Origin of the sequence: Vibrio sp. R-1 (assembly GCF_035615595.1) — a bacterium.
In the GTDB taxonomy this organism is placed as follows: domain Bacteria; phylum Pseudomonadota; class Gammaproteobacteria; order Enterobacterales; family Vibrionaceae; genus Vibrio; species Vibrio cholerae.
Map to the genome: position 1 here is coordinate 1 of NZ_WPDC01000001.1, position 57671 is coordinate 57671.

A 57671-nucleotide genomic window follows, 5' to 3' on the forward strand; every position below is an offset into this window, starting at 1 on the left:
AGAGGTATCTCTCTGTAATAGGAATCGACTTGCATTACAGATACATTTGTTTGTGATGCAAATCGATTAATTATGAAAGTTTGATGCTTATTGCTGCCTTTGGTGTGATTGCTGTCACTTATTTGCGTGGAGCTATCGGGTAGAGTAACTCCGTACCCTAAATGATAAGTGCGCTGAATAGACGCAATTGAAGGAGCCCCCTATGACCAAAACCGTATTCCACCTTGGTGTGACTGAAGCAGATTTAAACGGTGCCACACTCGCTATTATTCCGGGCGACCCTGCTCGTGTGCAGAAAATCGCGGAGCTGATGGATAACCCTGTTTTCCTCGCAAGCCATCGTGAATATACCGTATACCGCGCAGAGCTGGATGGGCAGTCTGTGGTGGTGTGTTCAACCGGTATCGGTGGACCTTCAACATCGATTGCGGTTGAAGAGTTAGCACAATTAGGCGTGCGTACTTTCTTGCGCGTTGGCACGACTGGTGCGATCCAGCCTCATGTGAATGTCGGTGACATGATTGTCACAACCGGTTCTGTGCGTTTGGATGGTGCAAGTCTGCACTTTGCGCCGATGGAATTCCCAGCGGTACCGGATTTTGATGTGGCGACCGCAATGAAAGAGGCAGCACAAGAAAGCGGTGCAACAGTTCACATGGGTGTGACAGCGTCCTCCGATACCTTCTACCCAGGCCAAGAGCGTTACGACACTTTCACTGGTCGCGTAGTGCGTCGTTTCCAAGGCTCGATGAAAGAGTGGCAAGACATGGGCGTGCTCAACTTTGAAATGGAATCGGCAACTCTGCTGACCATGTGCGCGAGCTCTGGTTTGAAAGCGGGCTGTGTGGCGGGTGTGATCATCAACCGTACTCAAAAAGAGATCCCAGATCACGCGACGTTGAAAGAAACCGAAGCGCGTTCTATCAAAGTTGTGGTGGAAGCTGCACGTAAGATGCTGAAATAAGCGGCATATCTTCTTCACTGAATTAAAAAGCGCCACTTGATGTGGCGCTTTCTATTTCCTATATTTTTTACCTGCCTGTTTAAGCCACAACAAGCTGTGGTAACGGGTGATAGAGGCTTTCCACCAAATCATTGAGCATATGGTCGTATACCTGCGCAATGGTGGCCGAAAGTTCAGTGCTTAACTGATAGAGTTCATGGCTCTCGGGCATTAAGCCACTGCTGTCGGTGATTTCGTTCAATTGGCGCATCGCGGATGAGCAGACCGGTGAGCCCAGCGTTAAAGGACTGATCAGCGCTAACTGATTGAGCTTACGCTGCATCAGCTCACAATAGTGGCGAATACGTAAGTCATTGTTTTCATTTCGAGAGTCATCAATACACAAGCGCAATTGGGTGAGTGTTTCCATCGCATCAAAAATTTGTTGCCAGTTCATGTGGTACTCATCACTCAATTCTTCTCGTCCTGATTCCGCAAGCCAAGCGAGCACCACATCATCCATCAAATACATGCAGTGGCGTATTAACTTACCGTGTAAGCGTTGATTTTTCCCCACATTGGCTTGCTCCCATTCGTTTAACACCGTTTTCAACGAGTTTTGCAAAATTCGATAGGAGGGTTTGTTGTCAAAGTGGGCGATCTGGATCAGTTGCTCCGACTTTTCTAACAAACGCTTTTGCAGCTTGGAAAGCTCGTGCTCAGTTTGCGAATGCGTCTCTTGTTGGCTGAGTGTTTGATGAGTGAGGCTACGGTGCTGGCGGCACAGCGCCAACACTTCGCGCAAACAGATCAGCAGTTCAAATTTACGCTGTTGTGTTGAATGTTTCCGCTGAGAGAGCGTATAGATCAAGCCAAGAATTGCTAAAGACAGAACCAGAGAAATTGTCACAAACATAGCCACCTCCGTGTTGGTGTTGGACCATCCCATTCCTATGTGGAAGGGTACAGAGTGGTATTGCAGTTTGAATGCCAAAAATTTAATGATTAAAAATCAATGGTTTATTATTTTTGGTTGATTGGGTATGCACATTTATGGGGCATAGTGCGCAAAAAATGTGAGCTAGACCTTGTAATGGCCAAGAGAGTCATGCTGGATAAGAAGAGAAAATGTTTGGCTTGAGAAAGCGGGTGATGACAAAAAAGCCTTTGCAGATGCAAAGGCTTTTCAGGTGTTGGCTTGCTAATCAAGACGCAATAATTACATCACACGCATACCCGCTTGAGCGCCTTGATGGGGTTCAAGTAACCACAGGTCGCTACCGCCAGGGCCTGCGGCGAGGATCATGCCTTCAGACAGACCAAACTTCATCTTACGCGGTTTGAGGTTTGCTACGACGACAGTGTATTTACCAATCAGATCTTCTGGTTGGTAGGCAGATTTAATGCCAGAGAAGACTTGACGGGTTTCACCGCCGATGTCCAGTTCAAACTTGAGCAGCTTGTCCGATTTCTCGACCGCTTCACAAGAAAGAATCTTAGCAATCCGCAGATCCACTTTCGCAAAATCATCAAACTCAATTTCCGCGGCTAGAGGATCTTTGCTCAGCTCGGTTTCTGCGCTCTTTGGTTTTGCGGCATCTGCTGCGGCTTTTTCGGCTGCCGCCTCGGCTTTCGACGCCTCAATCATAGCTTCAACCTGTTTCGGATCGATACGGTTGAACAGTGCTTTGAATGGCGTTACCGCATGATCCGTTAGCGGAGTTGCCACGCCTTCCCAAGTCAATTCTTGGTTAAGGAAAGCTTCAGTACGCTCTGCCAACGCAGGCATCACTGGCTTGAGGTAAGTCATCAGTACGCGGAATAGGTTAATGCCTACCGTACAGATGTCTTGCAGTGCTTGGTCTTGGCCTTCTTGTTTCGCGACAACCCAAGGGGCTTTTTCATCCACATACTGGTTGGCTTTGTCTGCCAATGCAGTGATTTCGCGGATGGCACGACCAAACTCACGTGCTTCAAACAGCTCAGCAATACGATCGGCTGCGCCAGCAAATTCAGCGTACAGCTCAGGCTCCGCAAAGTCTGCTGAAAGCTTGCCATCAAAACGTTTAGTGATGAAACCTGCGTTACGTGACGCAAGGTTTACGATCTTGTTCACCACATCCGCATTCACACGTTGGGTGAAGTCTTCGAGGTTCAAATCGAGGTCATCAATGCGGTTATTCAGTTTTGCCGCGTAGTAGTAACGCAGACACTCTGGATCCAAGTGATTCAGGTAAGTGCTTGCTTTCACAAACGTACCTTTCGACTTAGACATTTTCGCGCCATTGACGGTCACATAACCGTGCACAAACACGTTGGTCGGTTTACGGAAACCAGAACCATCCAGCATGGCAGGCCAGAACAAGCTGTGGAAATAAACGATGTCTTTACCGATGAAGTGGTAAAGCTCGGTTTTGCTGTCTTTATTCCAGTATTCGTTAAAGTCCAAATCGCCACGCTTGTCGCACAGGTTTTTGAATGAACCCATGTAACCAATCGGGGCATCAAGCCATACGTAGAAGAATTTGTCTTTCTCGCCCGGGATTTCAAAACCAAAGTAAGGTGCATCGCGGGAAATATCCCACTGCTGCAAGCCGCCTTCAAACCACTCTTGCATTTTGTTGGCGGTTTCTGATTGCAGAGAGCCTGAACGTGTCCACTCTTTGAGCATGCTCTCAAACTGAGGCAGGTCGAAGAAGAAGTGCTCAGAATCTTTCATCACTGGCGTCGCGCCAGAGACGGCGGATTTTGGATTGATCAGCTCAGTCGGGCTGTAAGTCTCACCACACGCGTCACAGTTGTCGCCGTACTGGTCTTCCGATTTACATTTCGGGCAAGTGCCTTTTACGAAACGATCCGGCAAGAACATCTCTTTTTCAGGATCGAACAGCTGAGAAATGGTGCGGCTTGAAATAAAGCCGTTCTTTTTCAGTTGCAGATAGATGTGCGAAGCCAGCTCGCGGTTTTCATCGCTGTGCGTGCTGTGGTAGTTATCAAAGCTAATATCGAAGCCAGCAAAGTCGCGTTGGTGCTCTTCGCTCACCATCTCGATCATCGCTTCTGGTGTCATACCCATTTGCTGTGCTTTCAGCATGATAGGTGTGCCGTGCGCATCATCCGCACAGATGAAGTTTACTGTATTGCCACGCAGACGCTGATAACGAACCCAAATGTCAGCTTGGATATGCTCAAGCATATGACCAAGGTGGATTGAACCGTTCGCGTAAGGCAGGGCACAAGTTACCAGAAGTTTTCTTGGATCGTTTGCCATACTTAATATTCGCTTTTCTTGATAGGGACCAAATTGAAGCGATAATACTACCCTAAGCACGCAGTCACGCCAAGGCGCGCAACAGTTGATTCCCCTATCTTTTTCGGGGTTCAGTTGCTCTTTGAGCGGTGGTAGCATGGGCAAAAAAGGGGAAGTTATGCAATCTATTCAATCCAAACAGGATCTCTGCCGCTGGCTGAGCCAATTTTCGCATCCCGATTTAATCAGTGATTGGGCGATGTCGCCTTCTATCGTCACCATCACGCCCAACCAGCAAGTCAATGTGCAATTGCCTTTTGCTGCCCATTCACTGCTGACTGAATTAAGTGATTGGATTGCCAAACAGCAAGCCAGTGGAGCCGTTGCGCCAGTGACGTTTGACATTCAAGTAAAACCTCAAGCGCTGGAAACTCGCGTAAGTGCGGCAGTCAAAGGGGTGAAAAACATTATTGCGGTGACGTCAGGCAAAGGTGGCGTGGGTAAATCCACGACGGCGGTGAATCTTGCACTCGCGATTGCGAAGTCAGGAGGCAAAGTCGGTCTATTGGATGCCGATATTTACGGCCCATCAGTACCGCTGATGCTCGGTAAAACCCAAGCTAAACCAGTAGTGCGTGACAATAAATGGATGCAGCCAATTGAGGCGCACGGCATTGCCACGCATTCGATTGGTTATTTGGTGGATGAGGCGGATGCGGCGATTTGGCGTGGACCAATGGCTTCTAAGGCGCTGGCACAGTTACTCAATGAAACCGAGTGGCCCGATCTGGATTATCTGGTGATCGATATGCCGCCGGGCACGGGGGATATCCAACTCACCCTCGCGCAGCAAATTCCGGTGACCGGCGCAGTAATTGTGACCACACCGCAAGATTTAGCCTTAGCCGATGCTCGCAAAGGCGCGGCGATGTTTGCCAAAGTGGACGTGCCTGTGATTGGGTTGGTGGAAAACATGAGTTACCACATCTGTAGTCATTGTGGCGAAAAAGAGCATATTTTCGGCGTGGGCGGAGCGCAAACTCTTGCCGCTGAATTTGGCTTATCCCTGCTGGCACAAATTCCGCTGCATATTGACATGCGAGAGGATATTGATGCGGGAGTTCCGACTGTGGTGGCGCGTCCCAATAGCGAGCATACCGAACGCTATTTAGCGTTGGCGCAGCGTGTGTGTGCTTCGCTGTTCTGGCAAGGCAAAGCCAAACCAGAGAGCATTCAAATCCAGTGGGTTAATTAAAGTAGCATCCTGCTCTAACAGCCAGAGTGAATGTAATCGTTTGCTCTGGTTTAATCTTATCCATCCGACATTTATGTGGCTGTTTTTGCCTAATGCAAACTGGTATCTCGGTCACATTCTCCCTATAATCAGGCGGTTTACCTTCATTCCTCACAACCATGTTCGGGTGCATAACCATGTCTGAGAATAATCAATGTGTCATCGTCGGTATTGCTGGCGCTTCTGCTTCTGGTAAGAGTCTCATTGCGAGCACGATTTATAATGAGCTACGCGCCAAAGTGGGTGACCATCAAATCGGTGTGATTACGGAAGATTGCTACTACAAAGATCAGAGCCATCTGAGCATGGAAGAACGTGTTAAAACCAACTACGACCACCCAAGTGCGCTAGACCACGATCTCCTTTGCCAACATTTGCAAATGCTGGCGCGTGGCGAAGCGGTTGAAGTGCCAGAATACAGCTACACTGAGCACACACGTACCGAGCAAACCACCACCATGACGCCGAAGAAAGTGATCATTCTGGAAGGCATCCTGCTTCTGACTGATCCACGTCTTCGTGATTTGATGCACGCGACTGTATTTATGGATACGCCGCTGGATATCTGTTTGCTGCGCCGTGTGAAGCGTGATGTACAAGAGCGTGGTCGCACCATGGAATCCGTACTGAAGCAGTACCAAGAGACGGTGCGCCCGATGTTTATGCAATTTATTGAGCCGTCAAAACAGTACGCAGACATCATTGTGCCTCGTGGCGGTAAAAACCGTATCGCGATTGATGTACTCAAAGCGCATATCGCAAAATTGCTCAAATCGTAATTTTGACCAGAGCTTTGCATCGCTTAGCTTTATTTTTCAAAGTAGAAGTGGCACTTTAAGTGCCACTTTCTTTTTCTCGTCAAGCAAGGAAAAGCAGATGAAAAAACTGTTTATTTCTCTTCTCGGTTTAGTTGTGCTGATTGTTGGCGCACTGCTGGCCTTAGTGTTGTTGGTTAACCCCAACCAATTTAAACCTTTAATCGTAGAGCAAGCCAAAAAACAAACTGGCTTAGATTTGGTGATTGAAGGCGATATTGGCTGGCAATTTTTCCCATCTATCGGTTTTGAGTTAGGCAAAACCGAGCTGAAAAACCCGCAAGGTTTTGCTAGCCCAAATCTGTTTAAAGTTGAGAGTGTGGGTATTGATGTCTCAGTAATGCCACTGTTCGATAAACAGCTCAAAATCGGCAACATCCGTTTGGATGGCGCAGAATTCCATCTGGAAACGCTTAAAGATGGTCGCTCTAATTTGGATGCCTTGACGCAAGCGCAATCCAAGCCTGCGTCCACACCAGCCACAACAGAACCTGCACCCGCTTCTCAGCCAAGCTCAAGCGAGCCAACCGCGGCGTGGAGTATTGAATTGGGGGGCGTTTCTGTCTCCAATGCGGTGTTGGAAATAACGGATAAAAAAGCGGGTTCGCATACCAAGTTGTATGACGTTCAACTGAGCGTTGCTGAGTTTGTGCCAGACAGCTGGACGAAAGCAACCTTTGCCGCGAAAGGCGATAAAGATCAGCAGAAGTTTGCCGCGCAAGGTGAAGCGGAAGTGCGCCTATCGGCGGATTTCAAGCAGTATGCGCTGCGCAACATTAATCTCGATGCGAGCTTTAGTGATCCGAGTAACCAAATCGATTCAGCCAAACTGAAACTCGATACTTTTGAGTTTGATAAAGCCAATGCTTTGACCTTCTCTGTGGTGGGTAAAGTGGCAGAGATGAAGTTTAATGCGCAAGGTTCTGCGTCACTGGTGGTCAATCAAGCGATCAGCAAAGTTGGTTTGGATGCGCTGAAACTGCAAGCCGAATTGGAAGGGGCTGCGTTACCGCAATCACCGATGAAGTTAAGTTTAGACTCGCAAATTGCTTTCGATTTGACACAAAACCATCTTAGTGTGCTGCTCAACAAACTGACGGCCAATGCGCTGAGTTTCGATGGCAAAGCGGATGTCACCCTCGCAGATATTCCGAAAGTGCGTTTCAACTTGCACAGCCCTGAGATTGACTTGGATGCCTTCTTAGGCACGAAAGCTCAAGAGTCGCAACCTGCGCCAGCCAAGGAAGCGGCTGCATCCTCATCGTCAGCACCCGCGACAAATGCCCCAGCAGAAGTGGAACCGGACTTGTCGGCACTCAAAGCCTTGGATGTGGCAGGTGAGATCAGCATAGATAAATTCAAAGCCAGCAACGCCCATCTGCAAAATGTAAAAGCGAATTTTGCGGTCAATCGTGGCGTGGTGGATTTGAAATCCTTCACCGCGAATCTGTATCAAGGATCCGTGCAAGCTAGCGCGCAAGTGGATGCGCGTAAAACGCCCGCGACTTACAGTGTGAAGAAGCAGATCAAAGGGGTACAGGTTAAGCCTTTACTAAAAGATGTGCTGAACAACGAAATGCTAGAAGGCACAGGCAATATTGATGTGAATGTGCAAGGCCAGAGCCTGACACCAAGCGGCATCCAGAAAAATCTGGTTGGTACTGTGGCGATTAACTTTGCCGATGGTGCGGTGAAGGGCATTAACGTGGCGCACTTGATTCGTACCCACTACGCCAAGATCAAAGGCCAAAATGTTGAAGAAGCGGATGCGGTAAAGAAAACCGACTTTAGTGCGATGACGACGACGCTGAAACTCAATAAAGGTGAAGTAACGACCAACGATCTTAATATGCAATCGCCATTGCTGCGCATTCATGGTGAAGGTAAAGCCAATTACCTACAGCAGAATGTCGATTTTCTGGTGCGTACTTCGATTGTAGGAACCTTGGAAGGTCAGGGCGGTAAGAGTTTAGATGAGCTGCGCGATGTGACTATCCCGATCAATATTTCAGGTGCGTGGAGCGATCCGAAGTTCCGTTTGGTATTTGATGATGTACTCAAACAAAAAGCCAAGAAAGAAGTGGATCGCGGCGTGGAAAAACTGACCGATAAAATCAAAGATGAAGACACCAAAAAAGCGGTGGATGGGTTGTTGAAAGGTCTATTTAACTGATGGTGATCCCCATCCTACTTGAAGCTGCAGCGGTGTTGTCTACGTTCACTCACCCCAATCACAGAGTTTATCTATGCTCATGGGGATGAACTCACTTGCCGTCTACCTGCAACTCTAAGTAGTTTGGGTATATACACCATTGATGGAACTAAAAAGGGCTGAATATCAGCCCTTTCTTATTGATTTTTTTAATTTTTTTACCAATCGACCCCTTTAAGGGCTTTCACGCCGGCTTCGAAAGCGTGCTTGATGTTTTTCACTTCAGAAACCGTATCGGCCATCTCAATCAAAGTGCGGTGTGCGCCGCGCCCAGTGATGATCACCGATTGCATTTTCGGACGTTGATTGAGTGCTTCGACCACTTCCTCCAACTCGATGTAACCGTAGCTCACCATGTAAGTGAGCTCATCAAACAGCACCACATCCAGCGATTCATCCTGCAACATACGTTTGCAGTGTTGCCATACTTCTTGTGCCGCTGCGGTATCACTCTCGCGGTTCTGGGTTTCCCAAGTAAAGCCAGTCGACATGACCTGAAATTCAACGCCGAGCTTTTCTAAAAGATTACGCTCGCCATTCTCCCAAGTGCCTTTAATAAACTGGGCCACCGCACACTGTTTATCGTGACCTACCGCGCGCGCAATGGTGCCAAAACCTGAGGTCGATTTTCCTTTACCATTGCCAGTAATAATCAGCAGTAACCCTTTTTCTTCTTGAGCGGCGGCAATTTTGGCATCCACTTGCTCTTTGACTTTTTGTTGACGAGCTTTGTGACGCTCTTGTTTGATTTCATCGCCGGACATGGCAAATCCTTTTTCAATCTGAAACTTGTCGCTATGATAGCCCAACTCGTCAGTGGCAAACACCAAACAAAAATAGGGATATAAGATGCAGAAGGTACTCGTGGTGTGCATGGGCAATATTTGCCGTTCTCCGACCGCGGAAGCGGTATTGCGTGCTAAGGCGGCACAACTCAAGGTTGATGTAGAAATCGATTCAGCAGGCACGATTGGGTATCACCAAGGGAATCCACCGGATGCACGCTCAAAAGCGGCAGGTGAGAAGCGGGGATACTCATTTTCTGGCATCAAAGCGCGAAAGATCCGCGATGAAGATTTTGTGAAATTTGATTGGATTTTAGCCGCAGACCAAGAGAATTTAACTGAGCTGAAAGCTCGCTGCCCTAAATCCCATCAACATAAGCTGTCATTGATGCTCAGCCACAGTGACTCGGAATACCAAGAAATTCCGGACCCTTACTATGGTGGTGAACGCGGTTTTGAGCTGGTGCTCGATTTGGTTGAAGACGCGGCAGAGCAGTTTTTACTGAAACTAAAACAGCAAGGCCAGCATTAAGCTGGCCTCGATAAAGTAGAATGACCTTAGAAGCGGTAGTTCGCTTGAACACCGATCAGCCATACATTGCCTGATACATTGCCCGTAAATGCACCACCGATTGCGGCTGCAGTTTGGTCTGAAGCGTCACGAGGTTCGTTGATGGTGGCATCTTTCGCAAAGATATAGGTAAAACCGGCATCGAGAGTCAGTTGTGGCGTTGCAACATAACTACCGCCGACACTTACCCAAGTACGGTCTGTTTCCGGGATGGTTGCTGTGCGGTTTTTATCGTCTACCGCTGATGTGTCGTATGCGACGCCCGCACGCAGAGCGAGTTTAGCATCGTATTGATACGTTGTGCCCAAAGCAAAGCGGTAGTTGTCTTCCCAGTTTTCTGATTTGATGAGGTCAGATTTTTCTGGGAACACAGCCGTCAACTCTTTGAATGAACTCCAATCTGTCCAGTTAATGCTAGCGTGAATCGCCCACTGGTCATTGAGTTGGTGGAAGCTTGCCAGTTCAGCCGTCGCTGGTAGAGTCACAGACATCATGCCAGGTTTATAACTACCGTAACTGACTCCTTCTGCATGTCCTTCAAAATCCATCACCACTTCCGATTTATAGGCGAAACCTACGCGGTGATTTTGATTGATTTGCCATGCACTGCCTACTTGCCAACCCCAAGAGTTATCTTCGCCTTCCATATATTTCAAAGTCGTGCCTTGAGGAAGTTTTAGAGCGTTTTTAGCTGGCGCAGTTGCACCGAAATGACCTTCACCCATCACATAACGCACACCACCACCAATACTCAATTGAGGCAAGATTTGGTAAGCAATATTGAGGTTCGCTTCTTTGCTGATCACGCTCGCTTGGTTGCCAAAGTGAGAGGCTGCAAACTCAGTACCTAGATCGGTTTCCATACCGTAGTTAGTACCAAGAGCAAAACCCAGTGCCATTTGTTCGTTTAACTGGTGTGACAGATAGAAATTCGGAATCACTGCATCGTGGGCAAAATCGTTTGAAGATGCGTGAGTTTTACCTAGTTGTGCGTGGTTTACTGTACCCTCAACATCCACGTTTGGATTCACGTAAATTGCGCCGGCAGAAACTTGAGTGCCTTCTAAATAAGTCAGCATTGCAGGGTTGCGCCATTGTGCGCTGGCATTGTCTGCCATCGCGGCTTCACCGGCGTAAGCACGGCCAAGACCTGTTGCTGAATACTCAGCAAGTTGGAAGCCCGCCGCTTGAGTAAAAGTAGAAACACTGGCTAAACCGAAAGCCACAGCACAGGATAGGAGAGTCTTATTGGTTTTCATTGGGATTGTTCGCTGAAATTTGCTGGTTTTTGTTGCGGCAAGTCTACGGCTAGAGCAATTGCTTTAAAACTTCAAATCAATGAAAGTGCAGGATTTGAAGTTTTAGCCTGTAAAATGGATGTTTTATAGATGATATTTCTATTTATTAAACAAAGGTTATTAAAGGTTCAGCGTACAGATGTAGTGATATTGAGGTATTTAATCGCACGCTTGTACGCTGACATTAAGCAAAACTAGGCAGTCAGCAAAAGAAAGGGGCTGATAAATCAGCCCCTTAGTAATGATGTGTTGCGACGTGTTAATTAAAACGTACGGCTGTATTGTAAGCCCAACAGGATTGCGTCTGCGTGGGTTGTTGCAGTTAACAAAGTTCCTGCAGAATCTTCTTTGACTCCTACATCCTTGCCCATTAGATAAGTAAAGCCAAAGTCAACATTAGATTTGTCATCGATGTTATAGGTGAAGCCAGCTGAGAGCCATTGACGATCTGAATCAGGAACAGAGATTGAAGTTAGTGAGTCTTGCGCACTAGTGTCGTACATATAACCTGCACGTAGAGTCCAATCACTATTCAGATAATAGGTACCACCAATTGAGTAGTGCCAGCCATCTTGCCATTCGTATTTTTTACCAAAGACGCCACCCGTTGATTTAGCTTGAAGCGCTGCAATAGTTGAGCGAGAAGAGCTTAGATTTTCAAAATCTATCTTATCGAAAGCACTCCAGCCAATCCACTGTACGCTATAGTGCACGGCAAACTGAGTATTTTCGATTTTGTGGAAACCAGAGAACTCAGCAATATCCGGTAGTGGTAGCGTGATCTCCTGACCGTAATCGTCTTTAGCTTTAAATTCTGGGCTATAACGGTAAGACAAACCAAAACGGTTATTCTCATCCATTTCGTAAACCGTGCCCAAATTAAAACCTACCGCCCAACCATCCGCTTTATCAACGTTAAGAAGTGCTGTGCCAGCTGGAATTGTAGTACCTAGTTTCTGAGATAAACCAGCAGCTAATTGTGCACTGGCAAAACGTTTCATAGTGCCTTGACCATAGATAAGATCTAAGCCAGCACCGAAGCTGAGTTGTTCATTTACTCGATACGAGCCTGAAAGGCCTAAGTTAAAGCTTTTAACATCCGTAAGACCGCCATATTCAGATGCAGGGTAGTTATCTGCAAACTCTGTTTTTGTGCCAAAGTTTGAATAAGCGTTAACACCCCAAGCAAACTGTTCATTGACTGGAACTATCAGATGAATATTTGGAGCAACGGACGTGCCACCGACATCATCTGTATCTGAAATATTTACACCATTATATTTGGCATCTTTAACGTCAATCATGGTGGTAATAGTTTCAAAACCAAGAGAGAGCGCCATCTCATCAAACAGTGCCATCGCCGCTGGGTTGCGAGACATTACGGCTGCGTTATCGGCGATAACGGCATCACCCGCAAAAGCGCGACCTAGGCCGGTAGCAGATTGTGCGTTGAGCTGGAAACCTGCTGCAAACGCTTGTTGTGTGGCTAGCGTTACCGTCACGGCAAGCAGAGATTTTTTAAACAGACGCATGTTGTTCATTAGACTTTTCCTTTTTGGTTTCGCCTCTTATGGGCGTTGTTGTATGAGCTTTTGCTTTATTTGAGCAATTGCTCAGTGGTGGCTGATCCTAGACGCTAGTATAGGAGATAGAAATCCGACCATTGTCTAATTGAGCGAGAAAATTACTGAAATGATGTCTATTTGGCAGGAATTTAGGCGAAAACTCTAAAACTTAGAGTTTTCGCTCTATTTTAACTATTCACAACAATGCGTCAGTGTCATGTTGAGTATGCAAAAATCAGATGGATGATTGGATCATGGGCATGAGCTTATTGGCAATGTTGGTCAGGTTTTCATCCTTCTCGCCGACCAAGATCAAACTGGCATTTCCGACGGGTTCAATGATGCCTGCCATCCCATCTTGCTTGAATAAGCTGCTTTGTGCGCTGTGGATGGGCGTAAAAAACAGAGTTACTTTGCCTTTTTCACCTTGAAATACCATATGTACGGCATTGTCTTTACCAAAACCACAATGGTTGAGGTAATAGACGTGATAAGGAAAATCGCCTTCCATTTTGTAGGCAAAAGGCCGCATCTTGGCATTGATTTGCTGCATGTCCGCTTGCTCATCCAATCGGTTAACGAACCCTTCTTCATGGATGACATGCTGCACCGCCATGTCAGACAGGCTGGCTTGCGCGGGGGAGATCAAAAGGTTGCCCCACTGGATTTGTCCAACAAGCAGCCCAGCAGTAAAGGCAACCGATGCCGCGATCGCCATGGCTTTTCGAACAAACTGCGGGCGGATGACTTTCTCATCTTCCACTAAAGTCGTTTGTTTGAATAAAATTTTATCGGCCAAATCATCCGGCACATCGACTTTGAACGCCTGAGCGATCTGTTTATCGAGCTGAAGTACATCATCGACAAATTTAGCGTTAGCCTCACTTGAGGTCATCATATCCAGTGTGTCGTTATCGCGCTGTTTAGGATCAGACATGACTTTGCGGCGAAATTCCAGTTCATCCATTTTGCTGCTCCGGGTAGTGTTCTGAACCATCCATCATCTCTTTAAGTTGGTTACGTGCTCTAAACAAACGGGTCATCACCGTATTTTTATTCAGTGAAAGGATGTCTGCGATCTCCTCACCACTGAATCCGCCCACCACTTGTAGAAAGAGGGGCTCGCGATATTCGACATCCAACTTCAAAATTTGCCTTTGCAGCCACTCATTTTGATGGTGCTCATCATCGCTATATTTGGCTTCGTAGTCGTGATCATCGATATCGACTAAGTCAAACTGTTTACGCTCAAAGCGGCGAGCATTTTCTCGGCGCAAAATCGTAATTAGCCAAGCTTTGGCTGCTTTTTCATCCAGCAGGCTATCGAGCGATTTCCACGCTCTCAAGCAGGTTTCTTGCACCAAGTCTTCGGCAATCGAGCGATCTTTACACAACCAATAGGCGTATCGGTAAAGGTCGCGATGATAAGCTCGCACCAGTGCTTCGTATTTTCTTTGTCTGTCCATGTCATTATTGACCGGACGTTGGGAAACTTTCTTTCCAAACAGATTCAATATCGACACCAAGGACTCCCTGTATGCGTCGTGTTATTCCAATTCATTTTGCCAAACTCCTGTTGCGCTATGCGGTTTGACTCGAAGATGGTGATAGGACAGAAATTATGCGAAGGAGTTCACGACTTATGAAGTTTCAGCGCGTTATGGCTCTCTATCTCAACAAGTCGTTTAATCGCATTAAACTTGATCTAATTCAAAATCTCATACTCTGAAGCCGTTATAGTAGCTCCTGTCATCTCGTTAGTCATTACGACTGACATTGTTGAGCAAAGATGACACTTCCTTTTGAAGGCTGACTTTACTTTCTCCTAATCAGGAAACTGATTTTTCAATTGGCGTAAGTTAATTGCTTTACCCATTCCGACCACACAGTTCTGTGTGGTTTTTTTTTTTGCAAAAAATCCTACCCACACCGGTTTGTCAGTGTTTTTCATCTCGAAAGGATTGTTTAAATCACGATTATTTAAACGGCTGTTTGATTTGTTTAACATTCTCGTTACAATGCGCCAGGTCAGACCTCTTATTCGAAGGAGAAATCATGGGCAAACAGGAAGTCAGGACTCGTTCTGGAGAACGAGTGGCGATTGTGGCCGGGCTACGTACGCCGTTTGCGCGTCAAAGCACCGAGTTTGGTCAAGTACCCGCAGTCGATCTCGGCAAAATGGTAGTACAAGAGATGATGGCTCGCACCGCTATCGATCCTAAATTAATTGAGCAAGTGGTGTTTGGCCAAGTGGTACAGATGCCAGAAGCGCCGAATATTGCTCGAGAAATTGTACTAGGTACCGGAATGTCGATTAACACGGATGCCTACAGCGTTACTCGCGCTTGCGCCACCAGTTTTCAAGCCGCCGTCAATGTGGCCGAAAGTATCATGGCTGGCAGCATAGATATTGGTATTGCAGGTGGTGCGGATTCTTCTTCTGTTCTGCCGATTGGTGTTTCTAAAAAACTGGCGGCTTCTTTATTAGCCTTGAGTAAAACCAAGACGGTCGGGCAGAAACTTAAACTGCTCAGTAACCTCTCTTTTAAAGACTTGATGCCCGTTCCTCCTGCGGTCGCGGAATATTCAACGGGTCTTTCGATGGGGCAAACTGCTGAGCAGATGGCCAAAAGCTATGCGATCTCGCGCGCTGAGCAAGATGCGTTAGCACATCGTTCACATACTTTAGCGGCTCAAGCATGGACAGAGGGCAAAATTCGCGATGAAGTGATGACGGCTTTTCCTGAGCCATACAAAAAATGGCTGGATATGGATAACAACATTCGCATGGACTCCAAGCTAGAGAGCTATGCGAAGTTGCGTCCTGCCTTTGACCGTCAATACGGTTCGGTGACCGCAGCAAACTCAACTCCACTGACGGATGGCGCCGCCGCGATTATGTTGATGCGTGAAGGTAAAGCGAAAGAGCTTGGTCTTGAGATCATGGGGTATATCCGCTCTTATGCGTTTGCCGCGATTGGCGTAGAAAAAGATATGCTGATGGGGCCTTCTTACGCCACTCCGATAGCCTTGGATCGCGCAGGCATCACCTTAAATGATCTCACCTTGATTGATATGCACGAAGCCTTTGCCGCGCAAACCTTAGCGAACTTGAAGATGTTCGCCAGTGACAAGTTTGCTCAAGAGCAGCTAGGTCGCGCACAAGCGATTGGTGAAGTGGACATGAGTAAATTTAACGTGCTGGGTGGCTCACTGGCTTATGGTCACCCATTCGCGGCGACAGGTGCGCGTATGATCACTCAAACTTTGCGTGAATTAAAACGCCGTGGCGGTGGTTTAGCCTTAAATACGGCTTGTGCTGCGGGTGGCTTAGGCGCTGCTATGATTCTGGAGGTGGAATAATGGATAACAACAATGCATTTCAGCTCTCGTTTGATGAGCAGCATTACGCTTGGCTGGCGATTGATGTCCCGGGCGAAAAAATGAATACCCTGCAAGCGGCATTTGCAGAAGAGATGCAAGCCGTTTTTGCAACGCTCAATGAAAAGCGAGGACAGATCAAAGGGCTGATTATCCACTCTCTTAAGCCGGATAACTTCATTGCGGGCGCGGATGTCCGCATGCTGGAAGCTTGCCAATCGGTACATGAAGCACAAGCGTTAGCCTCGCAGGGGCAACAGATGTTCCAGCAACTGGCGGATTTGCCTTTCCCTGTGGTCGCGGCGATTCACGGCCCTTGCTTAGGCGGTGGTTTAGAATTGGCGCTGGCGTGTGATTACCGTGTCTGTACTGAAGATGAGGTAACACGTCTAGGCTTACCAGAAGTGATGTTGGGTTTGCTGCCTGGCTCTGGCGGTACGCAGCGTTTACCACGTTTGATTGGTTTACTGCCTGCGCTGGACCTCATCTTAACGGGCAAACAATTGCGTGCCAAAAAGGCCAAGAAATTGGGTGTGGTTGATGCATGTGTTCCGCACTCAGTACTGTTGGATGTGGCCAAACGTCTTCTAGAAGAAAAAGGGCACAAAAAGCGCGCTCAAGTTACGCTACCGATCAAAGAAAAACTGCTCGCCAATACCGGCTTGGGGCGTAAGTTGATTTTTGACCAAGCGGCCAAGAAAACGCAGCAGAAAACCCGTGGCAACTACCCCGCAGCGCAAGCCATTTTAGAGGTCATTCAGTATGGCCTAGAAAAAGGGATGCATGCTGGCTTGGAATATGAAGCCAAGCGTTTCGCTGAATTGGTGATGACCCGAGAATCGAAAGCACTGCGCTCCATTTTCTTTGCGACCACAGAGATGAAAAAAGATCTCGGTGCGGATGCCAAACCCGCACCTGTGGCGGCTGTGGGCGTGCTCGGTGGTGGTTTGATGGGGGCTGGCATCAGTCACGTTACTGTGGCGAAAGCCAAAATATCGGTGCGCATCAAAGATGTGGCGAATGATGGTGTGCTCAATGCCCTCAATTACAACTACAAGCTGTTTGATAAGCAGAGACAGCGCAAGATTTTGACTAAAGCACAGCTGCAAGCGCAGATGTCGCAGCTCTCGGGTGGGACTGGCTTTGTGGGTTTTGATCGCTGTGATGTAGTGATTGAGGCTGTGTTTGAAGACCTGAAACTTAAGCAACAAATGGTGGCGGATATTGAAGCGAATGCCAAACCGACAACGATTTTTGCGACCAACACATCCTCGCTGCCGATCCATCAGATCGCGAGTCAAGCGCAGCGTCCGCAAAATATTGTGGGTTTACATTATTTCAGCCCAGTTGAAAAAATGCCGTTGGTGGAAGTGATTCCTCACGCGACCACCTCGGATGAAACCATTGCGACCGTGGTGACATTGGCACGTAAGCAGGGCAAAACACCGATTGTTGTTAAAGACTGTGCCGGTTTTTATGTCAACCGCATTTTAGCGCCTTATATGAATGAAGCCGCGCAAGTGCTGATGGCGGGTGAACCTATCGAAAAACTCGATGCTGCGTTACTGGATTTTGGTTTCCCAGTGGGGCCTATCACCTTGCTTGATGAAGTAGGGGTCGATATCGGAGCCAAGATCATGCCGATTTTGGTTAAAGAGCTTGGGCCGCGTTTCCAAGGACCGGACGTGTTTGATGTGCTCTTGAAAGATAACCGTAAAGGCCGGAAAAGCGGTAAAGGTTTCTACACCTACAAAGGCAGCAAAAAGAAAGAAGTCGATAAATCCGTTTATAAACTGCTGAAGTTAACCCCGGAATCTAAGCTAAACGACAAAGAAATCGCGATACGTTGCTTGTTGCCTATGCTCAATGAGGCGGTTCGTTGTCTCGATGAAGGCATTATTCGCAGTGCACGTGATGGCGATATGGGCGCGATTTTTGGCATCGGTTTCCCGCCATTCTTAGGTGGGCCTTTCCGTTACATGGACATGCTTGGTTTGACCAAAGTGGTGGAAATGATGAACCAACACACCGAGAAATATGGAGAGCGGTTTGCTCCATGTGACGGTTTGTTGACCAGAGCGGGATTGGGCGAGAAGTTCTACCCCTAGTATCCGGTGAGACTATCCCCTTATCACGCATAGAAAGAGGCCGAGTGCCTCTTTCTTATTGCGAGTGATTCTCAAAAATCTGTGCTAGGATGAAACATAAAATCAAGAAGTAACAAGGAATTCAAAATGGAAGCGCTCGATTTATTGCTCAACCGTCGTTCAATTGCCAAATTGGATGCGCCAGCACCACAAAATGAGGCATTGGATAATATTCTGCGCGCGGGTTTACGCGCTCCAGATCATGGTGCTTTGACTCCATGGCGTTTTGTGGTTGCACAAGGTGAAGGGTTAGCCAAACTTGCCGCCATTTTAGAGCAAGCGGAGATTGCCAACGGCAGTGATGAAGCGGTGATCAGTAAAGCGAAAAATGCGCCTTTTCGCGCACCCATGGTGATCACCGTGATCGCTAAAGTCACTCACAGTGAAAAGATCCCTGCGTTTGAGCAGCATCTATCCGCCGGTTGTGCAGTACAAGTCATGCAAATGGCGGCCGTAGCACAAGGGTTTCAGGGAATTTGGCGCTCTGGAAGCTGGATGTTCCATCCGGTTGTCCGTCGTGCTTTCAATGTACAAGGCGAAGATCAAATTGTCGGTTTTCTCTATCTTGGGACTCCAGGGACTACGGCAGCTAAAGTGCCCCAACGTGAGCTTAGCAAGTACGTGGAGTATCTCTAAATACGCAGTTCTGTCAGTAAGGAAAAAGGGCGCGAAGCCCTTTTTCTATTGAAATTCTTTATAAAAAGACGAGTGTTTATTGCAGGTGGTAGCCAATCACAAAATCAATAAACAGACGCACTTTTTCCGGCTGGTGATCTTTGTGGTTATACAGCATGTAGATATCCCGCGGATTTGAGCTCCAATCCGATAGCACTTGTACCAAACTGCCATCCTCAAGAAATTCACGCAGCATCACATCGGGCATGAGCGTAATGCCTAAACCTTCTGAACATGCGCTGCGAACGACATTCAGTGCGCTGGCTTGAAAACGGCCGCGATCACTGTTGACGACAGTTTCACCCTGGCTGTTGGTCAGTTGCCATTTGAGCAATGGATAACCTTTGAGTAACTGATGTTGATGTAACTCTTCAGCATGAGTCGGTTGCGGATGGCTCGACAAGTATTGAGGGCTGGCAACCAAAATGTCTTTTACTTCACCGATTTTACGAGCTATCAAGCTGGAATCACGCTGTGGGCCAACTCGGAAAATCACATCCCATTCAGTGGGGTCGAGATCGTCGGCTTGGTTACTCATCATCAGCTCAATATGAATATCGGGATATTTTTCCATAAAGGCATTGAACATCGGCATCATCATTCGTTTTGTCAGATTGGATGGTGCAGAAATACGAATGCGCCCCGACGCACCACGACATTCATCGGTGATCTCTTCTGTCATTGAAGCGAGACGCTCCAGCAGGGGAGAGCAATCTTTGTAGAAACGTTCGCCCGCTTCGGTCAGAGTCAGTTTACGAGCGTGACGATTGAGCAACCTAAGGTTTAGGGAATCCTCCAAGGCTTGGATCCGTCTTGTGATCGTTGCCACAGGGATCATGGTTTTTTTTGAAGTTGAGGTATAGCTTCCATTTTCGACAACCAGTCGAAAGAGGTTTAGGTCATCTAGTTTCATCGTTTCTGACACATTATGTTGCAACTATCGCTAATTTATACACATATAAGCCGATAAATTTTGCGTGATGTCAACTTGTAAGATGATTTATTGAAAACCATACATCTTGTGATTGATTAAATTTCAGGCCCCACGGTTTGTGTAATGCCCAGTTCGCGGCTACTTTTTAATTAATCAATAATTCAACTTTTCCGCCGCAAGCTAATGGTGACTTGTGCGGTAGACTTTACTAGTGAGGTCGATGTTTATGTATAAATCTCACATCCCGGAAGACTGCGAAGAAGAAGCGCAGATAACGGCAGCAAAGCTGATTTTGCTGGTGGATGACGATCCTGTTTTCCGACGAATGACGAAAGGTTTTCTCCAACAACAAGGCTACCAAGTGTTGGAAGCTGAAAATGGCTTAGATGGCTTGCGAAAATTGCGTGATCACGAGCCAGATTTGATTCTGTGTGATTTGTCCATGCCTGTGCTTAACGGAATTGAGTTCGTTGAGGAGGTCAGTTCGTCCTATCCTTCTTTGCCTTTGGTTGTTGTCTCAGCCACCGAAGAAATGGCCGATGTGGCTAAAGCGCTGCGCTTTGGGATTAAAGATTTTCTACCCAAACCGATCACCAATCATTCGCATCTTGCGAGCGCAATAGAAAAAGTGTTGGCGAATGATGATCATCAACGAGATTTTGCAAGTTGTTGGTATGGTGCTGATCGCCAAGGTAGTATCCCTGAAGAGCAAGAGTTGCATTGGCATTTACAATATTTGAAAGACAACCCCAATGCTGCCAAAGAGTTACTCGAAGCACTATTACCAGAAAAGGATTCTCAGCTCGGGAGCTGGAAATGCAGCTATCGATTACTACAGTCCGCCGAATTGATGCCACTGGTTTTTGACTACGCTTGGCTTATGAACGGTCAATTTGTGTTCTATGTGGTTGATGCCGCGAGCCATCGTGAGTGTGGGGCAGCTTCTACATTGCTGGTGCGCGCCTTGTTCCATGATTATTTGCGAAATCTGCGTAACTTTAGTGTCGAGCTAAAAGATCTTGCCGAAATCATCGAACGGGGAATCCATTGTTCTGAGTGTATTGGTAAAGTTTCTGCCCTGTTTGGGGTGGCTGATCTTGCCGATGGTACTTTGTCACTATTACCTGCGGGGCTTGATTGCCAGTGGTCAAACGGCTACGTACACAATCGGATTACTTCTGGTGTTCAGCTAGGTGATAATAGCCTACGCAATTTCATCACCAAAGATTTGCCGATTCGTGCTGCTTGCCAAATCAGTTTAAGCAAACCCAGTGCCTACAGTTTTACTTTGGATCTGTACCAAGGTATTTCGGGGTGATTTTTCCGCCTAAAGTGTGAGTGTGATTGTAACTTTGCATCGAGCTGCTAATAACCTTATACATTGTCAGTGTTTGTTACAGCTCGCTTTCGTTATAGTTCCGACCACAAAATTAATGAGGCTACCCTAGAGTGGCCCAGTTTAAAGTCACCCAAAAGAGAAAATTACAATGGCAAACCAAGAGTTCAAAGAACCCTTTAATATCTATTACTTTTTAGGCATGGTTGCAGTCCTGCTGATCCCAACTTTGCCTGCGACACTGACTTGGATTCGTGTATTTAACGGTTACGCTGGTTTTTAATGCGTTCATCCTTATCACGCTTTTTGTTCAGTGTTATTGGAATAATCAGTCTATGCCTAGGGATACTGGGCATTTTTCTTCCTCTTCTGCCTACCACACCCTTTATCTTACTGTCTAGTGCTTGTTTTTTACGCAGCAGTCCTCGGTTCTATCGCTGGTTGAATCAACATGCGACATTTGGTCCTATGATTCAAAACTGGCAACAACATGGCGCGGTCAGTAAAGCGGTGAAAAAGCGCGCCACACTCTTTATCGTGCTGAGTTTTGCCTTTTCGATCTGGATGGTTCCTTGGCTGTGGCTCAAGGTTGCGCTGTTTATCTGGCTTGTGCTTTTGATCACTTGGTTTATCCGTTTACCAACCCATGAGCTGGTTGCTAACCAACAAGAAAATCACTAGCATTAGCGGGAAGTGTGCCCACTCTTCGAGTGGGCTTTGTTTTTTCAGTGCTGTCGTTCCCTTGTGGCAGACGGCTCCGAAATTGTTCTGTCATCACCTAAGGTGATGAAGCAACTGAAGTTAAAGTAACTATGACAACTGAAACTCTTTCACTGATCAAATCCAGCATCAAAAGTATTCCTGACTACCCAAAAAAAGGCATTCTGTTTCGTGATGTGACCAGCTTGCTGGAAGATGCCCAAGCCTACCAAGCGACCATTCAACTTCTGGTTGAAAAGTACAAAGACATGGGTTTTACCAAGGTTGTGGGCACAGAAGCGCGTGGTTTCTTATTTGGTGCTCCTCTAGCACTAGAACTGGGTGTTGGCTTTGTGCCTGTGCGTAAGCCGGGTAAATTGCCGCGTCAAACCGTCGCTCAATCTTATGAGCTGGAATACGGTACTGATACGCTCGAAATTCATGTGGATGCGATCAAACCGGGCGACAAAGTACTGGTGGTGGATGACCTGCTGGCGACCGGTGGTACGATTGAAGCGACCACTAAGCTTATCCGTCAATTGGGTGGAGAAGTCGAGCACGCTGCCTTCGTGATTAACTTGCCAGAAATTGGTGGTGATAAGCGCCTTGAGGGGTTAGGCTTGCAGGTTTACAGCATCTGTGAATTTGAAGGTCACTAACCGACAACGGATATTGGAATGAGTTATCTTGCTTTAGCACGCAAATGGCGTCCGACACGATTTAGCGAAGTGGTCGGACAATCCCATGTTTTAACCGCTTTAGAGAACGCTTTGGCGCAAAACCGTTTGCACCATGCGTACTTGTTTAGTGGCACTCGAGGCGTGGGTAAGACCACCATAGGTCGTTTGTTTGCGAAGGGGCTCAACTGCGAGACGGGCATAACGGCTACGCCTTGCGGCCAGTGTGCAACCTGTCAAGAAATTGATCAGGGACGCTTTGTGGATCTGCTCGAGATTGACGCGGCATCACGCACCAAAGTGGAAGATACGCGCGAATTGCTCGACAACGTGCAGTACAAACCTGCGCGTGGACGCTTCAAAGTTTACCTGATCGATGAAGTTCATATGCTCTCGCGTCACAGCTTCAATGCGCTACTGAAAACGCTTGAAGAGCCGCCTGAGTATGTGAAGTTTTTGCTGGCAACCACTGATCCACAAAAGCTGCCTGTGACCATCTTGTCGCGCTGTTTGCAGTTCCATCTCAAACCGATCAGTGTGGAAAATATTCAGCAGCAGCTCGATAAAGTGCTGCACGCCGAACAGATCTCGAGCGACAGCAAAGCACTCAATCTGCTCGCCCATGCTGCGGATGGCAGTATGCGCGATGCTCTTAGCTTGACCGATCAAGCGATTGCTTTGGGCAATGGCGTTGTGAAAAGTGACATCGTCGCGCACATGCTCGGCACGCTAGACACGGATCATGCTCTGCATCTCTTGCAAGCCATCAGCCTGCAAACGCCACAAGCGGTCATGGATTGCATCGAAACGCTTGCCCAAAATGGCGTAGAGTGGGATGGATTGCTGCAACAGCTGTCGACTCAACTGCATCGAATTGCCATGTACCAAGCGCTGCCTGCCACCTTGGATAAATCGCTGCCTGAGGCATCGCGGATTGAGACGTTGGCCAAAACCTTAGCGCCGCAAGATGTGCAGCTTTACTACCAAATTGCGCTCAAAGGTCGACAAGATTTACCACTGTCACCCACGGCGCGAATTGGCATTGAAATGTTGATGCTGCGTATGATGGCGTTTCGTCCATCTCACGTCTCCTTGGCGAGTGTGATTGTGCCACCCAATACGGCAGTGACTGCTCCCACGATCGTGGCACCGACTTCTCAAATGGCGGCCTCAGCACCGCAATCACAACCCGTTGCTCAGTCAAACGTATCGCAACCTGCCTCGCAAGCGATGCGTCACCCTGTCGCACCGCCAATGATGGCAGCACAGTCGGTGGTAGAAAGCGCGGCGCCAGTCACACAGCGAGAAGCATCACACTCGATAAATGCTCCAGAAGTCTCTGTTGTCACCAATACCGACACGCAGAGTCAGGCCAGCATGCCAGCCCTAGCAGGATTGCGTCATCAACTGCGCTCTAAGCGACAAGAAGTACAAAACAAAGGCGCGGATGGAAAAAAGTCTGACGCGACATCTGCTACTCCAGCGTCGGCGCTAGAGCGTATTGCGCAGAGAGCACAGCAAGTGCAGGTGTCGCCAGAACGCAATGATGAAGATGAGTTGGAGCCCGAAGAGGAAATCTATCAATGGCGCCCAATGCAACCTATCGAAGTCGCGGTAAAAAGTGATGTCACGCCAACCCAACTGAAAAAAGCGTTAGAGCATGAAAAAACGCCAGAAATGGCCGCGAAGTTGATTGAAGAGGCGGTCGAGCAAGATGCGTGGTCGGCATTGGTTCAACGGCTAGAGACTGCCAAAATGGTTGAGCAATTGGCGCTGAATTCCGCTTTTGTTCGACAAGGCGATCAGATTTCTCTAACACTGCGTCCAAGTCATGCCCATCTGCACAACGAAAAAGCGCAGCAAGAGTTAGAACAGGCATTGAATCATGTGCTTGGTGAAGCTTGCTCTTTGAACATTACCGTGGGGCAAGAGGGTGAAACTCCCCTTGAGCTGCGTGAGCGGCTCTACCAGCAGAAACTTGCCTCTGCGCTGCACAGTTTACAAACTGATCCCAACGTGCAGTTTATTGAGCGTCGATTTAATGCGCAGCTGGATAGCGACAGCGTACGACCCATTTAACTGGGGTTGAAACCTAAGTGTCTCACCCCCACACTATGTGAAACATTCAACGATAACCAGAGAGATAAAGATGTTTGGTAAAGGCGGAATGGGCAACCTGATGAAGCAAGCCCAACAAATGCAAGAGCGTATGCAAAAGCTGCAAGAAGAGATCGCAAACATGGAAGTGACCGGTGAATCCGGTGCTGGCCTTGTGAAAGTGACCGTCACGGGCAGCCACAGTGTGCGCCGTGTCAACATCGATGAAAGTCTGATGGAAGACGACAAAGAGATGCTGGAAGATTTGATTGCTGCCGCATTCAATGATGCCGCTCGTCGTATCGAAGAGACGCAAAAAGAAAAAATGGCTTCAATCACCGGTGGAATGCAACTGCCTCCGGGCATGAAAATGCCATTCTAATCTGAGCTGAATTTATGCGTACCAGTCACATGCTGGAACATTTGATGGAAGCATTACGCTGCCTGCCGGGTGTTGGCCCAAAATCAGCGCAGCGTATGGCATTCCATCTGTTACAGCGCGATCGTAAAGGTGGTTTACAACTGGCTGAGGCACTGAGCCAGGCGATGGTCGAAATCGGCCATTGTCAGGAGTGCCGAACTTTTACTGAGCAGGATGTTTGCCACATCTGTAGCAACCCAAAACGTAAAGAAAATGGTCAGTTGTGTGTGGTCGAAAGCCCAGCAGATATTGCGGCGCTAGAAGCTACCGGTCAATTTTCTGGTCGCTATTTTGTGTTGATGGGGCACTTATCACCGCTGGATGGTATTGGTCCGAGCGATATTGGCCTCGATACGCTGGATTATCGCTTGCAGCGCGGTGATATCAGTGAGGTGATCCTCGCCACTAACCCGACGGTGGAAGGTGAGGCGACTGCGCAATACATTGCCGAGTTGTGTCGTGAGCATCAAGTCACCGCAAGTCGCATTGCTCATGGAGTCCCTGTGGGCGGCGAACTTGAGTTGGTGGATGGCACGACCTTATCCCATTCGCTGTTGGGCCGTCACAAACTGTTTTAACTCAGCCTCAAAAATTAGAATGCCGCTCAATGAGCGGCATTCTTTTATCTGTACTTGTCTTTTAATCTGTACTTGTCTTTTATCTGTGTTTGGAGGCGAAGGAATCCACGTTATGCTTAAGTTAATCGCTCAAGTTCGGTTAAGTTAGCCAAGGCTTGCTGATTGGTTTTTCCACACACGACAGGGCAGGCTTTGAAATCGTGACACACTTTTGGGCGCTCAGGGCGGCCAAATAGTTGGCACAAATTATCCTCATTAAGCTGAACACAGCGCACTCCAGCAGGTTTGCCATTCGGCATGCCGGGAATCGGGGAGGAGATGCTTGGCGCTATGCAGCAAGCGCCGCAGCCTAATCGACAATCCATCATAATCTCTTTGCGCTGGAAAAATGGGCGGCCATCCTAACAGAAAGCTCGATAGGATGCACTTGCGCTTTTCTTGCACTTTAGCGATGTAAAGAGTATAAATCGTCCCCCCGATAGATAAACCGTAAGACACCGCAATGAGTACACACTTCTGGCAAAGCAAAACGTTAGACCAAATGACCGAAGCCGAGTGGGAATCGCTGTGCGATGGCTGTGGTAAATGTTGCCTGCACAAACTCATGGACGAAGATACGGATGAAATCTACTACACCAATGTGGCGTGTAGCTGGCTCAATAGTGAAACCTGCTCTTGTAAAGATTACCCCAATCGTTTTAGCTCAGGTGAAGAGTGTTTAAAGCTCACCCGCGACAAGATTGAAGAGTTTAACTGGCTGCCTGATACCTGCGCTTACCGTTTGCTTGGTAATGGTCAAACACTTCCAGAATGGCATCCTTTGCTGACCGGCTCGAAAGACGCCATGCATGCCGCCGATGAAAGTGTGCGCGGTAAAATCGTTTATGAAGTGGATGTGATTGATTGGGAAGATCACATTGTGCTGATGAGTCGAGATTAAGCTTTCTAATATCCAAGGTGAACGAATGGAGGTTATTTGCCCAACTTAAGTCCATATTTTGAGCAAGAAGTGAGTGGTATTTGAACGCAATAAGCTCTTTTATCAAACCTTTGAAAAGCAAGTCACTCTATTAGCGCAAATATTAAACACAAGTGCGATCGTCCTGATCTAATGTTTATTAATAAAAATATAGTTCTCATGGGCTTTTGCGTAACAATGAACTCACGAAGAATTAGTGTATCAATTCATAATAAAACTCTTCGTTTACTTAATATATCTACCAAGTGATAGGCTTTAGTGGATTATCATCGCTTGGGGAGTAAATGGATAAGTGAATTATTTTTACGTAGCAAAGCGGTTATTTATCGTCGTAAACAATCACTATTAAGCCTTCATTTACTATCTTCTTTATTGTCAAAATAAGCAATAGTTCTTATTGCTATGATCGCAATTAAACTATTTATAGCTGCATGTATAGTTGAAGCATGCTCTTCCATTCCCCAATAATTCTGATGTTTAAATAACAAAGTTATCAGATAGCTTGTGATAAACGACATTATAGTGGCGAATAAGTATTGGATGATTCTATATGTTGACATTATATATTCCATTATTATTAATAATAACTATTCTTATTTTTATTTGGATTCTTATAAATGTCAAGGCTATTGTTGTTTTTGTGTTTATTTCCGTTATCGTCAAATGCATCAGTGTGCTTAGATGCTATACCTAACCATATCTATTTTCTTTCGAGTGGCGTTGAGTATTGTCTTGAAACTAAATATCAATCAATTTATATGTATGGTGCTGAAGATAGTTTGGGAGTTGTAGAAGTTTCTAATTTTGATAAAACAGTTTTTGAAATTTTATATCCAGGTGAAATATTAGAGGTGCCTAAAGTTTTTAGGATGACATCATTTCAAAACTCTTACTTAGTAGAAGTTAATGGTGTTATATATATATATATGATGCTCCGATACAACGGACTAAACGTTCTTTAAAACCACTAAAGGATATAGGTTTGGCAGTTGTACAGAATCTGAGTGCAGCGGCAGGTACCTCCGCTGCTGGAGGTGATGATGTTCAGGTTGCTCCAGTTGTCATTGGAAGTATACTTGGTACTGCAGTAGGTGTAGCTAGCGGGCCACTTGCACCAATTGTTGGTCCAGCGGTTTCTGCTGCTATAACTCAGAATATAAATAGTAATGCAGGTAAGCCTCGTCCGCCATTAACATCAATTGATGTAACAGGAAATATACCATCTAAGCCACCAACTATTCTACCTAGACCATTTCCTAATAATAATAAACCGCCAATGATTACTCCATCTCCATTTTCTAGCAATTCTGGTAGTCATAGCGGTAGCAGCAGCGGTAGTAGCGGTTGTGGTGGCTGTCACAGATAATCTTAGCTGTATTTGAAATATCGATTGGTTTTTTATAAAAGCTTAAACGCCTTGCTATTTGCAAGGCGTTGGTCTTTGTGTGAAAGCCAAAACTAAACCGCGTTATTTCTTTGGCTGGGCATCAATACATTGACCGTGCACTTCACGGCCTTCTGGAGCCATCAAGTACAGATAGAGCGGCATAATATCGAGCGGTGTTTTTAACTTGTCTGCATCCTCTGCTGGGTAGGCTTTCGCGCGCATCGCGGTGCGAGTGCCGCCCGGGTTAATCGCATTGACTCGAATGGTGCTTTCACTCAATTCATCGGCCAGAATTTGCATCATACCTTCAGTCGCAAACTTAGAAATCGCGTAAGTCGCCCAGAAAGCACGGCCAATATGACCTACGGTGGACGTGGTAAACACAATTCGAGCATCGGCTGATTTGTGCAGCAGCGGTAGCAGCGCTTGAGTCATAAGGAACTGTGCTTTCACGTTCACTTGCATCACTTCATCGAAGCTGTCTTCGCCAATTTGATCGAAGGGGCTAAGTACGCCAAGCAAGCTGGCATTGTGTAATACGCCATCCAAACGGCCAAATTGATCTTCTATGGTATCGACCATATCCAGATAATTTTGTTTGGTTGCGCCTTTCATATCTAAAGGAACAATCGCCGGTGTCGGATAACCCGCTGCTTCAATAGCATCATAGGTTTGTTCGAGCTTTTTCACGGTACGGCCAAGTAAAATCACGGTCGCGCCGTGCGCCGCGAAACTGATCGCCGCTTGCTTACCAATACCATCACCCGCTCCGGTGACTAAAATCACTTTCTCTTTCAAAGCGTCTGTTGAGACTGAATAATTCACGTCTTATTCCTTATTATTTTTTAGCTCTTCCTGCTGGCAAACTCTGGCTGAGGCGTGTCAAAAATCCAAGGTTAGTCGAGTTGGAAGAGGATTTGCTTTAAGTCTTCGTGACAAGGTGGTTACAATACACCAATTCGTATTCAAGAAGGATGAGTCACTTGGAGTTTTTGTTAGATTACGGCCTGTTTTTGGCCAAGATTGTGACTGTGGTAGTCGCATTGGTCGCAGTACTAGTGATAGTAAAATCATTGGGCGGACGCAGTGGTGGTGCCAAAGGGGAGTTGGAAATCACCGATCTGACCGAACAGCATAAAGAGACGGTTGAGCGTTTAGAGGCTTATCTGCATGACGAAGCGTTTTTAAAAGCGCGCGATAAAGCGGATAAGAAGAAAGAAAAAGCTGAGCAGAAAAGTCGTGAAAAGTCGCTTAAGCAAGCGGCGAAAGAAGGCGAATTGGAAAGCAAACGCGATCCGCATCTGTTTGTGCTTGATTTTCACGGCAGTATTGATGCGAAAGAAGTCGCTTCACTGCGTGAAGAGGTGAGCGCGATCTTGGCGGTGGCACAAGCGGGTGATGAGGTGCTGCTGCGTTTGGAAACTGGTGGCGGCATGGTGCATGGTTATGGTTTGGCATCATCACAACTGGATCGCCTTAAAGCAGCTGGCTTACCGCTGACCATTGCGGTAGATAAAGTTGCGGCTAGCGGCGGTTATATGATGGCCTGCATCGCTGATAAAATCGTCAGTGCGCCATTTGCGATTGTCGGGTCTATCGGTGTGGTGGCTCAGTTACCAAACTTCCATAAACTGCTGAAAAAGAACGATATCGAGTTTGAACAGCTCACGGCGGGCGAATACAAGCGCACCTTAACCATGTTTGGTGAAAACACCGATAAAGCGCGTGAAAAGTTCAAGCAAGAGCTGGAAGAAACACATCAACTGTTCAAAGACTTTATCCGTGAGCATCGACCCGCGTTGGATCTCGATAAAGTCGCGACTGGTGAACACTGGTTTGGCACGCAGGCCAAAGCACTGGGGTTAGTCGATGAGATTCAAACGTCCGATGATTTGATTGTTGCCGCGTGCAAGAGCAAAACCGTACTTCTGCTGCGTTATACGCAAAAGAAAAAGCTGGCCGATAAACTGGCCGGAGTGGCCGGTGATGCCGCCGACAATGTGTTGCTGAAACTGATCAGTCGAGGCCAACGTCCCTTGGTTTAAGGTTGATTGGTTTACTGTTCGTTGCCGTAATGAAAAAACGCGCTTAGTTTGCTAAGCGCGTTTTTTCATGGTCATCCCTAAATCATCGCTTTTTGCGCTGGGATGGTTTGCATGGAGTAAGCACTTAATCCAAACAGCCTGTCGCGGAGAATGTTTCCAGCTTGTGCAGGTAGTTGCTTAAATCGCCAATGTTGTTTTTAACCCACTCAGGGTTGTAATAGGTATCAAGGTAGCGTTCACCGCTATCGCACAAGAGCGTGACAATGGAACCTTGCTCACCGCGGCGCTTCATTTCGCAGGCGAGTTGCAGCGCGCCATACAGGTTAGTGCCGGTGGAGGCGCCTGCTTTACGGCCAAGAATTTTCTCCAACCAGTAAATGGTCGCTACACTCGCGGCATCAGGGATCGCACGCATTTCATCCACCACATCAGGAATAAAACTGGGCTCGACTCTTGGACGGCCAATGCCTTCAATTTTGCTGCCGCAGTCACGGGTTAGCTCGGCATTTCGCGTGCGGTAGTAGTCATAAAAAACCGAGTTTTCCGGGTCAACCACACACAGTTTGGTGTTGTATTGTTGGTAGCGAATAAAGCGGCCGATAGTGGCTGAGGTGCCTCCCGTCCCCGGGCTCATCACAATCCAGCTTGGAACGGGGTGTTGTTCCATCTGCATCTGGCTAAAAATACTGTCAGCGATGTTGCTGTTACCACGCCAGTCGGTTGCTCGTTCAGCGTAAGTAAACTGATCCATGTAGTGGCCTTTCAGCTCTTTCGCGAGACGATGAGATTCTGCGTAAATTTGATCGGAGCGATCTACAAGATGCGCCTTGCCCCCATAGAACTGGATCTGTTCGATTTTTTTACGCGCGGTGCACTTTGGCATCACGGCAATAAAGGGTAGGCCAAGCAAGCGAGCAAAGTAAGCTTCCGATACGGCAGTACTGCCAGATGAGGATTCAATAATGGTAGTTTCTGGGCCAATCCAGCCATTACACAGTCCATATAAAAACAGTGAACGGGCGAGACGGTGTTTGAGAGAACCGGTGGGGTGGGTACTTTCATCTTTCAGATAGATATCGACGCCAGAGACACAAGGTAGATCGAGTTTAATCAGATGGGTGTCGGCGGAGCGTTGATAGTCTGCTTCAATTTTACGAATTGCACTGTTAATCCACTGATGGTCGGTACACATAATCCAGTTTCTCCCTTAGGTTACCGAATCAGTTTAGCTAGGCTTGGAGAGAAAAACTTTGCCATTTTGCCTATGCTTTTGTAGTTTTGTAGAAAAATTTTCTCTAAAAAAGGCAATTTGTATGTTGCTCGACAAAGTTGATCGGCAAATCTTGGCCATTTTGCAACAAGACTGCACCGTGTCACTCAATGAATTAGCCGAAGCGGTCAATTTAACCACAACGCCTTGCTGGAAGCGTTTGAAAAAAATGGAAGAAGGTGGCGTGATTCGCGAGCGAGTCGCACTGCTTGATGCGCAAGCCCTTGACCTCTCTTTCACGGCCTTTGTCATGGTGACGACCAATAACCACTCCCATGAATGGTACTGCCGCTTTGTGACTGCCGTGGAAGAGTTTCCCGAAGTAATGGAGTTTTATCGCATGGCGGGAGAATACGATTACATGATGAAGGTGCAGGTCAAAGATATGCCGTGTTTTGACCGATTCTATAAAAAACTGGTCAATAGTATCGAAGGGTTGAACAAAGTGACCTCCACCTTTGCGATGGAGTCACTTAAATACACGACTCAGTTGCCGCTCTAAGGGTGAGTTCAGCTTAAAAAGCGCATCACGCCTTCTTGGACGGCTGTTGCGACCAAATTGCCTTGGCGATCATAAATCTCACCACGCACTAAACCGCGTGTATTGCTCGCCGTAGGACTTTCGATGGCAAACAGTAGCCAGTCATCCATCTTAAACGGACGGTGGAACCAGATAGAGTGGTCAATGGTTGCCACTTGGAATTTTGGTGTCATCAGAGAAACACCGTGTGGATGCAAGGCGGTCACTAAGAAGCCCCAGTCAGACGCGTAGCCAAGCAAATACTGATGGATGAGCTGGTCATCGGGCATATCGCCATTGGCTCGGATCCACAAATACTGCTTAGGCTCCGCTTTTTCTGGTTTCAAGGGGTTGATGACAGTAACGGGACGCATCTCAATCGGTTTTTCACCACAAAACGCTTTTTGCAGTTTTTCTGGTAAGAAATGCGCAATCTGCGCCGCGAGTTCGGATTCGGAAGCAAAGTTCTCAGGCCCCGGAACCACAGGCATGGTTTTTTGGTGCTCAAATCCCGGTGCATCACCATGATAGGACGCAGTCAGATAAAAAATTGGCCGACCATTTTGGATCGCTTTAACACGGCGAGTGCTGAAGCTTTTGCCATCACGAAGATTTTCTACATCGTAAATAATCGGTTTTTCTGGATCGCCAGGGTAAAGAAAATAGCTATGGAAAGAGTGCACAGTGCGATCTGACTCGACCGTGTAGCGAGCTGCCGACAAGGCTTGGCCAATCACTTGTCCGCCATAGACTTGAGGAAGCCCCAAATTTTCGCTGGCACCGCGATACAGCCCCTCTTCCAGTTTCTCCAATTGCAGCAGACTTAATAATTCGTCTAACGGTTTACTCATGACTTAGGACCCTCTTTTGTAGTTTGATGATTTTGTGATGTTAGTCAGACATTTGTCAATAATCCTGCTGTCCAATGACACAAATACCGTGGTGGCATATAATTTGCTGGTTTCCTAATGTGATGTTTCCCAGTTGTGTAGTGAGGCGCTATGAAAAAGGTTCTACTTATTGTTATCTCTATCCTGTTTGGTTCTGTACTCGTAGGCTGCCAAATGAATGAATCCAACAAGACACAAGATAAAATCCAATCGATTACGGGGAGTGTGGCATACCGTGAGCGCATTGCGTTGCCGGATAATGCGGTGGTGACAGTTTACCTACAAGACGTTTCCTTGGCTGATGCGCCAGCGACGGTTATCGCAAAACAGAACTTCATCACTAATGGTATGCAAGTACCACTTGAGTTCAACCTAGCGTATGACAGCCGCAAGATCAAAGCGAGTCACCGTTACAGTGTGAGTGCGCGTATCGAAGTCGATGGTAAGCTACGTTTCATCACGGATACTCATTACGGTGTGATCACCGATCCTGAAGCGACTAAACACGTACCTATGATGCTGATTGGTGTGCATGGCGAATAACTCGCGATAAGGCGTTATTGCGTTAAGCTTTTCTGATTGCACAATGGCAGCCATTACGGCTGCCATTGATATTTACGTAGCGATATTTTCCCGGTGTCACTCACCTCTATCCCTTCGGCTAACAATAATTGCCGCTGGCGCACAAAATCTTCCCCTTGCAGTGAAATTTTGCCTTGGCTGTTAATGACTCGAAACCAAGGTAACTGACTCCCCTCAGGTAAATGACCCAGCGCTTTGCCCACATGGCGTGCATAGCCCGGATAACCGGCCATTTTGGCGATAGCGCCGTAAGTCGAAACCCGACCAACCGGAATTTGGTGAATCACGACAAAGATCTGTTGTAAAAACTGGTCCATAATTCAAGTGCCCGAAACAAGTTTACCAAGGATAGGTATAGGGAGTTGGCATGATACTGTCTGCCTTACAATTTCTCATCGCGATTCTGTTTTCCATTGTTGCTGCGTATGTGGCAGGTTTGAGTGAGGGCGATATTCCGATCATCGCATTTTTGATCCCTGCTCTCTGGCTATTACCTAAATCAGGATTTTCCAGCGTTGTCATGTTGCTCGCGATGGGGATCTTTGGCCTTACCTTACCACTCCAGCCGGTGGCGTTGTCTATAAGTCAGTGGGTGCTTATTCCGCTGTTGATGGTGGCGTTTTCTCCACGTAGTAACTGGGGAGTGATCTTAGTCAGTGCTTTGATTGTACTCACTTTGCAAGTGGGCATCATGGTAACGCAATCGGCGGGCAAACTGGAAGGCTCACCTATGGTGACTGTGGTGCAGATAGTTATGGTGATGTTGATCTGGTGGGCAGCTCGAGGTTGGAAACCAAATCATGCTCACAGTTGGTGGGCATTGGCTTTAGTGATTCCGCTCTGGGTGGCCGAGCAATTTTATGCGGTTACCCTAGCGTTACTGATCACCGGAATTATTGCTGCGTGCGAAAACCTGATCCCCAAAACAACCCCTTCCTTAAACTGGGGAAGCTTGTTGGGATGGAGCCTACCTTGTGTCAGTTTTGCTGCGTTAGTCGTTTCTCCCGCGACAGAAGTGCCGAATCCGGTCTTTGTGGTATGGATCTGCATTTTGGTAACAGCTTGGACCACAGACTATGTATTGAAAAGCACAGAGGAAGCGCACGAATAGTCCATTGAGTGCATCAAATAGCCAGATGAGAGCCTAATAAAGCATCGGTGGCTCTATGAAATTTATTACCTAAAGTTGATAGTGGGGTGGGGGTATTTACGATAAAATGCGCAGCAAAAAATACAACATACCATTATTCAACGTCTATGCTACTTAACGCTTTTTCACGCCGAGTCTTACTTTGGCTAGGTTGGCTATTGATTTCCACCAGCAGTTTAGCCGCAACATCTACGACGTATAAGGTCGCCACCGAAGCGGATGACGTGGTGACTCGTGTGCTTTTTGATTCGATTGCTCACCACTTCAACCTTGAAATTGAATACGTCAACTACCCCAGTTTTAACGATATTCTGGTGGCGATAGAGACTGGCAATGCCGATTTTGCTGCCAACATTACTTACACTGATTTGCGTGCTCAACGTTTTGATTTTTCAAGACCAACCAACATCGAGTACACCTATCTCTACAGTTATGGTGGCCTACGTTTACCCGAGTTGCGCCTCGTGGGTATCCCGAAAGGAACCATCTACGGGACCCTACTAAAAGAACACTATCCCTATATCCAGCAAGTTGAGTATGAAGGGCATTTAGAAGCGCTCACTTTGCTGGAAAGTGGCCGAGTAGACGGAGTGGTTGATGCGATCAATCAGCTCAAACCTATGCTACTGAAAGGGCTTGATGTACAACTCCTTAACGACCAATTACCGATTCAGCCTGTTTCTATTGTGACGCCTAAAGGCAAACACTCAACGCTATTGGGGAAGATTGAAAAATACGCGCATTCGGCTCACGTACAACGTTTATTGCGTGAATCGATCCAAAAGTATCAATTGGACATCCGTAAACAAGCTCTGCGTCAAGCCGTGGTTGAGAGCGGACTCAACGTGCAGCGTGTATTGCGTGTTAAGCTAGAGAACAACCCGCAATATGCACTTTATCAGCCAGACGGTTCGGTTCGTGGGATAAGTGCTGATGTTGTGTTTCAGGCCTGTGAGATGCTACTGCTGAAATGCGAATTGGTCAGTAATGGTCAAGAAACATGGGAGAGCATGTTTGATGATTTGCAGGATAAAAGCATCGATATTTTAGCTCCTGTCACGGTTTCTCAGCAGCGTAAAAACCTCGCTTACTTCAGTGAAAGCTACTACCACCCACAAGCGATTTTGGTCAAACGTGAGCACTATAAAGACGATGTGTATAGCAATGTGTCTGAGTTGGTGGCTGAACGTATTGGCGTCATCAAAGACGATTTTTTTGAAGAGCTGTTACAGCAGATGCTGCCGAACAAGATCTTGTTCAGCTACGCAAGTCAGGAAGAGAAAGTTCAAGCCTTACTGAATAAAGAGGTGGACTACATAGTGCTCAATCGAGCCAATTTTAATCTCTTGCTTCGCGAGTCAACGGAGATGTTACCGATTGTAGAAGACACCATGATTGGCAGTTTCTACCAATATGACATTGCGATAGGTTTTGCTAAAAATCCACTTGGTGCAACTCTGGCACCTCTTTTCTCTCGGGCAATTAAAATGCTCAATACCGAACAGATCATACATACCTATGATTATCAGCCAAATTGGCGAGCCACATTACTTGCGGAAAAGAAATATCAGCGCAGTACTCAATGGCTTTTTGCCATGGCTTTCATCGTTTTGTTTATGGTGGCGTTTTACCTCCATGGCATATCACATACCGATAACCTTACTAAGTTGCGCAATCGTCGCGCTTTGTATAACCGATACCGCCGCGGGTTATCGCCTCGCCTAAGCTTGGTTTATCTTGACGTGAATACGTTTAAATCGATCAACGATCAGTATGGACATGAAGTGGGTGACAAAGTCCTTAAGCAGTTGGCTCAGCGCATCGAAACGGTATGGCGTGGGCGCAGCTATCGGATTGGTGGGGATGAATTTATTTTAATCGGTGAATGTTCTGCTAAGCGGCTTGAACATGTGGTTGCGCAATGTGAACGTTTTATGTTTGTGGATGCAGAGCGCGATGTCAGTTTTGAAGTGAGTGTGGCGATTGGTATTGCTAAGAATCGTGAGCGGACCGAATCACTCAATGAGGTGATGCATCAAGCGGATATTGCGATGTATCGCGCCAAGGCGGAATCGACGCAATCGCCATTTCAGGCTGCCAGCAAGGTAAAAGGATTACACATCGTCTAATCAAACTGGTGAAATGCTGTTCGGTTGATGAGCAATGTGGGGGGAAATCAGGATTATCGCTTGCATTGCCTAAGTCGATGTTTAATAATCGCACCCGCTTTAGAGCAATCCAAACTCAAATCGATGGGGGCCCTGGTCCTCCCGCAACACTAGTTCGTGAACCTGGTCAGATCCGGAAGGGAGCAGCCACAGCGGATGATGTGTGTGCCGGGATGTGGCTGGGGCCTCCGCCCATCTGACGTTCTAAAAATCCAATTCTTCCCCAATAATTCTGTGAGCTTCCTTGTTCAAGGGATAAGTTGAACTAGCCTCAGCTATTGCTATTTCCTACCCTCGGTTCTACTCATTTTTCTAGCCTTAACGATTTTTTTCCAAGCACAATTTTTCTTACCTCATTGTTTATTCATGGTTTTATTAATTTTTGATGACAGATGTTGCAGTCATCGTTGATTTATTTTTATCCAATACATCAAACACTGATTGACATCGATTTTTTCTACAATAAGATATTCGTATATCCATATGTATTGAAGTTTGATTATGTTACCCCACCAGTTTTTCAAATTACTCGCCGATGAAACGCGGGTGCGCTGCTTACTGATGATTGCTCGGGAAGAGAAGGTTTGTGTGGCTGAACTCACCGAAGCTTTGAATGAGAGTCAGCCGAAAATTTCTCGCCATTTGGCGTTGCTGCGTGCCAGCGGCGTGGTGGTCGATATCCGTCAGGGGCAGTGGGTGTTTTATCGTATTTCCGATCAACTGCCGGGATGGATGCGCAAGCAAATCCAAGGGTTGGTGGAATCCAACTGTCTTAAACAAGAATACCAGCAAGATATTCAGCGCCTCGCCGAGATGACCTCTCGTCCTCAGTGCTGTGTGTAAAGAACCAAGTTGAGTTATCCCTCAACGGCTTAGCGTTGTAGCCTAGATGGCTGCTTAGTTGGGAAGGGATAAAAACAAGTTTAAAGGAAAAGGAAGATGGCAATTAAAGTCGGAATTAATGGATTTGGTCGTATTGGACGTTTGGCTTTAAGAGCTTCGTTTGATTGGCCTGAGATTGAATTTGTACAGATCAACGATGTGGCGGGCGATGCTGCAACATTGGCACATCTTTTGGAATTCGATTCGATACAAGGCCGTTGGCACCATGCCGTGAGCAGTGAAGCGGATGCGATCCTGATCAACGGAAAACGCATTCGCGCAACACAAGAAAAAGCGATTGATGCGGTGGATTGGTCGGGCTGTGATGTGGTGATTGAGGCCACGGGTAAGCATCGTAAAGGCGAATTCTTGAACCAGTATTTGGCCCAAGGAGTAAAACGCGTCGTCGTTTCAGCGCCTGTCAAAGAAGAGGGGATCGCCAATATCGTGGTCGGGGTGAACGATCACATCTTCAATCCTGAGCAACATCGCATTGTTACTGCCGCTTCTTGTACCACTAACTGTATTGCTCCAGTGGTGAAAGTGATCCACGAAAAACTGGGTATCGCGCAAGCCTCTTTTACTACCATCCATAACCTAACCAATACGCAAACCATTTTGGATGCACCGCATAAAGATTTACGCCGTGCGCGTGCTTGCGGTATGAGCCTCATCCCCACAACCACCGGCTCTGCTAAAGCGATTATCGAAATTTTCCCGGATCTGAAAGGCAAGATTAATGGACACGCTGTACGTGTACCGTTGGCGAATGCGTCGTTAACCGACATCATTTTTGATGTTGAGCGTGATACGACGGTGGAAGAGATCAATCAGCTGTTAAAACAAGCCTCAGAAAACGAGCTTAAGGGTATTCTGGGTTTTGAAGAGCGTCCACTGGTGTCGATTGATTACCAAGGCGATCAACGTTCAACGATTGTGGATGCGCTCTCTACTATGGTGGTTGGTAAGCGAATGGTGAAAATCTACGCTTGGTATGACAACGAAATGGGTTACGCCACGCGCACCGCGGAATTGGTTCGTAAAGTCGGTTTGGCATAAGGAGTAGTAAAAAATGACGCATCCTACTTGGGAATTACCGGTAGCCGACAGTCAGGCGAGCTTAGTGCTCACACCTTGTCCGGGAACCAAAGGCACACCACTGTCGGAAAGTATTGCCCAACTGAAAGCGCAAGGGGTTTCGGCTGTAGTCACGGCGCTAAGCCATGAGGAAATGGAGCTGCATGGTGTCGGTGAGCTACCAGCGGAAGTCGAAAAAGCCGGATTACAGTGGTTTCATGCGCCGATTGAAGATGATTGCGCGCCGGATGCGGCCTTTGCGCAAGATTGGCAGCAGTGCTCACCGGCTTTGCATCAGGCACTCAGCCGCGGTGAAAAAGTCGCTTTGCATTGCATGGGCGGTTCGGGTCGTACTGGCCTACTGGCCGCGCATCTGCTGCTGGAAAAAGGTTGGCCGCTGGAAAGCATCATTACTCAGGTGCAAGCATTAAGGCCGGGTGCATTTACCAAAGAAGTGCAAGTGCAGTACGTGCATCAAATCGTCAAACCATAACCCGATCAAGGGCCGCATAAGCGGCTCTTTTTAAGAGAGTGTTTATGTTGTCCCAACTGAATGCCCATGTCCGTCAGTACATGCTCGTGACGTTCAACTACTGGAATTTTACTCTGACTGATGGGGCGCTGCGTATGTTGGTAGTGCTCTATTTCTATGATTTAGGCTATTCCAGCTTAGCGATTGCCTCGCTGTTTCTGTTCTATGAATTTTTTGGTGTGGTGACCAACTTAATTGGCGGGTGGCTTGGGGCTCGGCTTGGGCTGAATCGCACCATGAACATCGGGCTTGGTTTGCAAATCATCGCACTTTTGATGCTGGCAGTGCCAGCAAGCTGGCTGACCATTCCTTGGGTAATGGCCGCGCAAGCCCTGTCGGGCATCGCGAAAGATCTCAATAAGATGAGTGCCAAAAGCGCCATCAAAACCCTAGTGCCAGAAAATGCACAAGGCGCGTTGTTTAAGTGGATTGCGATCCTGACGGGGTCAAAGAATGCCTTAAAAGGTGCTGGATTTTTCTTGGGCGGCGCGTTGTTGTCTTTGATCGGTTTCCAGTACGCAGTGGCTGCCATGGCGGCTGTGTTGGTATTGGTTTTCATTGGCAGCGTAATGAGTTTGAAATCCGATCTCGGCAAGGCCAAGAACAAGCCGAAGTTTTCCGATATTTTCTCTAAATCGGCGAGTGTGAACATCTTGTCGGCGGCACGGCTCTTTCTGTTTGGTGCGCGCGATGTGTGGTTTGTCATCGCACTGCCTATCTATTTAGGCAGCGTGTTTGGTTGGGATCACAGTGCTGTCGGGGGCTTTCTGGCGCTTTGGGTGATTGGCTACGGCGTTATTCAAGGATTCGCGCCGAAAATCACAGGCAGCAAATCGGAGCATCCACCAGCAGGGCGAGCCGCTATTGGCTGGGCATTGGCACTATCCTTGGTCACGGGGCTGATTGCTTACGGTGTGCAGATACAGTGGCACCCAGAAGTGGTGATCATCGGAGGACTCATGCTGTTTGGTGCGGTATTTGCGGTGAACTCCTCACTGCATTCATACCTGATTGTCAGCTACGCCAAAGACGATGGCGTGTCGCTTGATGTCGGCTTCTACTACATGGCGAATGCGATGGGGCGCTTAATCGGCACCCTCTTATCCGGTTGGGTCTTTCAGCTTTGGGGGCTTGCGGCTTGTTTGTGGGTCTCTTTCGGATTTTTAGTGCTGACGACGCTGATCTCATTTTGGCTGCCGAATCGTGCGTATACGTCACAAGTGAATTTGAAATAATGAGCTTGGTCGATTTTTTGTAGTCGATATGTACCTCTAGTCAATAATTTACCAATCCGCTTTTATGGGAATGCACAGATAATTATTTATTGGAAATGTTTATTGGCGACTTTTTATTGTGTGGGGTTATTCTGACACTGGGATTAATGACTTGGCGGCTATCTTTATAAAAACATGTTGTTTTTGTATATCAGTATTGTCTGATTTTTTATTTATGATCAAAAATAAAGGGACTGACTTATTTGACGCGAGTAATTATTGACCTGAAATGTAATTAAGTGTGACTGAAATTTGTATTGATTAAGGTTTAGTGCATTGAATTTAAAGGGTTGGCATTGATCTTGTGCCTATTTTGTTGTTTGGGTATTTATCTTGCTTATGGTTCTTTCTAGCGAGCGATAATTTTATTGAACCGTGATCTCAATGATTTTATGAATTATTTCTTTCTGATTATTTTCAAGTTCTCAATGAGTTTATTTAAAATTATGAAAGTGTCGTTACATTTGCTTACATCCGTTTGAAACAGACTGAAACAGTTTATTTTCTATAATGAGACATAAATTTTTGTTCAATAAAATAAGTCTCGAAATAATGAAAAGATCAGCATTAACTTTAATGCCGACCGTTCTTGCATTAGCAGTGGGAATGGCGATGCCTGCAGTGCAGGCGGCAATCAATAGTGACGCTTCTGTTGTTGGTACGGAAAGCCAGTGGTGGAATACCTACAAAGTGACGCTCACTAACAACGGCAATCAGCCAGTTGAACTGCGTGATGCGAGCATTGCGTTTGATACCAACCTTTCCGTTTCAGCGCCTTCTTGGTCAGCACAAGGCATTTCTTACCCAAGCATGAGCTTTAGCAGCAATGCACAAGGTTCTGTGTTTAGCAATCGCTTAACTCTGAGCTTTGATCAAGGCAGTTGGGTAAAAACGCAACTGCTACCGGGGGCAAGCATTGATCTTACCTTAGGCGTCAGTGGTGTGCTTGACCTGAGCCTACTGCAAAGCACGATCGCACTGGAAACCGATGGCGACATCGAACCGGGTCAGCCAGAAATTTCGCTAGAGCTGGCTTCACCCGTTCAAGGTGCAGAGTTCATTGAAGGTCAAACCGTTGCGATTGTGGCTAACGTTACGGCAACCAACACAACAGTAAAAACCGTCACGTTCTTGGTGGATGGTGAGCAGATTGCGTTGCTTGAGCAAGCGCCATTTCAAGCGAGCTGGACTGCGGCTGGTGAGGGTGCTCACTCCATCAAAGCCATCGTGGAAGATGCTTCGGGTTTGCTGAAAGAGCAAGCGGTGCGTATTACCGTCAAAGCCGAAGAAATTGATCCACCGGTTGAGCCAGAAGTACCCGTTGCCCCTGTGATTGAACTGACCAATCCACGTAACGGACAAAGCGTATTCTTGGGCAAAGTCACCACACTGGCTGCGAATGCGACAGACGAAAATAATGATCTCACCGCAGTTGAGTTTTTGGTGAATGGCGAATCGATTGGCCGTGTTACGCAAGCTCCATATCAACTGGCTTGGACTCCGATAGCTTTGGGTCAATACACCATCGAAGCGATCGCTTACGATGCGGCAGGGCACCAAACGCAAACCCCAATGGTGACAGTGAACGCCAAAGAAATGGGCACGGGCAACCTAAGCTGTGATATCAAACAGATCTATCGTGAAGATGGCACTGAGTGTATGGGGGACGATCACCCGCGCCGTATCATCGGTTACTACACCTCATGGCGTACCGGTAAAAATGGTCTGCCAGCGTACCTCGCCGGCGATCTGCCTTGGGAAAAACTGACCCACATTAACTACGCGTTCGCCAGCATCAACAAGTCTGACTTCAGCATGCAAGTGGATGATTCCGCGACTAAAATGACGTGGGAAAATGTACCGGGTGCCGAGATGGATCCTTCACTGCCATACCAAGGTCACTTCAACCTGCTGAGCAAGTTTAAGAAACAGTACCCCGATGTGAAAACGCTGATTTCTGTCGGTGGTTGGGCGGAAACCGGTGGTTTCTATCCAATGACGACGGATCTGGCTTCTTGCTCTGTGAATATGGAAGGCATCAAGGCGTTCAACAAATCGGCGGTCGATTTCATCCGTCAATACGATTTTGATGGCGTGGATATCGACTACGAATACCCATCATCAATGAAAGATTCCGGTAATCCGGTCGATTTCGAGCAGTCGAACAAGTGTCGTGGTCAGTTGTGGGATAACTACATGGTGATGATGACCGAACTGCGCAAAGCGCTGGATAAAGCGGGCGAAGAAGATGGCCGTCGTTACATGCTGACCATCGCGTCACCTTCATCAGCTTACCTGCTGCGTGGTATGCAAGACTTCGCGATGCAAGATGTTCTGGATTACGTCAACATCATGTCTTACGACCTGCATGGTACGTGGAACGAGTTTGTCGGCCCACAAGCCGCACTGTTTGATGATGGTAAAGATGCTGAGCTGGCCAAATGGGGCGTGTACACGACTGCAGAATATCAAGGCATTGGCTACTTAAACCAAGCGTGGACGCATCACTTCTTCCGTGGCGCCTTTAAACCAAGCCAAATCAACATGGGGATTCCTTACTACACCCGTGGCTGGCAAGGCGTGAGCGGCGGCGATAAAGGTCTATGGGGTCGTGCGGTTGAGCCAAACCAATCGTCATGCCCAGAAGGCACCACGGTTTGTGGTTGGGGTGCGGAAGGTACCGACAACATCTGGCATGATGTGGATGCCAACGGTAACGAAATCAAAGCCGGTGTGGTGCCCATGTGGCATGCGATGAACCTTATGCATGCTGAAAAATTGGGTATTGACGGTATGCCAAGCTATGGCCCAGCGTGGGGCATGGATCCAAACAACCCGAAACACCTGATTGAAGGTAAATATGAGCGTGTGTGGAGCCAAGAGTTGCAAACGGCATGGCTTTGGAACGACACCAAAAAAGTGTTCCTGAGCATTGAAGATAAGGACTCACTGAAGCCAAAACTGGACTACATCGTCGATAACGGTTTAGGCGGCATGATGATTTGGGAGATGGCGGGTGACTACTCGTATGATGCGGTGAAACGCGAATACGTGATCGGTTCTGACATGACTTCTTATGCCCATGAAGTGTTTGCCGCGGCGAAGCCGATGGATATTCGTCATAACGATCTGCCACAACCAGACTCGGTGATTGACGTTACAGTATCGACCACTGAATGGCCAGAAGGTGATAGCAACTACCCAATCAACCCGAAATTGGTGTTTACCAACCACTCAAATGTGGCGATTCCGGGCGGCTCAACCATTGAGTTTCTGATGCCAACGTCAACCGGTGATATCGTCAAAGATTGGAGCGGTGCTGGTCTGAAAGTGATTGAAAGCGGTCATACCGGCAGCAACTTCTCGGTGAATGGTGAGAAGAAACTGTTCCACAAAGTGGCCGTGACACTGCGCTCAACCGAAACGATCCCTGCGGGCGGTGAGTACAGCGTCGATATGGTGTACTACACCCCAGTCTCTGGCGTGGCTAACGGCGTGCGCTTTATCGTGGGTAACGAAACGGTCGGCTTGAAGAAAGACTTCCCAACATTGCCAGCGTTTGAAGGTGCCACCGATGGCGGCAATGGTAACGAAGGTGGTGCGGGTCAATCTTGTGCCGATGCCGGCATCAACCCGAATGGCTTGAAAGTGTACCCAGAGTTTCCACGTGGCGACCACGCGGCAGGCGGTGACCAACTGATCCACAATGGTTCTGTATGGCAAGCCAACTGGTGGACGAACAGTACACCATCCAGCGCCGATGCATCATGGAAAGCGGTGTGCAAAATCTAAGTTAACTACCGTTCATGAAACATAAGCCCAGCCATTTGGCTGGGCTTTTCTATGCTTGGAAAAAGGGATAAGAAAAATGGAAAAGGCGTTTAACGCGCCAGCATGGGATAGGTGAAAAACAGCAAGTGAGCGAAGTTAAATAAGAAATGCACGCCAACACTGACCCAAAGACGTCCGGTAAAATGGAACACCAAACCATAGCCAAGCCCCGCAAGGGCGGCGAAGATCATTAGTAATGGACCACCCGCAAAATGGGCCATACCAAACAGCGCACTGGCGATCAAAAGTCCGGCAATGGCGCCAAACTGTTGCTGAGCCTTTTGCTGAATCAAACCACGAAATAGCGCTTCTTCTGCCACACAAGTAAATAGCAAATTGTTGAGTGCAAAAATCCACCACCATTCCGGCAATGACCATTCAAACGCCAGCGCGCCTAGCCAAACGGCGATCGGTAAGAGAGCAAATAAAGGTACTAAGGTCAGTAGTGTGGCCTTGATGTTTGGAGTTTTAGACTGCCCCAGTAGTGCTGGAAACGCGAGTAACAGTGCAAAAAACACCAGCGGTTTATCTAAATTTAGATAAAGGCTGAAAGGTGTACTGTGCGCACTGGCGAGCACTTTATCCAGCACTTTGAGGTTAGAAAAACCGGGTAGCCAATGGAGAAATAGCGCCAAACACCACAGCAGCAAAGCAACCCAAGCGGTCGTGCGCCAGTGTGATTGACCATTCGCAGCCAGATACGCCAGGGCAAAACCAACACAGATGATTCCAGCGCCAATGAAGGTGAGGTGACCACTTCCTAATGCACTGAGCAGAGTGATGATCAGTAGTCCCCAACTAACGCGGTGATAACGAGTGAAGCCCGCCATGATCGCTAAGGCCAGCGGTAGCCAAAGCAAAGCGGATGCAGAAAGTAACATATTGATATCCTATTTATTTCCTCTTGCTTCAAGAGCTTGAGGTATTTAAGGCAGGGATAATGACGTGCTAAGCTAGCAAGGACAAGCCACGAAGTCAGGCTTTCTTACTGGTTAAACCTGTTGAACAGCTATACCGTGAGCTTTTTTTGCACGTTGACAGTGATTGAATGTAACGATAAAACTCAAAAGTAACGAACCTTGAGTGTTTTTTGAGTTTTATTGTTGCTTACTGAGTGATTGAAGAAGGTAAATTATTCACGTCAACTTAACGAGGAGAATCTCAATGAAAGCACGTCATCTTTTACCTGTACTCGCCGCCGCGATCACTTTTCCTGCGCTGAGCAGCCCTGTCATGACGCTCACTAGCCAAGACATTCAAGAAGGCTCACGAATGGCGAAGCATTTTGTGTTTAATGGTTTTGGTTGTAGCGGTGATAATTTGTCGCCACAACTGAGCTGGAACAATGCCCCGAAAGGCACCAAAAGTTTTGCCATTACCGCTTATGACCCCGATGCACCGACTGGCAGTGGTTGGTGGCACTGGGTAGCACTGGATATCGCGGCGGATCAACACGCCGTGGCTCGTGGTGCAGCCAAACAACTTAAAGGAGTTCGTGAGCTGAACAACGATTACGGCTTTAGCGGCTTTGGTGGTGCGTGCCCTCCACAAGGTCACGGTATGCACCGTTATCAATTTACGGTTTGGGCACTCCCGTTTGAAAAAATGGAGATCCCACAAGGGGCTTCTAATGCTTTAGTGGGTTTTATGCTGCGCGCTAATGCGCTTGAGCAGGCCACGCTAACCGCAACCTATGTGAATGAATAATAAGGAAGAGAAATGAGCAAAGTGATCGTGCAGACTGGGCAGTTTAAAGGTTTGCGTAAACAGCCTCTGCATAATGTCTTGATCTATGCGCCCACCATTATTTGGGTAACACATGGACATAAACAGCTCTGGTGGCATGACACGACGCTCAATTTTCATTCTGCTGATTGGCTGATGTTGCCAGCCAATCAGTATCTTACCTTTGTGAATGTACCGCAGCAGGCGCAGTTTTATTCACGCACCTTGACCTTACATGAAGCGCCACCTGTAGAGTGGATAACTCAATCAAGTCAATATGAGCGAAATGAACAACCCAGAGTGAGAGTGACGGCTGCGCTGGCCTACTGTTTTGAGCTGCTTTACGAGATGAACCAACAATCGCTCAGTGAAGAGACACAGCGCCAGTTTGTGCTGGGTTTTTACGCGCAGCTGCGGGATGAGAAAGCGCTACATCTCCTGTTTCCAAGCGATAATGCCTCAATGCGAGAGCGTTTAGCGCGTTATTTAAGTGTTAATCCCGGTGATGAACACAATATTGAAACGGTTTCGGCGCATTTTGCGATGAGTCGAGCGACCTTGGCTCGCCATTTGGCAGCGGAAGGTACGGGTTTTCGAGAAGTGCTCAGTGAAGTGCGGATGAACTACGCGCTTGCGCTGCTGCAAGAGCTACGTCCTTTGATGGAGGTCGCGGTGGCTTGTGGGTATCAATCATTGACTCGATTTTCGGCGCGCTTTAAGCAGCAGTATCGGCTTACGCCTTATCAATATTTACAAACCATTACGGATAAGCCGGAAAAATAAAAAGAGCCACCTTAGGTGGCTCTTGAACTATGGATTACCGAGATTAAATGCCCGCGCGCTTTAGAAGGCCTGCCATCAACGCTGAGCTCGATTTCACTTGCTTAGATTTGTTGATCAGATTTTTCGCCAACGCTTGGTTATCAATGCTTTTGGCGATGTAAGACATCGCATGATAGAAATCGCTGGCAGATTTAATCTTGTTGGCGTCATTGAGTGGCGCAAGCAATTTTACCATTTCCGTGCCTTTCATTTTTTTCTCAGTGGCGTACGCTTCAACGGCATCCAGAACAAGATCGAGGTCGTTCATGGCTTCGGCACTTTCCACGCCATTCTTTTTCATCTCTTTTTGGTTACGTTTACGCAGCTGCTTGATCATAAACGCAGGTTTGTTAATTTTTCTAAAACCAAAATAACCCGCAGCAATCACGATGACGATCCCGCCGACCACATAACCCCAAATGGAGCCGCTTGACTCAACTACAGGTTGTACGGTTTGGGTGGCAAAATCGACGGTGGTAGAAACATCAGACATCTTACAAATCCTATCGGTGGCGCTTCGAAACAGAAGCTATTAATTAATCTGGCTGCCGAGTCGGCGCATTGCGGTGCATCAATCTTTATTGAAAGGGCGATTGAAAAGCACGTTTTTTTCACCAGCTTTGTGAACATCAATGGGGATGTACATCGACAAAACCAAGCTGATATCTGCAGACATCTCAGTTTGGTTGTCTAGTTTGCTGCGTGAGCTCACAAAAATGGTGATCTTTCTTCTCTGTACTCGGCGTGGGTATTGGCTTAGCTGGCTGCGCGACGCAGCCGATCATGCACGGCAAGCCACGCTTCACCTTGTGGTGGACGCTCTAACCAAATTTCATCTACGCCCCATTTATCCACTTCGGCCAGAGAGCGGTACAAGGCTTGGCCGTAGGCTTTGGCTTCTTGCGGCATCGGCTTGAGTAAACGCTGCTCGCTGGCTTGCAGCGCAGAGAGATGAAGTAGCGCGATGCGAAGCTCATCCGACTGAGTGGCAAGCTCGCGGGTTAGGTCATCAATCACCCTTAGGCGCGTTTTCGGTTGATAGTGGCTATCGACATTTCCCGGCACCGCAACTTGATGAACTTGTGGCTGCAGTACTTCTTGACCCAATACCGCGCTAAGTTCACTGGCCGTTATCGGGCCAGCGCGCAGCACACGAAAAGGTTTGCTGGTTAAATCGACAATCGTGGATTCCAAACCGTGTTGGCATTCGCCGCCATCCAAGACTGCGGCGAGTCTGCCATTCAAACCATCAAGCACCTGCTGGGCCGAGGTTGGGCTGAGTTTTTTGTAGGGGTTGGCCGAAGGTGCCGCCACCGCTAAGCGATGCGTCTTTAAAATGTCCAGCAAGACAGGATGAGCGGGAACTCGAATGCCGACCGATTCTAAACCGCCAGTCACAACAGGTGAAACCTGCTTAGCTTTGGGGAGCAAGAGTGTCAAAGGCCCCGGCCAAAACGCTTCGGCAAGTTGATACGCTTCTGGCGCAATATCGGTCGCCCATTCAGAGAGTTGTTCTGCCGACCCGAGATGGACGATCAACGGATGATTCGCTGGGCGACCTTTGGCACTAAAAATCTGCTTCACCGCTTCAGGTTGGGTGGCATCGGCCGCCAGCCCATAAACGGTTTCGGTCGGTATCGCAACCAGTTGGCCTTGCTTAAGTAACTGCGCTGCGCATTCAATATCAGCAGGTGTCATCGCTGAAAGCTGTTGGGTATTCAACAAAAAATCTCCGTGGTTCGGCATAACTTACTCGCATCATCCATTCACCGATGAAAGGGTGTCCGGTGTTTTGAAGGGCGGCATTCTAACAAAATTTGACCCAGATCCCTACTCAAGAATACTTTTGAACGATAAACCTTAGTATGGGTTTTATCGATAACTTTAAAACTAAAAGTGTGCACCGCTACCGTTTACATATCCGATAATGAACTACACTGAGGTTAAGGTATTGGTTTATATCGCAACCCTAACATTGGAATGAAAAAGAGATGGAGCAGAGTGTCGCATTTAACATTTCGACAATCGCCAAAATGGTCGGCAGCGATCTGGTAGAGCCTATGTTGGTGAGCTATCAAGAGAACACGCAAGCTCAGTTGACGAAATTAATCACGATTGTTGCAACGCAGTCCGTCAGTGAGCTGCATCGCTTGGCACACAGCATGAAATCCTCGGCAAGGTTCATTGGTAGTGATGCTCTGTCCGAATTCTGTTTTCAACTTGAGATGAAAACGGCCGCCGACCCAGAGTGGCATAGTGACTATGTGCGGCAAGTGGAAGAGTTATGCCAGCGAAGTCGCAATGTCCTTGAACAGATCGCCATCTATTTAGAACAGCAAAAAGTGAGTAATCGATGACTGCAGAAGCGATGAAGGTTGTTTGCGTCGATGACGACGATTTTATGCTCAAAGCGTTAGGACGTATGATTCGCCGCATGCGACCTGATTGGGAGATTGAGTTGGTTGAAGATGCTAACCATTGGGTGGCGGATGTAGAGCACGCGCCTAGCGTGGTGATTTCCGATCTGCTGATGCCGGGGAAAAATGGTGAAGCCTTGCTGACGGAATTACGTGCGCGTTGTCCTGAGACTATGCGGGTACTGTTAACCGGAGATACGACCCAAGAATTGCCTCGTAAAGCGCACACCTATGCGCAATTTGTGCTTCCTAAACCCTTTACTCACGAAGATTTTGAACATCTTTTCTTATGTGTCGAACGGCTGTATCGAATGCCGTTCAATATTGAATGCCGCAAGCGATTGGGGGCGTTAGAGGAAATTCCGATCCTGCCTAACTCCGTTCGTAAGTTACAACAAGTGATTGCTTCGCCAAATTGCAGTATGGACGCAATTGCGGAAACCATAGTTCATGAGCCTGTATTGGTGGCCAAAATCATTCAAATCGCCAACTCATCCTACTTTGGTTTTCGGCGTAATACCGATTCGCTGCATGAAGCGGTTGCGCGTTTGGGCGCGGTTTTGGTGGAGTCTATTGCCATCTCTTTGCTCGCAATTCATCCCAGTAATGTGAACTCAGCGGAAGATCATCAATGGGTGGCAGATTGCGCCTTCAAATCCAGCTCCATTGCCAGAGCATTGGTGAGAGAGTTGGGCTATCCGCGTCAGGATCAAGACCGGATTTTTGTGGCGAATTTACTGACCTCGATTGGCAAAATTCTGCTGCTCGAAGATGGTGCAAGTAAAAAAGAGTTTTTGGATTACTACCACTTACAGCCTGGGTATGCCGATTGTGATGTGATATCGGCATACATACTGATTATGTGGGGCTACGATATTGATATAGGGGATATCATTCTCAACCAAAGATTGACCTCGTTTAGCGGTGAGCATTTAGAGCAGCTAGGCAGCCTTTCATGTCTGGCGAATAGAATTGAAAATTGCAAACAAATCAATGAATACCGACAGCTTGTACAAGAAGCACCAGACTCAATACAAGGTGCGCTCAAGGAACTGGAAACTCAATTTTTTCCAGCTTAGTCAGTGAAATACTGAATTTTAAGGGAGTGAGTTTATGGCGATTCGACTAACGGTAGCTGATGATTCAAAGATGTCACGCAAGTCCGTGATTAGGGCGATTCCTGCCGGTTGGGATGTAGAAATAACCGAGGCTCAAAATGGAAAGGAAGCCGTAGAGAACTATAACAATGGCCTTGCTGATGTGATGTTTTTGGATCTCACCATGCCTGAAATGGATGGGATACAAGTCTTGGAACACTTTCACCGCATTGATGCGAAATGCTTAGTTATCGTGATTAGTGCGGATATTCAACCCTTGGTTCAGCAACGAGTTCGAGAGTTGGGCGCGCTGAACTTTTTGCAAAAACCACTCGATCCAGCGCAACTGGAACAGACACTTCATGAGGCAGGGTTGCTATGAGCATAGTACTTTCCGCAGATCACAAAGACGCATTGCAGGAATTCATGAACATCTCTATGGGCCGAGCCGCCAGTAAACTTGCGACCTTGCTTAATTTGCACGTCACCATCTCCGTACCCAACATTCGGGTCGCGACAGAGGAAGATATGCGTGCGCTGCAGTCTTATGCCGCTGATTATTATTACACCCGACAATCTTTCTACGGCGGAATGGATGGAGAACTGATCACCTTAATGAGCCGTTGCGGTTGTGAGCAAGTGGTCAATGACCTTAACCATTCGAAAGGTATGGCGGATGGATTAGTCAGTATTGAAGAGAGTATTTTGGATATCTCCAACATCCTTTCTGGGGCGAGTTTAAAAGGTCTATGTCAACAGATTGAATTGAAAACCAAAATTCAACCACCAGTCATCTTTGATCCGACCCATCAGCCTTTGCCAATTTTGCAATGGCGTCTGTCCTTGATTATGGAAATCAATTTTCTAGTTGAGAAGGCCTCTTTTTCTGCCAAAACCATCATCTGTTTTGCTGATAAAGAGTTAGATAAGGTATTTGCCCATCTCGACGAACTCTTGATGTAAGGATACGAGTATGGCAAAGAGTCGTTTATTGCTCTCTGAACTACTGGATCAACTCTCTTTTGCGCTCTGTATCGTGCGTAATGATTATGTGATCGTCAAAGTGAATGAATATTTTGAATCACGTGTCATTTTTGACGGTGAAGTCATGCAAGGGAAGAACATCCTAGAGCTATTCCCTGAATCCGCCGATTATTTAAAGCGTAAAATTGATACGGCGCTGGTGATTGAATCCTCCAGTTTCAGCAGTTGGGAGCAGAAACCGCATCTTTTGCCTTTCAAAAGTTCTCGCCCAGTGTCGGGTGAAGAAGAGCAGATGTACCAAAACCTCGAAGTGATCCCGATCCACAGTGAAGATGGGACGATAGAGCATGTCTGCCTCTGTGTGTATGACGTCACGATTCAAGCGAGCCAGCAACAGGAACTTAAGCGAGTATCGCAAAAGCTTGAAGAAGAACATCAATCCCAAAAAGTGTTAATCAAGAAACTGGAAGATGCACAAGGGCAATTAATTCAATCGGAAAAAATGGCCTCAATTGGTCAGCTTTCTGCGGGGATCGCCCATGAAATTAATAACCCAGTAGGCTTTATTACCTCGAACCTGCAAACGTTAAGCGACTACTTTAATAGCTTAGAGAAAGTGCTGAAAAGCATTACCCAGACGATTGGTCAGAGTAAAGACACGGCACTCAATGAAGCTTGTCAGAAGATCCTTAAACAAGGACAAGTAGATTTTATTTTGGAAGACACGGCGGAGTTGATTACCGAATCTCTAGAAGGCTCTTCACGCGTCATGTCGATTGTAAAAAACCTCAAAGAGTTCTCACACGTTGACCGTTCAGAGTGGAGTTACGCCAATCTAGAAAACTGTATCGAATCGACGTTGAAAATCATCAATAACGAGATCAAGTACAACATCACGTTGGAGAAACACTACGCGGCCAATGTGCCCGATGTTTTTTGTCAGCCGATGCAGATCAATCAGGTTTTACTCAACATATTGGTGAATGCCAGCCATGCCATCAAAGGCGAAGGGACGATCACCATTTCCTTACAATCTGCGGGGGACGATTTTGTTGAAATACACATTCGAGACACGGGATGCGGTATTCCGGAGGAGATCCGCGAGCGTATTTTTGAACCCTTCTTCACCACAAAACCTGTCGGTTCGGGGACCGGATTAGGTTTATCTGTCTCCTACGGCATTATCAATAAGCACAATGGTACGATCAGCGTCACCAGCGAAGTCGGTAAGGGTAGCGAATTCACCATTCGTTTACCGGTGAATCCCAGTGCAGAAGCGGTAGACAATACCGATGCCAAAGCGATGTAAATGGGGGCATTATGGTAGACAAACTACGCACTTCTGGCGCAGCTATGCGAGAACAAGGGAATGATTGCCATATCCCTTTTGCTCTGTTGGCCTTTATCAAGGTGCTGTTTTCCAATGTAAAGCCAAAGCGTAAGTTCGATAGTTTAATGACCACCATCAGCGATTTAGTGCCTGGGTGTCAGATTGCGTTACTTGAACGTCAATCCGACGAGCACTGGCGTATTATTCAAACCAGTAGCTTGACAGTGGAGACTCGCTTCAAAACCGCATTACCTCCATTTATTGAAGATGAGTGGTACTGCATGCCGAATGTGCAAGCGGAAAGGGTGTGGCGAGAGCATTACGCACACTGTTTTCCTGACTGTCAGAGCGCGTTAGCCGCGAAGTTTCACACCGCCGAAAATCATTATCTCCTGCTGATTATGCAGCCGATGTTGGATGGTTTTAATCATCCACAACGCGATGAGTTATATGCGCTATTTGATGTTACCAAAAGTGCGCTTTATTCCATGCTGCAATTTCGCAAAACCGTTATCGACAAGCATCAGGTTCAGCAAGAAGAAAAATTGGCATCTTTAGGTAAGTTAGCTGCTGGCGTCGCCCATGAAATCAATAACCCGCTTGGGTTTGTAATGAGTAACTTCAGTTTCCTGAATGAATACGTTGCTCAGATAAGGCAGCATCCACAAATTCAACCGATAGCCGACCCTAGGCTTCATGAGATGATCGCCGATAGTGAAGCGATCTTGATGGAGAGCTTAGAGGGACTGTCGCGGATCAAAAATATCGTTTCGAGCCTCAATGTGTACTCACATACGCATGAAAATATGGCAGAAATTGATATGCGTGACGTACTGAGTTCGGCACTGGCTTTGATTATTGGTGATCTGAAATACCGAGCTCAGTTTGTGTATCCCGCACCAGAAAAGCCTTATTACATTCGTGGCAGCTACAACAAGCTGCAACAAGTGTTTATCAACTTGATTATTAATGCGGTGCAATCCGTCTCTGCAACCCAAGAAGGGGTCGTGCGTCTTGAGCTCTGTGAAGTGCGTTGGCCGGGAGAAGGCATTCCACGCGTACAAGTGCTGATTGAAGACAATGGCAAAGGGATCAGTGCAGAGCACCTTGAAAAAGTGTTTGATCCCTTTTTCACAACTAAAAAAGTCGGTGACGGAGCGGGCTTGGGGTTATCCGTGGCACGTGAAATCATCGAAGAACACCATGGCAAAATAAAGCTCTGTTCGACAGAAGGGGTCGGAACGCGAGTCTTTGTGACACTGCCACAAGCGGTACGTGCTCAAGGAGCCTTCTGATGCAAAGCAACCGTGAAATTCTGCTAGTGGATGATGAACCTGCGGTGTTGAATGCCTTAAAGCGCGAGCTGCGCCCTTATTTCCCCCATCTGCACACCGCCACTTCTGCGCAAGAAGCGTTAGAGCTTTTAAAGCAACATCCAGTACAGATGGTGATTTCCGATTATCGGATGCCGGGCATGAATGGTGCGGATTTGGTGATAGAGATTAACCGCCGCTATCCGCACATTATGTCGCTTATCCTTTCTGGGCAGGCGGATATGAATGGATTATCGCGAGCCTTGAATGAAGGCGATCTGTACAAATTTTTGCTCAAGCCGTGGGAGCGAAATTATCTGCTGCAAACAATCTTGCAGTGTTTTAGTGAAAAAGAGCGCCGTGAAGAGTTTGATACTGTCTCTGGACTCAAAACATGGCAAGCACTCAACAAACAGGTCTCATTATTACAGTCACTGGCTGACCACCCCTATCTTGTGCTGATCATGGAGTGGACAGCGTCGCTGGATGATCTGCAAAAGCAAGCCATTTCGCAACATGTGATCCAGCAACTTCCAGAAACCGAGCACATCTATCAAGATGGGTCACGTTGGTTTTGGGTCACGCACCGCTTAACGCCTTGGTATAAAACATTATTTAAGTTAATTGATAGCTTTCAGAGCCCTGCGCCTTCAGAGAATACGGCCTTTAATTTTACTCAGCCTCCGCATTGGTGGATTGCCGATATTGAGTCTTGGCCTGATGTTGAGTTGAAGTTAGTCACTCCGCCCTGCGAGAAAAGCGCGTTGGTTGATCATATATCTATATTTTGGTTGGGCAATGCGGACGAGACGCTGGAAATTAAGCAGCTATTGAATATTTATCGTGACCTCCAACTCGGCCATTTTTGTGCCTTCTATCAGCCTCAAAAGCACATCGATTCTGGGGGCGTCGTAGCGTTTGAAGCCTTAGCCAGACGAGTGATTGGCAAAGGATTGTATGAAATGCCCGATCGTTTTTTCCCGATCTTGGAAAAGTACCATTTGATCCCGACGTTAACTGAAGTCATGGTGCGCGATATTTTGACCTTTTTAACGACGGAAGATGCGGTCTTACAAGACATCACCATAGGGGTAAATATTCCGGGAAAAATGCTCACTGACGGCAGTTTTTATCGTTTGTTACTGAGCGTAGCGGAGGAGAAGCAAGCGCAACATGCGTTGCATCGACTCTCGGTTGAGATCACGGAACACGATTTGATTGCGGATTTTGATGCCGCTAAACATGAGATTTATAAGCTAAAATCATTAGGAATACGCTGCGCGTTAGATGATTTTGGTACGGGATATTCTGGTTATGAGTACTTGTGTGAAATTCCGTTTGATGTGGTGAAAATTGATGGGCGATACATTCAAAGTTTGGGTAAGGCGGAATCAAGTACGGTCATTTTACAATCGATGATTTCTAGCATTAAATCCTTGTCTATGCAGGTGATTGCCGAATGGGTCGACTCAGATCAGCAATATCAAATTTTACAAGAGATGGGATGTGACCTGGTGCAAGGCTATTTAGTTAGCCCGGCTATTTCACCACAACAAGTCCTGAACTATCTCCATAACAAACTATCTCCATAAAAAATAGGGGAGCGCTATGCAAATGGATAACATGCACGATGAGAAGTTAAACGTCCTGTTACTTGATGATGAAAACGATATTTTGAAAGCGCTTAACCGTGTGTTGCGGATGGATTACAACGTAGTGACCTTCGATAACGGCGCTGATGCGTTGGAATATCTGCAGGAAAACCCAATCCACATCATCATCTCGGATATGCGTATGCCTGAGATGGATGGTGCAGATTTTCTTGCCAAAGCGCGAGAAATGCAGCCTGATACGGTGCGTTTGCTGCTCACCGGATATGCGGATATTCAATCGACAGTACGTGCGGTTAACGCAGGAGGGATTCATACCTACATCAGCAAACCTTGGGACAACGAAAACCTCAAGCTCATTGTAGGAAAAGCCGCCGAGTTTTATCGCTTAAGTCGGGATAAAGAGCGCCTGACTATTGAATTGGAAGAACGTAATAAAGAACTGGAAATTGCCAATCAAGCATTAGCTGCGAATAACTTGAAGCTTTCGCACTTTAATCAAGAGTTGGAGACGAAAGTACAAGAGCGTACTGTCGCCTTACAAGAGAGCAATAAACGCTTAGAAGTCTCGCTCGCTTCACGCAATAAAACGTTTAAAGATATTTTGGCTATGGTGACCGCGATTATCCAGCATCGCACGGGGTTCCCTGCGGATCATGCAGAGCGGATCGCGAATCAGGCCAAATCAGTGGCACTTAAGTTAAAATTACCTGAAGCAGTTGCCAGTCATGTTTATTTATGTGGGCTCATGCATCAAATCGGCCTGATCGCTGAAACCAATAATGACTGGAAAGTGGTCAAGGTGCATCAGGATTCGGAGATCCCCATTACCCCGAACGTGAATCCGATTTTGGGTGCAGAAATTGTGGGTCGAATTAAGCGCTTTGAACCGCTGATGGAAATTATCCGTCATCAAGATGAGCTGTATGATGGTACAGGGAAGCCGGATCATTTACGTGGTGAGCAAATTCCGATTGGCGCGCGGATCATAAAAGTCGTCAAAGATTATGACTTCTTCGTCGCGGGGGCGAATAACCCAAGACGCATGCACACCAAAAGTGCGCAAGGCTATCTGCGTCAGCAGTCCGAAGTCTATTACGATCCTAAAGTTGTGGAAGCCTTTATTACGATTGTAAGTGCGGTGACTCGAATTGAAGAGGGTATGGAGCTGTGTGTCAGCCTGAGCGAAGTACGTCCGGGCATGGTTATCAAACGTGATATCTATCTGCCCAACGGCAATTTAATGCTGACGGCTGGCAACGCAATGAGTGAACCTTTATTACGTAAACTCAAAGAGTTAGAGCAAGAGATGAATATGCCGATCCCCGTTTATATAGGATAAGGACATAGGATAAGGATTCGTCAGGTCGTTACGGTTTGTTGGGGGCTAACGGTAGAGTAATTAACACTCGGGTGCCTTGTCCCAGTTCACTAAAGAGTTGTATGTCGCCATCGTATTTTTTGATGCTGCTGTAGGCCTCGGTTAAACCGAGGCCTACACCTTTACCCACATCATGAGTGGTAAAGAAGGGGTCAAAAGCGTGCTGTTTTTCTTCGATACTCATACCGCGGCCAAAATCGCGCACCTCAATTTCTAACTGTTGATGATCATGACGCAGCGAAAGTTCGATACGGATCATTGGGTCATCGGAGGCGTAAGCTTGATAGGCGTTATTTAAAATCGCACTCAACGCGGTCACGAAATCGTTGCTGTAGCAATAAATCAACGGTGGATAGAGGGTTTGTTCTTTCCAGACTACCCACTCTCGCAATCCGCAAATTTGAATGGCTTGTTCCACTAAGCTGAGTGGAGAAACCCAACTGCTGTCATGGGGTGTGGGTTCGGCTTGGCAACGCTGAACTTTATCGACGATCGTTTTTATCCGGTCAACACAGTGCAGTGCATCTTTAAGGCTTTCCTCAATCCCTGAAAAACTTTCTTCGAGATAAAGCGCATTTTTGGTTTGGCTTAACTTATCTTGAAAATCACTTCCGCTCAGCAGGATATCAATCTGTTCAAATCCTATCTTAAGCTGGTTAAAGTCTTGTTGGAGTAGCTGCAAGTGGCTTTTCAATGCGCCATTGGGGTTGTTAATCTCATGAGCAAA

55 protein-coding genes and 1 other RNA gene (1 of these 56 running past the window's edge) are annotated in these 57671 nt (G+C 47.2%); 39 read left to right on the forward strand and 17 right to left on the reverse strand.

What is annotated here, in order from left to right:
- Positions 1-202: 202 nt before the first annotated feature.
- Positions 203-964 (forward strand): uridine phosphorylase, encoded by a 762-nt coding sequence (gene udp, locus GOU96_RS00005; RefSeq protein ID WP_174499612.1) that lies wholly within the window; start codon positions 203-205, stop codon positions 962-964.
- Between the two features lie 79 nt (positions 965-1043).
- Here udp and GOU96_RS00010 read toward each other — a convergent pair whose 3' ends face one another.
- Together GOU96_RS00010 and metG are read right to left on the reverse strand one after the other, a co-directional pair.
- Complete coding sequence (locus tag GOU96_RS00010) at positions 1044-1859, reverse strand: hypothetical protein (protein ID WP_000498219.1); 816 nt, start codon at positions 1857-1859, stop codon at positions 1044-1046.
- A 303-nt stretch (positions 1860-2162) separates the two neighbouring features.
- Complete coding sequence (gene metG, locus GOU96_RS00015; protein WP_071188034.1) at positions 2163-4214, reverse strand: methionine--tRNA ligase; 2052 nt, start codon at positions 4212-4214, stop codon at positions 2163-2165.
- A gap of 157 nt (positions 4215-4371) precedes the next feature.
- On the opposite strand from metG, the gene apbC reads away from it, so the two are divergent.
- The 3 genes from apbC (at position 4372) to GOU96_RS00030 (ending at position 8475) form a co-directional block, all read left to right on the forward strand.
- Complete coding sequence (gene apbC, locus GOU96_RS00020; protein ID WP_002043594.1) at positions 4372-5448, forward strand: iron-sulfur cluster carrier protein ApbC; 1077 nt, start codon at positions 4372-4374, stop codon at positions 5446-5448.
- 176 nt (positions 5449-5624) lie between these two features.
- The gene (udk, locus tag GOU96_RS00025) at positions 5625-6266 is read left to right on the forward strand and encodes a uridine kinase (RefSeq protein ID WP_001293736.1); all 642 of its coding nucleotides are present in this window, start codon (positions 5625-5627) and stop codon (positions 6264-6266) included.
- 97 nt (positions 6267-6363) lie between these two features.
- Positions 6364-8475, forward strand: coding sequence for an AsmA family protein (locus GOU96_RS00030; protein WP_267780687.1), 2112 nt, complete (start codon positions 6364-6366; stop codon positions 8473-8475).
- A gap of 197 nt (positions 8476-8672) precedes the next feature.
- Here the strand turns inward: GOU96_RS00030 and cobO are convergent, their stop codons facing one another.
- Positions 8673-9389 carry a cob(I)yrinic acid a,c-diamide adenosyltransferase gene (gene cobO / locus GOU96_RS00035; RefSeq protein ID WP_324701939.1) on the reverse strand — a complete coding sequence of 239 codons (717 nt, stop codon included), beginning with the start codon at positions 9387-9389 and terminating at the stop codon, positions 8673-8675.
- Between cobO and GOU96_RS00040 the strand changes: the two genes are divergently transcribed.
- Positions 9388-9831: a low molecular weight protein-tyrosine-phosphatase gene (locus GOU96_RS00040; RefSeq protein WP_053033883.1), complete on the forward strand. Its 444-nt coding sequence runs from the start codon at positions 9388-9390 to the stop codon at positions 9829-9831. The genes cobO and GOU96_RS00040 overlap by 2 nt on opposite strands.
- Positions 9832-9857: 26 nt before the next feature.
- On the opposite strand, the gene GOU96_RS00045 is transcribed toward GOU96_RS00040, so the two are convergent.
- From GOU96_RS00045 to GOU96_RS00060, 4 genes are all read right to left on the reverse strand, one after another.
- Positions 9858-11129 (reverse strand): outer membrane protein transport protein, encoded by a 1272-nt coding sequence (locus GOU96_RS00045; RefSeq protein WP_032469402.1) that lies wholly within the window; start codon positions 11127-11129, stop codon positions 9858-9860.
- Between the two features lie 302 nt (positions 11130-11431).
- Positions 11432-12709 (reverse strand): outer membrane protein transport protein, encoded by a 1278-nt coding sequence (locus GOU96_RS00050; protein WP_001061931.1) that lies wholly within the window; start codon positions 12707-12709, stop codon positions 11432-11434.
- Positions 12710-12968: 259 nt separating this feature from the next.
- Positions 12969-13700 carry a DUF3379 domain-containing protein gene (locus GOU96_RS00055; protein WP_032474583.1) on the reverse strand — a complete coding sequence of 244 codons (732 nt, stop codon included), beginning with the start codon at positions 13698-13700 and terminating at the stop codon, positions 12969-12971.
- Complete coding sequence (locus GOU96_RS00060; protein ID WP_000375854.1) at positions 13693-14199, reverse strand: sigma-70 family RNA polymerase sigma factor; 507 nt, start codon at positions 14197-14199, stop codon at positions 13693-13695. The genes GOU96_RS00055 and GOU96_RS00060 overlap by 8 nt, the downstream gene beginning before the upstream one ends.
- A 589-nt stretch (positions 14200-14788) precedes the next feature.
- On the opposite strand from GOU96_RS00060, the gene fadI reads away from it, so the two are divergent.
- The 3 genes from fadI to GOU96_RS00075 all read left to right on the forward strand — a co-directional run bounded on the left by fadI (position 14789) and on the right by GOU96_RS00075 (position 18897).
- On the forward strand, positions 14789-16096 hold the full coding sequence (fadI, locus tag GOU96_RS00065; protein ID WP_000517924.1) for an acetyl-CoA C-acyltransferase FadI: 1308 nt from the start codon (positions 14789-14791) through the stop codon (positions 16094-16096).
- Positions 16096-18222 (forward strand): fatty acid oxidation complex subunit alpha FadJ, encoded by a 2127-nt coding sequence (gene fadJ / locus GOU96_RS00070; RefSeq protein ID WP_267780682.1) that lies wholly within the window; start codon positions 16096-16098, stop codon positions 18220-18222. Before fadI ends, fadJ begins: the two co-directional genes overlap by 1 nt.
- A gap of 126 nt (positions 18223-18348) precedes the next feature.
- Entirely contained in the window at positions 18349-18897 is a 549-nt protein-coding gene (locus GOU96_RS00075) for an NAD(P)H nitroreductase (RefSeq protein WP_230666674.1), read from the forward strand.
- 76 nt (positions 18898-18973) lie between these two features.
- Here the strand turns inward: GOU96_RS00075 and GOU96_RS00080 are convergent, their stop codons facing one another.
- Positions 18974-19849 carry a LysR family transcriptional regulator gene (locus tag GOU96_RS00080; protein WP_000762360.1) on the reverse strand — a complete coding sequence of 292 codons (876 nt, stop codon included), beginning with the start codon at positions 19847-19849 and terminating at the stop codon, positions 18974-18976.
- A 247-nt stretch (positions 19850-20096) separates the two neighbouring features.
- Between GOU96_RS00080 and GOU96_RS00085 the strand changes: the two genes are divergently transcribed.
- From GOU96_RS00085 to recR, 7 genes are all read left to right on the forward strand, one after another.
- The gene (locus GOU96_RS00085) at positions 20097-21188 is read left to right on the forward strand and encodes a response regulator (RefSeq protein WP_267780677.1); all 1092 of its coding nucleotides are present in this window, start codon (positions 20097-20099) and stop codon (positions 21186-21188) included.
- Between the two features lie 169 nt (positions 21189-21357).
- Positions 21358-21489, forward strand: a complete 132-nt coding sequence (locus GOU96_RS00090) for a hypothetical protein (protein ID WP_000013198.1) — start codon at positions 21358-21360, stop codon at positions 21487-21489.
- A complete protein-coding gene (locus tag GOU96_RS00095) occupies positions 21489-21887 on the forward strand; it encodes a YbaN family protein (RefSeq protein WP_071178505.1) in 399 nt (132 codons plus the stop codon). The genes GOU96_RS00090 and GOU96_RS00095 overlap by 1 nt, the downstream gene beginning before the upstream one ends.
- A gap of 131 nt (positions 21888-22018) precedes the next feature.
- Complete coding sequence (apt, locus tag GOU96_RS00100) at positions 22019-22564, forward strand: adenine phosphoribosyltransferase (protein WP_000206218.1); 546 nt, start codon at positions 22019-22021, stop codon at positions 22562-22564.
- A gap of 18 nt (positions 22565-22582) precedes the next feature.
- A complete protein-coding gene (gene dnaX, locus GOU96_RS00105; RefSeq protein ID WP_267780672.1) occupies positions 22583-24661 on the forward strand; it encodes a DNA polymerase III subunit gamma/tau in 2079 nt (692 codons plus the stop codon).
- A gap of 70 nt (positions 24662-24731) precedes the next feature.
- Positions 24732-25061: a YbaB/EbfC family nucleoid-associated protein gene (locus GOU96_RS00110; RefSeq protein WP_000467102.1), complete on the forward strand. Its 330-nt coding sequence runs from the start codon at positions 24732-24734 to the stop codon at positions 25059-25061.
- A gap of 14 nt (positions 25062-25075) precedes the next feature.
- Positions 25076-25678 carry a recombination mediator RecR gene (gene recR, locus GOU96_RS00115; protein ID WP_001260579.1) on the forward strand — a complete coding sequence of 201 codons (603 nt, stop codon included), beginning with the start codon at positions 25076-25078 and terminating at the stop codon, positions 25676-25678.
- Between the two features lie 116 nt (positions 25679-25794).
- Here the strand turns inward: recR and GOU96_RS00120 are convergent, their stop codons facing one another.
- On the reverse strand, positions 25795-26043 hold the full coding sequence (locus tag GOU96_RS00120; RefSeq protein WP_000340598.1) for a YkgJ family cysteine cluster protein: 249 nt from the start codon (positions 26041-26043) through the stop codon (positions 25795-25797).
- A gap of 137 nt (positions 26044-26180) precedes the next feature.
- Between GOU96_RS00120 and GOU96_RS00125 the strand changes: the two genes are divergently transcribed.
- From GOU96_RS00125 to GOU96_RS00135, 3 genes are all read left to right on the forward strand, one after another.
- Positions 26181-26618 carry a YcgN family cysteine cluster protein gene (locus GOU96_RS00125; RefSeq protein ID WP_207850612.1) on the forward strand — a complete coding sequence of 146 codons (438 nt, stop codon included), beginning with the start codon at positions 26181-26183 and terminating at the stop codon, positions 26616-26618.
- Positions 26619-27274: 656 nt separating this feature from the next.
- Positions 27275-27619 carry a hypothetical protein gene (locus GOU96_RS00130; RefSeq protein ID WP_324701940.1) on the forward strand — a complete coding sequence of 115 codons (345 nt, stop codon included), beginning with the start codon at positions 27275-27277 and terminating at the stop codon, positions 27617-27619.
- Between the two features lie 20 nt (positions 27620-27639).
- Positions 27640-28023 (forward strand): hypothetical protein, encoded by a 384-nt coding sequence (locus tag GOU96_RS00135; RefSeq protein WP_240308377.1) that lies wholly within the window; start codon positions 27640-27642, stop codon positions 28021-28023.
- 102 nt (positions 28024-28125) lie between these two features.
- Here the strand turns inward: GOU96_RS00135 and GOU96_RS00140 are convergent, their stop codons facing one another.
- Positions 28126-28869 (reverse strand): YciK family oxidoreductase, encoded by a 744-nt coding sequence (locus tag GOU96_RS00140; RefSeq protein ID WP_001109956.1) that lies wholly within the window; start codon positions 28867-28869, stop codon positions 28126-28128.
- A 158-nt stretch (positions 28870-29027) separates the two neighbouring features.
- On the opposite strand from GOU96_RS00140, the gene sohB reads away from it, so the two are divergent.
- Complete coding sequence (sohB, locus tag GOU96_RS00145) at positions 29028-30089, forward strand: protease SohB (protein ID WP_000394900.1); 1062 nt, start codon at positions 29028-29030, stop codon at positions 30087-30089.
- A 124-nt stretch (positions 30090-30213) separates the two neighbouring features.
- Here sohB and GOU96_RS00150 read toward each other — a convergent pair whose 3' ends face one another.
- Positions 30214-31281: a PLP-dependent cysteine synthase family protein gene (locus tag GOU96_RS00150; protein ID WP_001961193.1), complete on the reverse strand. Its 1068-nt coding sequence runs from the start codon at positions 31279-31281 to the stop codon at positions 30214-30216.
- Positions 31282-31405: 124 nt separating this feature from the next.
- Here GOU96_RS00150 and GOU96_RS00155 point away from each other — a divergent pair, with 124 nt between their 5' ends.
- Positions 31406-31861 (forward strand): Lrp/AsnC family transcriptional regulator, encoded by a 456-nt coding sequence (locus tag GOU96_RS00155; RefSeq protein WP_001918409.1) that lies wholly within the window; start codon positions 31406-31408, stop codon positions 31859-31861.
- Between the two features lie 8 nt (positions 31862-31869).
- Here the strand turns inward: GOU96_RS00155 and tesB are convergent, their stop codons facing one another.
- Positions 31870-32730, reverse strand: a complete 861-nt coding sequence (gene tesB / locus GOU96_RS00160) for an acyl-CoA thioesterase II (protein ID WP_000042747.1) — start codon at positions 32728-32730, stop codon at positions 31870-31872.
- A gap of 150 nt (positions 32731-32880) precedes the next feature.
- Here tesB and GOU96_RS00165 point away from each other — a divergent pair, with 150 nt between their 5' ends.
- Positions 32881-33312, forward strand: a complete 432-nt coding sequence (locus GOU96_RS00165; protein WP_000756880.1) for a YbaY family lipoprotein — start codon at positions 32881-32883, stop codon at positions 33310-33312.
- Positions 33313-33365: 53 nt separating this feature from the next.
- Here the strand turns inward: GOU96_RS00165 and GOU96_RS00170 are convergent, their stop codons facing one another.
- A complete protein-coding gene (locus GOU96_RS00170; protein WP_000371949.1) occupies positions 33366-33668 on the reverse strand; it encodes a DNA base-flipping protein in 303 nt (100 codons plus the stop codon).
- 50 nt (positions 33669-33718) lie between these two features.
- Between GOU96_RS00170 and GOU96_RS00175 the strand changes: the two genes are divergently transcribed.
- From GOU96_RS00175 to GOU96_RS00210, 8 genes are all read left to right on the forward strand, one after another.
- A complete protein-coding gene (locus GOU96_RS00175; RefSeq protein ID WP_267780665.1) occupies positions 33719-34462 on the forward strand; it encodes a hypothetical protein in 744 nt (247 codons plus the stop codon).
- 146 nt (positions 34463-34608) lie between these two features.
- The gene (locus GOU96_RS00180) at positions 34609-36630 is read left to right on the forward strand and encodes a GGDEF domain-containing protein (protein WP_001961195.1); all 2022 of its coding nucleotides are present in this window, start codon (positions 34609-34611) and stop codon (positions 36628-36630) included.
- 130 nt (positions 36631-36760) lie between these two features.
- An RNA gene (gene ffs, locus GOU96_RS00185) (signal recognition particle sRNA small type) lies at positions 36761-36857 on the forward strand.
- Between the two features lie 313 nt (positions 36858-37170).
- A complete protein-coding gene (locus GOU96_RS00190; RefSeq protein WP_000936745.1) occupies positions 37171-37512 on the forward strand; it encodes a metalloregulator ArsR/SmtB family transcription factor in 342 nt (113 codons plus the stop codon).
- A gap of 96 nt (positions 37513-37608) precedes the next feature.
- Positions 37609-38610: an ArsJ-associated glyceraldehyde-3-phosphate dehydrogenase gene (locus GOU96_RS00195; RefSeq protein ID WP_267780663.1), complete on the forward strand. Its 1002-nt coding sequence runs from the start codon at positions 37609-37611 to the stop codon at positions 38608-38610.
- Positions 38611-38623: 13 nt separating this feature from the next.
- The gene (locus tag GOU96_RS00200; protein ID WP_000149592.1) at positions 38624-39121 is read left to right on the forward strand and encodes a cyclin-dependent kinase inhibitor 3 family protein; all 498 of its coding nucleotides are present in this window, start codon (positions 38624-38626) and stop codon (positions 39119-39121) included.
- A 44-nt stretch (positions 39122-39165) separates the two neighbouring features.
- Positions 39166-40395, forward strand: coding sequence for an organoarsenical effux MFS transporter ArsJ (gene arsJ / locus GOU96_RS00205; protein WP_000952194.1), 1230 nt, complete (start codon positions 39166-39168; stop codon positions 40393-40395).
- Positions 40396-41010: 615 nt separating this feature from the next.
- Positions 41011-44226, forward strand: coding sequence for a glycosyl hydrolase family 18 protein (locus tag GOU96_RS00210; protein WP_267780661.1), 3216 nt, complete (start codon positions 41011-41013; stop codon positions 44224-44226).
- 89 nt (positions 44227-44315) lie between these two features.
- Here the strand turns inward: GOU96_RS00210 and GOU96_RS00215 are convergent, their stop codons facing one another.
- Positions 44316-45146 carry a CPBP family intramembrane glutamic endopeptidase gene (locus GOU96_RS00215; protein ID WP_230666124.1) on the reverse strand — a complete coding sequence of 277 codons (831 nt, stop codon included), beginning with the start codon at positions 45144-45146 and terminating at the stop codon, positions 44316-44318.
- A 283-nt stretch (positions 45147-45429) separates the two neighbouring features.
- On the opposite strand from GOU96_RS00215, the gene GOU96_RS00220 reads away from it, so the two are divergent.
- The gene (locus tag GOU96_RS00220; RefSeq protein WP_000647507.1) at positions 45430-45972 is read left to right on the forward strand and encodes a YbhB/YbcL family Raf kinase inhibitor-like protein; all 543 of its coding nucleotides are present in this window, start codon (positions 45430-45432) and stop codon (positions 45970-45972) included.
- A gap of 12 nt (positions 45973-45984) precedes the next feature.
- On the forward strand, positions 45985-46773 hold the full coding sequence (locus GOU96_RS00225) for a helix-turn-helix transcriptional regulator (RefSeq protein WP_000048785.1): 789 nt from the start codon (positions 45985-45987) through the stop codon (positions 46771-46773).
- 43 nt (positions 46774-46816) lie between these two features.
- On the opposite strand, the gene GOU96_RS00230 is transcribed toward GOU96_RS00225, so the two are convergent.
- Both GOU96_RS00230 and GOU96_RS00235 read right to left on the reverse strand, forming a co-directional pair.
- A complete protein-coding gene (locus tag GOU96_RS00230) occupies positions 46817-47305 on the reverse strand; it encodes a hypothetical protein (protein ID WP_032474595.1) in 489 nt (162 codons plus the stop codon).
- Positions 47306-47568: 263 nt separating this feature from the next.
- The gene (locus GOU96_RS00235) at positions 47569-48558 is read right to left on the reverse strand and encodes an L-threonylcarbamoyladenylate synthase (protein ID WP_033932415.1); all 990 of its coding nucleotides are present in this window, start codon (positions 48556-48558) and stop codon (positions 47569-47571) included.
- Positions 48559-48803: 245 nt separating this feature from the next.
- Here GOU96_RS00235 and GOU96_RS00240 point away from each other — a divergent pair, with 245 nt between their 5' ends.
- Genes GOU96_RS00240 through GOU96_RS00275 form a run of 8 tightly spaced genes read left to right on the forward strand, consistent with a single transcriptional unit; the run spans position 48804 to position 56905 of the window.
- The gene (locus tag GOU96_RS00240) at positions 48804-49169 is read left to right on the forward strand and encodes an Hpt domain-containing protein (protein ID WP_000438237.1); all 366 of its coding nucleotides are present in this window, start codon (positions 48804-48806) and stop codon (positions 49167-49169) included.
- Positions 49166-50308: an HDOD domain-containing protein gene (locus GOU96_RS00245; RefSeq protein WP_000123106.1), complete on the forward strand. Its 1143-nt coding sequence runs from the start codon at positions 49166-49168 to the stop codon at positions 50306-50308. The genes GOU96_RS00240 and GOU96_RS00245 overlap by 4 nt, the downstream gene beginning before the upstream one ends.
- A 34-nt stretch (positions 50309-50342) precedes the next feature.
- On the forward strand, positions 50343-50708 hold the full coding sequence (locus GOU96_RS00250) for a response regulator (protein ID WP_001007798.1): 366 nt from the start codon (positions 50343-50345) through the stop codon (positions 50706-50708).
- Positions 50705-51289, forward strand: a complete 585-nt coding sequence (locus GOU96_RS00255) for a chemotaxis protein CheC (protein ID WP_000029435.1) — start codon at positions 50705-50707, stop codon at positions 51287-51289. The genes GOU96_RS00250 and GOU96_RS00255 overlap by 4 nt, the downstream gene beginning before the upstream one ends.
- Before the next feature lie 10 nt (positions 51290-51299).
- A complete protein-coding gene (locus tag GOU96_RS00260) occupies positions 51300-52619 on the forward strand; it encodes a sensor histidine kinase (protein WP_057554282.1) in 1320 nt (439 codons plus the stop codon).
- Between the two features lie 11 nt (positions 52620-52630).
- Positions 52631-53935: a sensor histidine kinase gene (locus tag GOU96_RS00265; RefSeq protein WP_057568722.1), complete on the forward strand. Its 1305-nt coding sequence runs from the start codon at positions 52631-52633 to the stop codon at positions 53933-53935.
- A complete protein-coding gene (locus GOU96_RS00270; RefSeq protein ID WP_114974844.1) occupies positions 53935-55545 on the forward strand; it encodes an EAL domain-containing protein in 1611 nt (536 codons plus the stop codon). The genes GOU96_RS00265 and GOU96_RS00270 overlap by 1 nt, the downstream gene beginning before the upstream one ends.
- Positions 55546-55561: 16 nt before the next feature.
- Positions 55562-56905, forward strand: a complete 1344-nt coding sequence (locus tag GOU96_RS00275) for a response regulator (protein ID WP_001177843.1) — start codon at positions 55562-55564, stop codon at positions 56903-56905.
- 28 nt (positions 56906-56933) lie between these two features.
- Here GOU96_RS00275 and GOU96_RS00280 read toward each other — a convergent pair whose 3' ends face one another.
- Positions 56934-57671: the final stretch of a sensor histidine kinase gene (locus GOU96_RS00280; protein ID WP_114776343.1), read on the reverse strand. The gene runs 867 nt beyond the window's last position; only the last 738 of its 1605 coding nucleotides appear in the window; its start codon lies beyond the right edge, outside the window; its stop codon occupies positions 56934-56936.

What these genes read in the sequence shown, in the direction of transcription:
- udp (WP_174499612.1), top strand. Translation starts at nt 203, where the DNA reads ATGACCAAAACCGTATTCCACCTTGGTGTGACTGAAGCAGATTTAAAC.
- GOU96_RS00010 (WP_000498219.1), bottom strand. Translation starts at nt 1,859, where the DNA reads ATGTTTGTGACAATTTCTCTGGTTCTGTCTTTAGCAATTCTTGGCTTG.
- metG (WP_071188034.1), bottom strand. Translation starts at nt 4,214, where the DNA reads ATGGCAAACGATCCAAGAAAACTTCTGGTAACTTGTGCCCTGCCTTAC.
- apbC (WP_002043594.1), top strand. Translation starts at nt 4,372, where the DNA reads ATGCAATCTATTCAATCCAAACAGGATCTCTGCCGCTGGCTGAGCCAA.
- udk (WP_001293736.1), top strand. Translation starts at nt 5,625, where the DNA reads ATGTCTGAGAATAATCAATGTGTCATCGTCGGTATTGCTGGCGCTTCT.
- GOU96_RS00030 (WP_267780687.1), top strand. Translation starts at nt 6,364, where the DNA reads ATGAAAAAACTGTTTATTTCTCTTCTCGGTTTAGTTGTGCTGATTGTT.
- GOU96_RS00040 (WP_053033883.1), top strand. Translation starts at nt 9,388, where the DNA reads ATGGGCAATATTTGCCGTTCTCCGACCGCGGAAGCGGTATTGCGTGCT.
- cobO (WP_324701939.1), bottom strand. Translation starts at nt 9,389, where the DNA reads ATGCACACCACGAGTACCTTCTGCATCTTATATCCCTATTTTTGTTTG.
- GOU96_RS00045 (WP_032469402.1), bottom strand. Translation starts at nt 11,129, where the DNA reads ATGAAAACCAATAAGACTCTCCTATCCTGTGCTGTGGCTTTCGGTTTA.
- GOU96_RS00050 (WP_001061931.1), bottom strand. Translation starts at nt 12,709, where the DNA reads ATGAACAACATGCGTCTGTTTAAAAAATCTCTGCTTGCCGTGACGGTA.
- GOU96_RS00055 (WP_032474583.1), bottom strand. Translation starts at nt 13,700, where the DNA reads ATGGATGAACTGGAATTTCGCCGCAAAGTCATGTCTGATCCTAAACAG.
- GOU96_RS00060 (WP_000375854.1), bottom strand. Translation starts at nt 14,199, where the DNA reads ATGGACAGACAAAGAAAATACGAAGCACTGGTGCGAGCTTATCATCGC.
- fadI (WP_000517924.1), top strand. Translation starts at nt 14,789, where the DNA reads ATGGGCAAACAGGAAGTCAGGACTCGTTCTGGAGAACGAGTGGCGATT.
- fadJ (WP_267780682.1), top strand. Translation starts at nt 16,096, where the DNA reads ATGGATAACAACAATGCATTTCAGCTCTCGTTTGATGAGCAGCATTAC.
- GOU96_RS00075 (WP_230666674.1), top strand. Translation starts at nt 18,349, where the DNA reads ATGGAAGCGCTCGATTTATTGCTCAACCGTCGTTCAATTGCCAAATTG.
- GOU96_RS00080 (WP_000762360.1), bottom strand. Translation starts at nt 19,849, where the DNA reads ATGAAACTAGATGACCTAAACCTCTTTCGACTGGTTGTCGAAAATGGA.
- GOU96_RS00085 (WP_267780677.1), top strand. Translation starts at nt 20,097, where the DNA reads ATGTATAAATCTCACATCCCGGAAGACTGCGAAGAAGAAGCGCAGATA.
- GOU96_RS00090 (WP_000013198.1), top strand. Translation starts at nt 21,358, where the DNA reads ATGGCAAACCAAGAGTTCAAAGAACCCTTTAATATCTATTACTTTTTA.
- GOU96_RS00095 (WP_071178505.1), top strand. Translation starts at nt 21,489, where the DNA reads ATGCGTTCATCCTTATCACGCTTTTTGTTCAGTGTTATTGGAATAATC.
- apt (WP_000206218.1), top strand. Translation starts at nt 22,019, where the DNA reads ATGACAACTGAAACTCTTTCACTGATCAAATCCAGCATCAAAAGTATT.
- dnaX (WP_267780672.1), top strand. Translation starts at nt 22,583, where the DNA reads ATGAGTTATCTTGCTTTAGCACGCAAATGGCGTCCGACACGATTTAGC.
- GOU96_RS00110 (WP_000467102.1), top strand. Translation starts at nt 24,732, where the DNA reads ATGTTTGGTAAAGGCGGAATGGGCAACCTGATGAAGCAAGCCCAACAA.
- recR (WP_001260579.1), top strand. Translation starts at nt 25,076, where the DNA reads ATGCGTACCAGTCACATGCTGGAACATTTGATGGAAGCATTACGCTGC.
- GOU96_RS00120 (WP_000340598.1), bottom strand. Translation starts at nt 26,043, where the DNA reads ATGGATTGTCGATTAGGCTGCGGCGCTTGCTGCATAGCGCCAAGCATC.
- GOU96_RS00125 (WP_207850612.1), top strand. Translation starts at nt 26,181, where the DNA reads ATGAGTACACACTTCTGGCAAAGCAAAACGTTAGACCAAATGACCGAA.
- GOU96_RS00130 (WP_324701940.1), top strand. Translation starts at nt 27,275, where the DNA reads ATGTCAAGGCTATTGTTGTTTTTGTGTTTATTTCCGTTATCGTCAAAT.
- GOU96_RS00150 (WP_001961193.1), bottom strand. Translation starts at nt 31,281, where the DNA reads ATGTGTACCGACCATCAGTGGATTAACAGTGCAATTCGTAAAATTGAA.
- tesB (WP_000042747.1), bottom strand. Translation starts at nt 32,730, where the DNA reads ATGAGTAAACCGTTAGACGAATTATTAAGTCTGCTGCAATTGGAGAAA.
- GOU96_RS00165 (WP_000756880.1), top strand. Translation starts at nt 32,881, where the DNA reads ATGAAAAAGGTTCTACTTATTGTTATCTCTATCCTGTTTGGTTCTGTA.
- GOU96_RS00170 (WP_000371949.1), bottom strand. Translation starts at nt 33,668, where the DNA reads ATGGACCAGTTTTTACAACAGATCTTTGTCGTGATTCACCAAATTCCG.
- GOU96_RS00175 (WP_267780665.1), top strand. Translation starts at nt 33,719, where the DNA reads ATGATACTGTCTGCCTTACAATTTCTCATCGCGATTCTGTTTTCCATT.
- GOU96_RS00180 (WP_001961195.1), top strand. Translation starts at nt 34,609, where the DNA reads ATGCTACTTAACGCTTTTTCACGCCGAGTCTTACTTTGGCTAGGTTGG.
- GOU96_RS00190 (WP_000936745.1), top strand. Translation starts at nt 37,171, where the DNA reads ATGTTACCCCACCAGTTTTTCAAATTACTCGCCGATGAAACGCGGGTG.
- GOU96_RS00195 (WP_267780663.1), top strand. Translation starts at nt 37,609, where the DNA reads ATGGCAATTAAAGTCGGAATTAATGGATTTGGTCGTATTGGACGTTTG.
- GOU96_RS00200 (WP_000149592.1), top strand. Translation starts at nt 38,624, where the DNA reads ATGACGCATCCTACTTGGGAATTACCGGTAGCCGACAGTCAGGCGAGC.
- arsJ (WP_000952194.1), top strand. Translation starts at nt 39,166, where the DNA reads ATGTTGTCCCAACTGAATGCCCATGTCCGTCAGTACATGCTCGTGACG.
- GOU96_RS00210 (WP_267780661.1), top strand. Translation starts at nt 41,011, where the DNA reads ATGCCGACCGTTCTTGCATTAGCAGTGGGAATGGCGATGCCTGCAGTG.
- GOU96_RS00215 (WP_230666124.1), bottom strand. Translation starts at nt 45,146, where the DNA reads ATGTTACTTTCTGCATCCGCTTTGCTTTGGCTACCGCTGGCCTTAGCG.
- GOU96_RS00220 (WP_000647507.1), top strand. Translation starts at nt 45,430, where the DNA reads ATGAAAGCACGTCATCTTTTACCTGTACTCGCCGCCGCGATCACTTTT.
- GOU96_RS00225 (WP_000048785.1), top strand. Translation starts at nt 45,985, where the DNA reads ATGAGCAAAGTGATCGTGCAGACTGGGCAGTTTAAAGGTTTGCGTAAA.
- GOU96_RS00230 (WP_032474595.1), bottom strand. Translation starts at nt 47,305, where the DNA reads ATGTCTGATGTTTCTACCACCGTCGATTTTGCCACCCAAACCGTACAA.
- GOU96_RS00235 (WP_033932415.1), bottom strand. Translation starts at nt 48,558, where the DNA reads ATGCCGAACCACGGAGATTTTTTGTTGAATACCCAACAGCTTTCAGCG.
- GOU96_RS00240 (WP_000438237.1), top strand. Translation starts at nt 48,804, where the DNA reads ATGGAGCAGAGTGTCGCATTTAACATTTCGACAATCGCCAAAATGGTC.
- GOU96_RS00245 (WP_000123106.1), top strand. Translation starts at nt 49,166, where the DNA reads ATGACTGCAGAAGCGATGAAGGTTGTTTGCGTCGATGACGACGATTTT.
- GOU96_RS00250 (WP_001007798.1), top strand. Translation starts at nt 50,343, where the DNA reads ATGGCGATTCGACTAACGGTAGCTGATGATTCAAAGATGTCACGCAAG.
- GOU96_RS00255 (WP_000029435.1), top strand. Translation starts at nt 50,705, where the DNA reads ATGAGCATAGTACTTTCCGCAGATCACAAAGACGCATTGCAGGAATTC.
- GOU96_RS00260 (WP_057554282.1), top strand. Translation starts at nt 51,300, where the DNA reads ATGGCAAAGAGTCGTTTATTGCTCTCTGAACTACTGGATCAACTCTCT.
- GOU96_RS00265 (WP_057568722.1), top strand. Translation starts at nt 52,631, where the DNA reads ATGGTAGACAAACTACGCACTTCTGGCGCAGCTATGCGAGAACAAGGG.
- GOU96_RS00270 (WP_114974844.1), top strand. Translation starts at nt 53,935, where the DNA reads ATGCAAAGCAACCGTGAAATTCTGCTAGTGGATGATGAACCTGCGGTG.
- GOU96_RS00275 (WP_001177843.1), top strand. Translation starts at nt 55,562, where the DNA reads ATGCAAATGGATAACATGCACGATGAGAAGTTAAACGTCCTGTTACTT.